This window comes from Myxococcus guangdongensis (genome assembly GCF_024198255.1).
Classification (GTDB): Bacteria; Myxococcota; Myxococcia; order Myxococcales; family Myxococcaceae; genus Myxococcus; species Myxococcus guangdongensis.
This window is the reverse complement of record NZ_JAJVKW010000006.1, coordinates 288,356-346,026: the sequence shown is the minus strand read 5'-3', so window position 1 is coordinate 346,026 and position 57,671 is coordinate 288,356. Positions and strand designations below refer to the sequence as shown.

Below are 57,671 nucleotides of genomic sequence, written 5' to 3'. Positions count from 1 at the left end.
ACTCTCCGTGGAGCGCTTGCCGAAGACCTTGATGAGGTCCTTCTTGATCCACAGGTCGTTCATGTTGTGGAACCAGCGCCACAGCAGCGTCTGGAGGGCCTCCTCGTCCCGGAGGTGGCTGGTCCACAGGCCACGAGGCATCGCCTGCTTGACCAGCTCCGAGCCCTGGGCCTCCCGCCGGGCAATCTTCGCCAGCAGCCCCTGGTGCGCGGGGAACCGCGAAGTGTCCAGCAGCCCCCGCGTCACCGCGTAGCCGACGAAGAGCCCCGTGGTGACATCCGGATACCGCGCGAGGTCACCCGAGCCCTTCGCCGTCAGGGTGACGGTGACCAGCTCATCGAACTCGAGCTCCAGCTCCAGGAGCCCCTCGGTGTCGAGGGAGTAGAGCCAGTAGGCGACGGTGAGCTCGTCCTCGTTCGCGAAGGCAGCCTTGCGGCCGGTGGGCGGCCCCAGCACCTTCGTGACCTCGGCCTCCGACTTCGGCTTCCACGGCACGCCCAGCACGTCCTCACCCACGGCCGCCCGCACCCACGCGGTGGAGACATAGGGGATGAACGTCTTGGCCGTCTTCGGAATCGGCGGGAAGGCGTCGTGGAGGATTTCGTGCGACAGGACCAGCTCGACGCCCTTCTTGGGCGCGGAGATGTTGACCGAGTCGTTGTTCTCGCTCGTGGAGGCCGGCAGCTTCTTGCCCAGCACCTCCGTCACGTAGGCGATGACCTCCGGCGCATCCGCGCGACGCCCGAGCACCGACGCCACCTGCCGCGTCTTGGGGCTCAACTTCGCCATGATGTCGGTGGGCGTGAACGCGGGCGCGGCGGCCGACGGTCGCGGGGCCGCGGGCTTCGCGTCACCGTCGAGCCAGGCGGAGAAGTCGAAGTCCTCCGTCTTGGGCGCCTTGATCTTGTTCTTCTTCAACCAGGCGGCCAGCGCCTCGCGCCCGTCCCCGGCCTCCTCGTCGTCGAGGTCGTGGACCTCCGTCTCGCCCTTCGACCATAGGGCGAGGAACTCCTCCAGGCTGTTGGCGACGGTCTGCGTCTCGCCCTCGGAGCCGAGCAGCGCCACGGCGGGCGGCGCCTTCCCACCGGGCTTCACCAACAGCAGCAGCGAGCCATCCGCGAGGCTCAGGAAGGAGAAGGCGGCGGCGCGAAGACGGTCCGCCTTCTCCGGACTCCACTCCTTCGGAACGGCCTCGGCCACCAGCCCATCGAACCAACCCAGGGTTCCATGGTCTTGCTTGCCGACCCACTCGCCCACCTTCTGGAGCAGCGGGGGCAGCTCATGACCTTCAGGCACGTCGGACAGGTTCACGGTGTACTTCGGCATGGGCGGTCGGTTCAGCCTCCTGCCTGGAAGCATAGAGCACGTCCCGTTCCGTCGGACCGAGCATTCGCGTGGCCAGCTCGCGCACGGAGGGCCCGCTCACCACCTCCACGGTGGACAGCTTCCTCCCCTGCTCGCGCTCGACGGCCGTCACGATTTCCAAGGCCATGATGGAATCCATGCCCAGCTCCCGCAGCGGCTGGGTGGTGCTCAGGGCGCCTTCCTGTGTGCGCATGACCCGCGCCACGATTCGCGCCAGGGACTGGGTGATGGCGTCGAGGCCCTGGGGCCTCGATGCACCGGCCTGCGTGGGGCCCGGGGAATCGGCCTGTGTCCCCAGGAGTCTGGAGAGGCGGCGCGCGCCGCTCCACGGCACGAGCGCGTCGCCCCAGCGGCCCCAGTCCACGTCGGCGATGGCGCGTTGCACGGGCTGCGCGTCGAGGACCTGACCGAGGCCCTGGAGCGCGGCGCGGGTGGACAGGCCGCGCAGGCCCAGATGCTCGAGGTGCTGCGCCACGCTGGCGTTTCGCGCGACGAGCCCGGCCTCTCCCAGCGCGCCCCACTGGAGGGTGGTCGCCACCCAGCCCTGCTTGCGCCGGTACACCGCCAGTTGGTCGAGGAAGGCGTTCGCGGCGACGTAGCTCCCCTGTCCCGCGTTGCCGATGAGCGACGAGATGGACGAGAAGAGCACCAGGTGGTCGAGCGACAGGTCACGTGTCAGCAGATGGAGGTTCCACGCCCCCTGCGCCTTGGCGGCCATGACGCGCTCCAGGGAGGCACGGTCCAGTCGCGCCAGGGGCTTGTCGTCCAGGGTGACGGCGCAATGGAAGACGCCTCGGAGCGGAGGAAGCTCGGCGCGCATCCGGGTGAACGCCCGCTCCAGGTCCGCATACCGGGCCACGTCGGCGGAGAGGGCGAGGACGCTGACGCCGCGAGCGCGAAGAGCCTCGAGCGCATCACGTGCCTCCTCGGAGCCGGCGCCACGGCGGCTCACCAGCACCAGGTGTCGAGCCCCTTGCTCCACGAGCCACCGCGCCACCTCCAGACCGAAGCCACCGAGTCCTCCCGTCACCAGGTAGCTGGCCTCCGGGGACAGCCGCGTGCGTCGCTCGGACGGACGGACTCTCACCGCGGCGTCCTTCATGCAGATGCACACCTTGCCGATGTGCTGACCTCGCGCCAGGGTCCGGAACGCGTCCTCCGTCTGGCTCGCGGGCCAGGAGCGGGAGGGCAAGGGGCGGAAGCCGCCGTCCTCGAAGCGGGCCATCACCTCCTGGTACAGCTCGCGCACCTCGTCGGGGCGGCTTCGCAGGAGCCGGTCGAAGTCCACGGCCGCGTACGTGAGGTTCTCGTTGAACGGGCGCAGCCGCAGCAGCTCATCCTGCTCGAAGCTGGCCTTGCCCAATTCGATGAACCGGCCGAAGGGCGCGAGGCACTCCACGCTGCGAGACACGACCTCCCCCGGCGAGAAGCTCAGCACCACGTCGACACCGCGCCCGTCCGTCCAGGCCCGGACGTCCTCCGCGAAGCGGGTGTCGCGGGAGTGGCTCACCTGGGTGAGTCCTTGCTCCCGGAGGTACTGGCGCTTCTCCTCGCTCCCCGCCGTCGCGATGATGTCCGCGCCGCACCAGCGGGCCACCTCGATGGCCGCGAGCCCCACGCCTCCCGTCGCGCCGTGGATGAGGATGCGCTCGCCCCGACGCAGCCGGGCCACTCGCATGAGCGCGTGGTAGACGGTCAGGAAGACGATGAGGTTTGCGCCCTGCTCGAAGGACAGGTGCGCGGGGAGCTTCACCACGTTCCCCGCGGGCAGCACCACGTGGGACGCGATGAAGCCCGGAGCCACGCCGTAGACCCGGTCACCCACCGCGAAGCCCGTCACACCCTCGCCCACCGCGCTGATGCGCCCAGCGCCCTCCATGCCGATGGCTTCGCCGATATAGGTGTCCTGCGTCACGCGCGAGGACAGCAGGCCCAGGGCCTTCATCACGTCCTTGAAGCCCAGCGCCGTGGACTCCACCTCGAGCTCGACCTCGCCGGGGCCGGGGACTCGCCGCGCCTTCGCCACGAAGCCCAGGGTGTCGAGCTGCCCCTCCTTGCCGAGGACCAGCTCGTACCCCATGCCCTCCGGGACAGGCTCCAGCGGCGGTGTTTCCGTGAGCGACGCAGAGGATGTGAGGGTGTCGCGCACGAGCCGCACCGCGTGGAACAGGCCCTCGCGCTCCGCGACCTCCTGCTCCACGCCGAGCCCGCTCAGGCGCAGCAGCAATGCCTCGAGGCTCGACGGTTCGGCGTCCAGGTCCACCACGGTGAGTCGGAGGTCTGGCCGCTCCGTCATCGCGGTCCGCGCGAGCCCCAGCAGCGGCGCGAGGGAGATTGAAGGCAGCTCGCGATGCGTCACAAGCTCACTCGTAAGGCCCCCCGGCGTACCGACGTCATCACGTGCGGGCGCGGGCGCCACTTCAGGCCGGAGCACCTCACGCGCGGAGTCCGCGAGGACGCGCCCATCGGAGGTGTTTTCGGGCCAGCCCGTGGGGGCTCGAACAGAGGCATGAGCGGTGGCTGGTAGAGGCTCCGCGGACCCGGCATGAACCCCACCCGCCGCATGAGCGGCGCGGGACAGACGCTCGGCAGACGCGGTCCGCGGGGTGAGGATATCGGCTCGGCCAGCGTGACTCCGTCCCGATGTACGGGCGGCGCCAGGCAGCGGCCCGTCAGACCCGGCGCGCGGGGTGAGGAGATGTCCGTTGGAAAGGTGCTCGGGTCGGCCAGTGCGACTCCAGCCCGCAGCAGGGGTGACCTCAGGCGTCGACTCGACGGACTCAGCGCGAGTGGTGACCACGTAGTAGCGGTCGATGCGCCCTGGACGCAGGGATTGAATGCACCGGAGCAGCGCATCGGCCGCGTCCACGCCTCGCGCGACAGGCTCCTCGCGCTCGGGAGCGGCCTCGAGCCAGCGCAGGTCCACGAGCCGGACCTTCGCGTTCTCGGGCAGGCCCGCCAGCGTCGCCTCCAGCGCGGTGGCGTCGGCGACAGGGTGCCACTTCGTCGTGCTCGACGGGGGCACCGAGTCGCCCATCACCACCCACGTCACCTCCTCGCGCTCCGCCGGCTCCGAGGGCTCGAACCGCTCCCAGCGTCGCGAGTACACGGAGCGCTCCAGCAGCGCCGCGTCATCCGAGCGGCTCCTCGGCAGCAAGCGGCAGGTGAAGCCCGTGACCTCGGCCACGACGACGCCGTCCTCGCTCAGCAACGTGATGTCCCCACGCAACGTCCCCTCCCCCACCGAGCGGAGCCGTCCATGTGACAGGAGCGTTCGTCCCGGAGGCGCCAGCACCTCGAGGCAGTCGATTCCCGTGGGCACGATGTCGTGGTCCGCGTCCTCCATCGCCGCGGCGATGAGGCTGTGGAACGCACCGTCGAGGAGCACGGGATGCAGGTGATATCCCCGCGCGTCCACCCCAGCCGGCAGGTCGAGCCGCGCGAACACCTCCCCCGGAGCCCGCTGCAGCGCGCTCACCACCCGGAACGAGGGGCCATACCGCAGACCTCCACGCGCGAGTGACGCATAGAGCGCCTCTGGCGTCGTCGACTCCGGCAGCCGCGCACGATGCGCCGCCACGTCCACGACGCGCGCCCCCCGTCCCGACGACACCAGCCTCCCGCGTGCGCAGACCACGGGCTGCTGTCCCTCCTCCTGGCGTTGAACGACGAAGCGGGACGTCTCCGCGGAGAACCCCAGCCGCAGGCGCGGGCTCGTCTCGGGACTGAGCACCACCGCGGTGCTCAACTCCAGCTCCTCGATGCGGCAACGCGCATCGCCCGTGAGCGCATGCCGAGCCGCCAGCGCCAGCTCCACATGACCCGCGCCTGGGAAGAGCAGGCTCCCCGCCGCGTGATGGTCCGCGAGATAGGGCACCGAGGCGAGGCTCAGCTCCGCCGTCCACGCAGGCGACAGTCCCGGCTCGGAGTCCACCAGCAGCGGGTGTCCGCCGAAGGCACGGCGTCGACTCGCGGAGCGCACGCTCTCCTCCCAGTAGACCTTGCGCTGCCACGGCATCCGAGGCGCACCGACGTACGCCCCGGGGCCGAAGTAGCCACGCCAGGCCACGTCCACCCCCAGGACATGGAGCCTCCCGAGCGCCGACGACATCGTCTCCTGTTCGGGCGCCTCACGCACGAGCGACGCGAGCACCTCGCCCTTCACGCCCGCCGTGCTCAACACGTCCCGGATGGACGAGGCCAACACCGGGTGCGGCCCCACTTCGATGAACATCCCATGCCCATCGTCCACGGCGGCACGCAGCGCGTCCGCGAAGCGCACCGAGCCTCGGACGTTGTTCCACCAATACGTCGCGTCGTGGCGCTCGGCCTCCGCCATGCGCCGCCCGGACACCGTCGAGTAGATGGGCAGGCGCGGCGCGTTGGGACGCAGCACGGCCAGCGCGTCCAACAACTCGCCCCGCAGCGGGTCCATCAGGGGGCTGTGATACGGCACCTCCACCTGGAGGAAGCGCTGGAAGCGATGAGCGGAGGCCAGCTCCGCCGCCACGCGCTCCAACGGAGCCCGCGCCCCCGCGAGCGTCACCGAGCGCGCGCTGTTGATGGCGGCGACGGCGATACCCGGCCCATGACGCTGGACCCATTCGAGCGCCTCATCCGGCCCCAGCCCGACGGCCAGCATGGCCCCCTGTCCCGCCACCCGCTGTTGCAGCCGGCTGCGATGGAAGGCGGTCAGCAGCGCATCCCGCGCATCCAATGCACCCGAGGCCCACGCGGCGCCGACCTCGCCGATGCTGTGTCCCACCACTCCGTCGGGCACGACGCCCCACGACGCCCACAGGCGCGTGAGCGCCACCTGCAACACGGCATTGGCCGGCTGCGCCACCTCCGTGCGGGTGATGCGTGAGGACGACGCGTCCCGCTTCAACTCCTCCGCGATGGACCACCCGGCCAGCTCGCGGAAGAGGCCGTCACACTCCTCGACGGCTTCACGGAAGACGCGCTCGGTGGACAGGAGCTGTCGCCCCATCGCCCACCACTGCGGGCCCATGCCCGTGTAGACGAAGAGCACCTTGCGCCGCGCCTCGGCGGGCTCCGCGACGAAGTCCAACCCGGGCACATCGCGCGCACCTCGCGCGATGGCTCGCAGCGACTGGACCAGGGCCTCCCGGTTCGCGCCCCGGAGGGCCAGGCGATGACGCGGATGCGAGCGGTGCACCGCCGCGTCACGGCACAGCTGCTCCGGAGTCCCGCGCCCCTCCTCCAGCCAGGAGGCGTAGCGCTCCGCGAGCGCCGACAGCGCCTCGTTCGACTTCGCCCCCAGGACCAGCAGGTGCGGGCGCCCCTCCGGACGCCTGGGCGGCAACACGGCCGCGCGAGGCGGCGGCTCGGCCAGGACGACGTGCGCGTTGGTGCCTCCGTACCCGAAGGAGTTCACGCCCGCGAAGCGCGGCTCGGAGCCTCGCGGCAACGCCTCGGGGCGCGTGGGGATGTGCAGCCCGAGGCTCTCGAGCGGAATCTTCGGGTTCACCCGTCCCAGGTGCGGATGCGGCGGGACCAGGCCATGCTCCAACACCAGGGCCGCCTTCATCACCCCGGCCACGCCCGCCGCGGCCTCCAGGTGCCCCAGGTTGGTCTTCACCGAACCCAGGCGGCAGCGCTCCGAGTCCGCCCGTCCCGCACCCGCCACGGTGCCGATGGCGCGCGCCTCGATGGGGTCTCCCACCGGCGTGCCCGTGCCATGGGCCTCCACGTACGCGACGCGCGAGGGGTCGACGCCCGCCTTCGCGTAGGCCTCTCGCATCACCGCCACCTGCGCATCCGCGTTGGGCACGGTGATGCCCGGCGTCCGTCCGTCCTGGTTCACCGCCGTGCCCAGGATGAGCGAGTGGATGGGGTTGCCGTCACGCAGCGCCGCCGACAGCGGCTTGATGACGAGCACCGCCGCGCCCTCCGCGCGCACGTAGCCGTCGGCCTGGTCACTGAACGCGTGGCAGCGACCTCGGGGCGACAGGAACTTCCCCTTCGACATCGTGACTTGCGTCTCGGGGAGGAGCAGGACGTTGACACCTCCGACGAGCGCCGCCTCGCTCTCGCCTGCCCACAGGCTCTGGCAGGCCAGGTGCAGCGCGACCAGCGACGACGAGCACGCGGTGTCCAACGACACGCTGGGGCCTCGCAAGTCGTAGAAGTACGACAGCCGGTTGGACAGCATCGTCAGCGTGCTCGCCGTCGCCGAGTGGCTGTCGAGCCGCTCCCGGTTGTCCGGGCTCGCGTGCAGGATGAGGTTGTCCATCATGAAGCCGCCGACGAAGACGCCCGTGCGGCTGCCCGCGAGGGTGCTCGGCGGCAGGCCCGCGTCCTCGAGCGCCTCCCAGGAGACCTCCAACATCAAGCGCTGCTGCGGGTCCAACGTGTTCGCCTCGCGCGGGGTGATGCCAAAGAAGGCGGGCTCGAACTCACGCAGGTCCTGCTGGAGCAGCCCCGCGCGTTGCACATAGGTGCGACCCGGTGCACGGCCCGAGGCGTCGTGGAACTTCTTCGCGTCCCAGCGCCCCTCGGGGATGTCGACGATGCACTCGCGCCCGTCCATCAACACCTTCCAGAACCCGTCCGCGTCCTCGATGCCTCCCGGCAGTCGGCAGCCGATGCCGACGATGGCCAACGGCTCTCGCGCGGGGGCCACGTCCGCGCGACCCGAGGCGACGCGGGTGAGACCTCGCCGCTCCTCCGGGGACACGCTGGGAACGGGGACCTCGTGGCCCGCCACGCTCCGCAGGACCTGCGCGGGTGGGACGGTGCCGTTCGCATCACGGAAGACGGCTCGCACGTGGCCGGTGACCACCGGACGTCCGGGCTCCGAGGGACGTCGGAACTCCTGCTGGAAGTAGAGCCACTGCTCGTCCCAGGAGACCAGTCGCGTGCCCAGCTCATAGGACTCGAACAGGCGCAGCGAGTCGCGGAACTGGAGCGACGTCTCTCCGACGGGGACGACCCACCGGTGTCGCAGCACCTGGGGCAACAGGCCCGCGCGCACGAGCAGGTCCACGCGCCCCAGGTCCATCATCGCCAGGTAGCGACTGTTGTTCATGTGGCCGAAGAGGTCCAGGTCCGAGGGCAGGACGCGCCATCGGGTGACGCTCTCCTCGAGCGGGCCCACGCGGCCTCGCAGGGCACCGTGCAACAGGGTCTGGAACAATCGGAGCGAGGGCTTCATGGGGATTCCTTTCGAAGGAGGTCTCCGAGGACGTTGCGACGCAGGACGATGGAAGCGGCGAGGACCCCGGACATCAGCGACGCGCCGACGCCCACCGAGACGGCGTCCTGGCCCACCAGGAGCAAACCCTGGATGGGGAGCCGCGAGCGGAGCCACGGTTGTCGGAAGCGCTCCGGGCTGTGCTCCAAGCCGTAGATGGAGCCGCGCGGCCGATGGGCGAAGTGCGCCGTGCTGAGCGGCGTGGACAGCTCCTGGTACTCCACCCGCCCCTTCAGCTGCGGGAACTGCTCCAGGGCCACGGAGAGCAGGCGCTCGGAGAGCCGGGCCTTGAGGTCGTCGTACTCGGCCCCTCGACGACGCCAGCGCGTGCCCGCCCACTTCTCGAACCAGTCATAGGGCGCGGGGCACAGGGCGGTGAGCGTGGAGCGCCCCGGGTGGCGTCGGGCCCACGAGGGGTCCCTCGCGGAGGAGGAGCTCAGGTAGACGACGGGCAGCGGCGCCGAGACGTCGCGCCTGGAGGCGCGCAGGTTCGCGTCGTGGTCATACCCGGCATGGACCCAGACGTTGGTCGCCGGCAGCGCCACGTCCTCGGGCGCACCTCTCAACCCCAGGTAGAGGCCGAGGTGACCGATGGACTGGGGGATCCGCTGGAGCGCCCGCGTCACCTCCGGCGGTCTCCAGGGCTCCGGGAGCAGCGAGCCCAACGTCTGCGCCGCGCCCGCGCCGCTGATGACATACCGGGCATGCAGCTCCTCGCCATCGGACAGGCGCACGCCCAGGGCGCGGCCATCCCGCACGAGGATCTCCCTCACCTCGGCGCGGACACGAAGCTGCCCGCCCGCTCGGGTGATGACCGGCGCGATGTGGTCGAGGATGGCGCCCGCGCCCCCCACGGGATAGGTGGCGCCCTCCAGGTAGTTCTCCGCCACCAGCGCGTGCATGGCGAAGCTGCTGTCCCCCGGAGGCAGCGCGTAGTTCCCCCACTGTCCCGTGAGCACGCCCAACAGGCGCGGGTCCGACGTGAGCGAGGACAACACGTCCCGCGTCGTGCGGTTCGAGTGACGACGAAAGGGCCACCCGAGCACCGGATGCGTGAGCGGCGTCATCCACCGGGGCAGCACGTGCTGGATGAAGTAGCGCAGGGAGGCGCGCTTCACGCCGTGCAGCAAGCGCACATACGCGGCGATGGCCTTGCGCTCGGCGGGAAAGGCGCCGCACAGCTCCGCCTCGAACGCCTCCGCGCCGGTGACGTAGTCATGGCGCCTGTCCGCGAAGACGAGCCGATCATAGACGCGGTCCATCCGCGCCCAGCCGAGCGCGCCCTCGGTGACGAAGTCGAAGACGCGCCGCAGCGGTTCGTCCGGGTCATGCAGCTTGCCCAGGCAGTGCACGCCGACGTCCCACTCGTAGCCCTTGCGCTGGAAGGTGTGCGTCATCCCCCCGGCGATGGAGTGCCGCTCGAGCACCAGCACCTTCAGGCCATGGCGGGACAGGATCGCCGCCGCGCCCAGCGAGCCCATCCCCGAGCCGATGAAGATGACGTCGAAGGACGCACCCGTGGCGGACGCGTCGACGCGTCGAGAAGTGATTGCCATGACGGTGGGCCTCTCAGTCCCGAACGGGCTCGCGAACAGGCGCGGTGGCCAATCGCCAGAGCAACACGGGCAGGCCGATGACGGGGCGCAGGAAGAAGTGGCGGCGCTGCTTCGGGGTCAACACGCGACGCAGGAAGAAGTGCAGCCGCAGCTGCTGATACCAGGGCAGCGCGGGCGCCAGGTGGTGGGACAGGTGACAGGGTTGGCCCCAGGGCCCGCCCCCGAGCAAGAGCCCCCAGAACCCCAGCCCCAGCTCCCGCGTCCCGTTCACCCGGTCCAGGGGCATGAACAGGTGCTCGGTGCTCTCGCGGAGTCGGTCCAGCACGAAGCTGAGCCAGCTGCCGACGAGGAACAGCGCCACGCCGGTGAAGAGCCAGCCATGCAGCCACGTCGCCAGCGCCGCGCAGAGCACCAGGTACACGTTGGTCAACAGCACGGAGAGCCGTCGGCTCCGCGTGTGCTCCTGCGGACGCCAGGGGAAGTAGTCCGAGTGGCTGAGCATCGGCGCCAGCGGCAGCAGGCTGCCCAGCAGTCGGCGCGGCCGGACGTGGTGCGTGAAGGAGCCGTCCTCCGACGTCCCCAGGCTCCGGTGGTGGCTCGCGTGCGCCTCCGCGTAGTGCTCCGGGTCCGCGAGGAAGAGCCGGCAGGCGTTGTTCGCGAGCCCCCTCAGCACGCGCCCCACCCGTCCCCTGCCCACGATGAGGAGGTCATGCGCGGCGCCCTCGTGGACGCTGAGCGTGACGATGCCGCAGACCAGGAAGCCGTGCACCGCGCCTGCGACCAGGCCCGCGAGGATGACGCCCCACACGGTCGACAGGGACCACGGCAACACGAAGGGCAACCCCGTCAACGACAGGACGTCCGCAGCGAACAGGGACAACAGGAGCAGCACGTTGACGGTGTCATGCAGCACGGGATGCGCGCGGAACCACACCAGGGAGTCGCGGGCCCTGCCACGGATGGCTTCGAGCTGCGCGTCGGTGAGCGCGGGAAAGTCTTCGAGCGCGAGCCTCGCATGCGCGGACGCGCGCCGCAGGTCATCTGGATGGAGATTCATGGAGTCGAGAGCGGCTGGGAACAGGCGCTGGAGGTGCCATCAAGATGTCTTTGATTGCGCCGCCGCTCAACTCGCTTGGGTGCTCACATTCGCGCGCCCGAGGGAGAAGTGGCCTCGGGAGCGTGCTTTTCGGACCTACTGCTCATATTTGCGTCGAGGCGCCGCGGCCTTCCTCGGCGGGTGTCCGAGCCGCGCGGGTGACGGGCTCAGATAGCCAAGCACCAGCACACACAGCTCCTCGGGGAACGCGTCGTTCGTGAGGTAGTCGGGCCGGTCCACGCCGGCGGCGTGACAGAGCGCCTCCAGCGTGTGGACGATGATGAAGACCGCCATGTCCAGCTCTCGCGGACGGATTTCCTCCAGCCGCGCCGCCAGGAACACGCGCACCAGCCGGAACAGCTGCTGCTCGAAGGTGTCCACGTGCCCCAGCGGGCGCAGCACCGGCAGGAGCGCATACCGCAGCGAGTCCAGCTGGGGGTGCAGCCGCTTGAGCGTGAGGATGTGGTGGATGATGGAGGGCACCGCGACGCTCAGCGGGGCCGGCGCGAGCTCTTTGAGTCCCGCGTCGAACTCCGTCAGCCAGCGCGAGCCGTGGTGCTCCAACACCGCGAGCACCAGCCCCTCCTTGTTCGGATAGTACTGGTAGAGCGAGCCGATGCTGACGCCGGCCTCCTCGGCGATGCGGTTGGTGCTCGTCGCCTCGTAGCCGTCACGGACGAGCAGCCGCGCCGCGGCGGTGAGGATGGCGTCACACGTCGCCTGGGCCCGCTGCTGACGAGGCTGCTTGCGACGCGAAGGGGAGGGACTGCGCGGCATCACGACTCCTCGAGCTGGAGCCGAACCATTCCAAGGAGTGCCACTCGCGGTCCACCCCTCGGAGTGCGGGTGGGCTATCTTCCCCACCCGTCCGGGTCACCCATCGACCCTGCTTGGGGGCAACGTGGCGCGCATCAGTCGGTCCAGATTGGTCGGCATCATCACGGTCGGGTTCCTCGTCATCACCTTCACGGCGGTGTCCATCGGCTACTTCGGCAGCGGGACGGTGCACCTGCTCACGGTGGGCAACGGCGCCGTGGAGCTGGTCGTGGACGACGTCACCCTCGAGCCGAAGAGCCACGTCCAGGACCACCTCGTCTTCGACGTCAGCCGGGGCCAGCACAAGGTGAAGCTGACGGATGTCCTCTCGGGCACCGTCACGCACTACACCCTGGAGATGCCCCACGGCTTCGCCAGGCTGCTGCTGCCCACGCGCGAGGACCAGTGCTTCCTGCGCTTCGACATGAAGAACGCCGCGTACGGGCGCCCGGATGATCTAATCAAGAACCATGGGCCGCGGGTGGAGGAGCGCTACGAGACGCGCAGCGAGCCCATCAAGCTTCCCACCCAGACGTACCTCACCTTCAAGGAGCTCCCCGAGCGCGTCAAGGCGTCCGACCAGGTGTTCCTCTTGCGTGACGTGCCCTGTGACTTCGCGAGCGAGGGCACCAACCCGGCCCTCACCACCCTCATCCTGCACGAGCGCGCCGATGAGCTGTTCACCGACCCGGACACGCTGCTCAATGACGAATTCAAACCCACGGCGGAGGAGTAGCCTCACCCGCCCCCAGGTCTGAGTTCACCAATGACTCACTTGCGGCACGCCAAGCCTGCCCTCTATACGCAGGATTAGCGGACTTTTCCGCGAAATCCAAACACGAGGCTTTGGCGTGAGCATGCGAAGAAACCCCGGACCCAGGTCCGCAGCGGGCATGAAGTGGTGTACCAGGCTGTCCCTCGCCGGAGTGCTGGCCCTCACCGGCTGCGCGGAGACGTCGCCCCAGGCCGCCGCGGAGGGCGAGCCCCTCGGCGAGGCGGTCCTGGCCGCGAACGGCGAGTGCCAGGTGCAGCCCCCGTTCGACCCGAACTTCGAGCCGGAGCTCGAGTGGGCGTGGAGCTCCAGCACCGTCCTGCCGACGCACGTGCAGGTGATGATGTCCCCCATCGTGGTGGACGTGAACGCGGACGGGGTCCCCGACGTCGTCTTCAGCAGCTTCGCGGGCAGCAACTACACCACCAACGGCGTGCTGCGCGCGCTCGACGGCGCCACGGGTGCCGAGCTGTGGACGGTGACGGACCCGACCTTGCGCGTGCGCGGCGCCGGCAGCATCGCGGGCGGCGACATCGACGGGGACGGGCTGGTGGAGATCTGCGCCATCCCGGAGAACGGCCTGGGCCTGCTGTGCTTCGAGAACACGGGCGCGCTCAAGTTCCGGACGAGCATCTCCCAGAACAGCTGGGGTGGCCCCTCGTTCGCGGACCTGGACGGCGACGGCACGGTGGAGATCCTCAACGGCCAGACGGTGTTCAGCAACACCGGCGTGGTGAAGTGGACGGGGACGGACACGCTGGGCGGCCCCCAGGGCCCCATCTCCTTCGCGGCGGACATCGACGGGGACGGCCTCCAGGAGGTCATCAACGGCCGGTCCATCTATCGCCATGACGGCACGCTCAAGTGCCGCAACACCTCGATTGGCAACGGGCTCGCCGGCGTCGCCAACTTCGACGCGGACTCGCATGGCGAGGTCGTCGTGGTCAGCGGCGGCAACGTGTCGCTCATGGACGACGACTGCACCCTGCTGTGGAGCACGGCGATTCCCGGCGGCGGCAGCGGCGGCGCGCCCAACATCGCGGACTTCGACGCGGACGGCAGCCCGGAAATCGGCGTGGCGGGCGCCAGCCGCTATGCCGTCTTCGAAACCAACGGCACCATCAAGTGGTCCAGCGTCACCCAGGACAACAGCTCCAACGTGACGGGCTCGTCCACCTTCGACTTCGAGGGTGACGGCCGCGCGGAGGTCGTCTACGGCGACGAGCGCCGCCTGCGCATCTACGACGGGGAGACGGGCGCGGTGCGCTTCGACGTGGTCCACGCGTCCGGCACCACGTACGAGAACCCGCTCATCGTCGACGTGGACGCGGACGACAACGCCGAAATCGTCGTCGCCTCGAACAACTACGCGTTCTCCGGCCCCACGGGCATCCGCGTGTTCCGCGACCGCAAGGACGGCTGGGTGAACACGCGCCGCATCTGGAACCAGCACGCGTACTCCGTCACCAACGTCAACGACGACGGCACCATCCCCGCACACCCCGTGGAGAACTGGCGCACGCCTGGCCTCAACACGTTCCGCGCCAACAGCCAGGGCACCGGCTCCACCAGCCCCTACGCCGCGGCGGACCTCATCGCCGGCGAGGTGACGTCCTCGTGCGACAGGACCACGGGCACCCTGAGCCTGCACGCGCGCGTCACCAACCAGGGTGACGCCGCCGCCTCCTCGGGCATGCGCGTGGCCTTCTACAATGGCAACCCCACCTCCGGCGGCGCCCTGCTGGGCGTGGCCACCCTCCCCACGGTGCTCGCCGCGGGCAGCAGCGCGGTGGTGAGCGTGGCGCTCGCCACCCCTCCCGGTGGCACCTCCGTCGTCTGGGTCCGGGCGGACGACGACGGCACCGGCGTGGGCCGCGAGACGGAGTGCATCGAGACCAACAACGCGGGCAGCGGACCGGTGAGCCTCGCCTGCTCCACCAACGTGCCCCCCGTGGCGCTGTGCCGCGACGTGTCCGTCGACGCCAGCCCCACCACCTGTCAGGCCCCGGCCAGCGTGGACAACGGCAGCCATGACCCGGACCACCAGCCCGGTCCCTTCTCCGTGTCCCAGTCGCCCGCGGGTCCGTTCGGCCCGGGCTCGCACGCCGTCACGCTGACGGTCTCCGACGGCCAGTCCACCGACACGTGCACCGCCACCGTCACCGTGGTGGACGTCACGCCGCCGGTCATCACCTGCCCCGCCGAGCGCATCGTCCAGGCGACCAGCCCCGCCGGCGCGTACGTCACGCCCGCCCCGGCCACCGTCGCCGACGCGTGCGGCGCCCAGGTCAGCGGCCCCGCCGCCGGCACCTATCCGCGCGGCACGACGCCCGTGACGTACACGGCCACGGACGCGGCGGGCCACAGCGCCTCCTGCACCACCGCCATCCACGTGGTGGACGCTTCGGCCACCCCGCCCAACCTCATCATGTGCGACGTGCCGCGCTACACCTCGGCCGCGCAGGTGAAGGCGTGCGGTTGGGCCACCACCAGCGCGGGCGGCGCGCCCATCAGCGTGGTGCTGCTCTCCATCAACGGGGGCGCCCCCATCCGCCTCACCCCCGACGCGGGCGGCGGCCACGTCGTCGAGTGGCTGAGCCTGGCCGAGGGCCACTACACCCTGACGCTCACCGTCATCGCCACCGACGGCGCCTTCGCCACCCAGAGCCGCCAGGTGACGGTGGACCGCACCGCCCCGCTGCTGCGCGTCGTCGCCCCTGACGTCACCCAGCCGCAGCCGCGCACGGTGAACGTCGTCACCGAGGTGACGGACCTCTCCCCGGTCCACGTGACGGCCAACTGGGTCAGCGCCGCCGACGTCGGCGCGGGGACGAACCTGGCGACCACGCCGGTGACGTTCTCCGGCCCCGGCTCGCACGTCGTCCTGCTGCGCGCCACGGACGCCGCGGGCAACACGTCCGAGCAGGTCATCACCGTGCTCGCCCAGTAGCACGCACCGGAAGCCACCTTCCGCGGGCCAGCACGCGCCGCGGAAGGTGTCCCGGCGTCATTGCTCCGTCGGCTGCACCAGCGCCTCCTGTCCGCCTGGGACAGGGTGGGCCTCGAGCGCCGTGTAGACCTCGAACCAGGACTGATAAGCGCGCCAGGTCGGGTCCTTCTGCTCCAGGAGCGTGCGCCGCGCCCCCGCCATCCGCTGGGACACGTCGAAGGGCAGCTTCGTGCGCCCATCCGACTGCAGCTGCGCCGCGAACCAGAGCACATCCAGCTGCCCGGCATCGACCGGGGCATGCGTGCGGGCCACCAGCGCGTCCGCGTGCTCCAGCGCCATCCCCAACCAGCGGGCGGCGTGGGCCGGGTCCTGACGGTCCACCGCGTTCTCGGCCAGCCGCAGCTCCGCGAGCGTCACCGAGCGGATGTCCTCGTCGCGGTCCAGCTCGTCGAACTGCTCCAGGAACAGCGCGCGGCGCGTCTGCAGCGCCTGGGCCGCGGCCTCCAGCTGTCCCAGGCGCGTGTGCGCGTTCGCGCGCAGCCCCGCGGCGATGAGGCGATAGGAGCGGTGGACGTGCGCGGGCGAGGAGTGCGCCCACTTCAGCGCGGACCGCACGGCCGGGGTCGCCAGGTCCTTCTCCACGCGCGCCAGGTCCTCGAGCGTCCGCGCCGGCTTGCCCGCGCCCAGCGCCGCGGCGCAGCGGGCCAGCCGCATCACCAGGCGGTTGCGCAGGCCCTCCTCGTCGGAAGGCTGGGCCTCGACCAGCGCAAGGCCCTGGTCGTACAGCTCCAGCGCGCGCTCGAAGTGGCCCGCGGCCAGGTGGTAGAGCGCGGCGCGGTCCAAGGCCAGCGGGAGGAAGCGGGCCTGCTTCTCCGTGGCGCGCACCATCGCCAGCGCCGCGTCCGCCGCCTTCGCCGCGTCCTCCTCGCGCCCCACGTGCAACAGCGCCCGCGCGCGCGCCAGCGACACGGCCAGCCCCGCCCCGTTGTCCATGTACGGCAGCTTGTCACGCTGCTCCAGGTAGCCCAGCGCGATGTGGTAGTTGCCCACCTGGGTGTGCAACATGCCCAGCGCGCCGAGAATCATCGCCTTGTAGCGCACGTTGTTGCGCACCAGGTCCAGCGCCACCAGGTAATACCGGTTGGCGCGCTCGGCGGCGGCCGGGTTCTTCCCGCGCAGGAAGTCCTCGTGCTGGATGGCGCCATACAGGACCTGCACCGCGCGCTGGTTCTTGAGCTCCGGCCACGCCGCGCGCAGCTGGGCCACCGCGTCCTTCACCGCCTGCGCGTGCGCCTGGTCATCCAGCTTGGGCAGCTTGCGCGCCAGCAGGTACGCCTTCACGAAGCGCCGCAGCGGCTCCACCATCTTCTCGGACGTGGTGGTCATCTCCTTCTCCACCGCGTCGTGGCTCATGCCGGCGCGCAGGCGCAGGTTCATGGACTCGACGGCGCTCTCCAGCGAGCCCGTGCGCTTCGTCACCAGGTCGAAGTCCGCGCGGGCGTCATCCAGGCGTTGCCGCGCCAGCCGGCGGTACGCGCGGCCCATCAGCGCGCGGCGGAACAGCCGCTCCGCCCGACGCCGGTCCTCGGTGCCCGCGGGCGCGTCGTCCACGTAGACGCTCGCCAGGGCCTCCATCACGCCGTCCGCGCCGAGGCTCGCCGCGCGCTCGACGACCTCCTGGACCAGGACCCGCCGGCGCAGCGGGTCCGTCTGCCGACGGTAGAACGCGAGCAGGGCCTCGCGGATGGCGCGCGGCGTGCGCTCCGCCCGCAGGGCGTTGATGTGCTGCCCCAGCTCCAGGGCGAACGCGTGCGCGGAGCCCTCCGGCGCGCGGGCGAGGGCCTCGGCGAGGAGGGTCTCCGCCTCCGCGTAGGGGCGGCCCCGATACAGGGCGCGGACCGCGGCGGTCGCGAAGTCGAGCTGGTCGTCCGCCTTGAAGATCTTGTGCACGGAGAGCCGGCGGCCGACGTCCACCAGCGCCATCCGGTCATCGAGCTTGCGGTACAGCGCGTCCGCCCGCTCGTAGTAGGCGTCCAGCACCGCGCGCGGCGTGGTGTCCGTCACCTGCGCCGACTCCAGCTCCTGGCGCGCCAGCGTGAAGTCCCCGGCCGCGTCCGCCAGCTCGCTGCGCACCACGTGCTGGAAGACGGCCGTGGCGGGGCTGGGCGCGTTGGCGGGCTCCAACGCGGCCATGCGCTGCTTCTCCGCCTCGCTCAGCTCCTCCACCATGCGGCCCCGCTCGCGCTCCTTCATCGCGCGTCGGTGGTCGATGAGGACGCGCAGCGGCCCCTCCAACCCCAGGGTGGCCGGGTCGCTCACCGCGCCCATGTGCTCGGCGTAGAACTCCGCCGCGCCGAAGTCCTCGAACGCCAGGTGCAGCATGGACAGCCGCATCATCAACAAGCGGCGCGGCCGGGGACGCTCCTCGAGCAGCAGCCGGTGGCGGTAGAGCAGCAGCTGGTCCGCGCGCCGCCCCACCATCTTCAGCTCCTCGTTGAGCCGGGGGACATCCCAGGCCGAGGGCACCTGTCCATCCAGGGGGAGCTGGTACACGTCCAGCGATTGTGAGCGCGAGCACGTCGCCAGCAGCGACTCCGCCGCGGGCGCCGGGTACTGGCAGTTCCACGACGCGCCGGTGAGCTGGTCCGGGCTGGAGGCGGCGGCCAGCGCGGGCGCGTCGTCACGCTCCGGCGAGAACGGCGCGCGGAACAGCACCCCGCTGTCGCTCGCGTCGATGGCGCCGTCCGCGTTGGAGTCGGTGAAGAACTGCACCACGTACAGGAAGCGGCCGTCGCGCGAGAACACCGGCTGGCCGCTCTGCCCCGGCAGGTCCAGCGCGAGCTTCACGGGCTTCGCGCCGGGGACATCCAGCCGGAGCGCCTCCAGGTGGGGCGCGGCGCGCGCGGCGAAGCCCGGGCCCACCTGCTTCACGGAGCGCTCGACGGGCACGTACACCAACCAGCGCCCATCCGGGGAGAGCGTGGGGCTGGTGAGGTTGCGCTCGAGCAGCGGGCTCGCGCTCCAGGCGCCGCCGGGCCGGACGCGCGACAGCTTGAGGTCGCCCTGGATGGTGGCCCGGCTCACCAGCGCGATGCTCGCGGAGTCGATCCACTCCGCCTGCAGCGCGTTGGCCTCCTCGGTGAGGCAGCGGCGCTCCTCGCCGCCGGGCAGGGCCCGGATGCAGAGCTGACCACCGGCCTGGTCCCGGAAGGAGATGTAGAGCAGGTGCTTGCCGTCGGGGCTGATGCGCGGCCACGTCACGTCCGCGCCTTCATCGAAGAGGCGGCGCTCGCGGCCCTTCTCCAAATCCTGTACGTAGATTTCGGTCGCGATGTTGCGATTGGACGCGAAGATGAGCGTGTTCCCGTCCGGCGACAGCTGCCCCAGGAACTGGTCTCCCACGCCCACGGTGAGCCGCGAGGGCGTGCGCAGCCCTCCGTCGTTCTCGTCATCCTGGGCCCAGGCGCCTCGCGCGAGCAGCGCGGCCAGCAGCAGGACCCGCCTGTCCCTGGACGTCAGCACTGCTTCTCCCCCCAGGTGCCGTCCGCCGCCTCCACCTGCCCGCCGCAGACCACGCCCTCCGCGTGCACCTTGTGCCAGCTCTGGCGCAGCGCCTCCTCCGACGCGTCGGGGCGCTGGGTGCGCATCCACTTCCACAGCTGCAACCGCGAGCGGTTCACCCGCTCCACCAGCGCCACGTCATCGGCCGTCAGGCGTCCAGCCCGGCACCGGCGCCGGCTCTCCACCAGCAGCCCGTCCTTCCCCTCGCCCACGCAGTGACGCCTGAGCAGCTCGTCCACGCGGTCCGCCTGCGTCTTGCCCAGGTTCTCCACCAGCGGCGTGGGCTGGATGCCCAGCTCCTCCAGCTGGTTGGGCGTGAGCGGCACCGGCGTCGGGTTCATGCCCGCGCGCGCCAGCCGCTGCTCCACGTCCTTGAACGAGCCCGAGGCCTGCTCCTCGAGCGCCGTGGCGCGGTCGACCATGACGATCTCCGGAGCGCTGATGCACCCGGGGGCGACGAGGGCGGCCCACAGCAACAACGCGCGGGTCTTCATGGCAAGGCCTCCGTCAGCGTCATCGACTTGATGAGCTGGTCGACGATGGGGCCCATGGGGATGCCCCGGATTTCGTTGATGCTGATGAGCTTCGCCAGCCCGCCCATGGTGATTCGCAGGCTGCCGAAGCCGTGGTTGAAGCTCACCCGCACGTGGTCCGGATACCCGAGCGTCAGGGCATAGCGGACGCGGTTGGTCGCCGGGTCGATGTGACGCGGGTCTTCCAGGTCGAGCAGGTCCAACAGGTGTCGGTTGCCGATGCGCAGAATCTCCGCGCGGCCGTTGATGCTGCGGTCCTTCGCGGAGATGACCACGGCGGCGTTGCCGTCGAAGGGCTCACCCCGGGACGACTGCACGCCGGTGGCGCGCACGCGGGCCTCCAGCTTGGAGTCCTTGCCCTGCCAGTCGAGCAACCACTGTCCGGTGATGCGCCCGCCGCGAACCCCCATCTCCAGCTGCGTCATCGAGACCACGTGCTGGTCGATGGACAGGTTGCCCGCCAGGGGCGCGATGGAGACGAACGGCGTGGTGATGCTGTTCGCGGACACATAGCCGCTGCGCGACAGCAGCGGGTGCTGGTCGGCGAAGCGGAGCATCGGGTACGGGTTGACGTCGATGTCGCTCGACAGCCGCACCTGCCCGTCGGTGAAGAGCACGTCCTCGGAGAGGGGTACGTTGCCATCGAGCGCCTCGACGGCGAAGTTCGCCTCGGGCATCCGCGCGTGGACGTTCTGCAGGAGCAGGTTCGCGCGCATCCTGAAGAGCGTGAGGTCGGGCGAGGCCACGCGGAAGTCGACCTTGACGTGGCCGCTGCTCTCGAGGACGCCGGGCCGCGCGAGCTTCGACAAGTCCTGGGACAGCTCCCCGCGAAGCCCCAGCCTCCGCCGCTCCTCGCCCAGGTCGAGCCGCCCCTTGATGCTCAGCTCGGTGTTCGTCCCGCCGTTCGTCACCTTCAGCTCCGGGACGTGGATGACGCCCGTGGGCTTGCGGCGGGCGGTGAAGGCCCACGCCAGGTCCTGCACCGGATAGGGCAGCGGCGGGTTCTGCTCGACGGAGCGCACCTTCAGCCGCTGCGTCACCTCGATGTCCTCCACCTCCAGCTTGTCGGTGAAGGTGGCGGTGGTGTCGCTGGAGAGGTCGGCGAGGGACAGGCGGCTGTCGGCCATCCCGACGGTGAGCTTCTCCACCGTCATGTCGCTGTGAATCGTGCGCTGGGGGCCGTCGACGCGCGAGTCGACCGCCCAGCGCAACCCGGGGAGGTTCACCGTCAGCGCATCCTGGCGCCAGCGGAAGCCCTGCACGTCCACCACCGCCTTGCCCGCGAAGCTGCCCGTCCGCAGCGGCTCCGGAGAGAATCGGGGCAGTCCCTCCGGGGTGAGCCCGGTGACGACGCCGAGCAGCGTGCCATTCACATCCAGCTTCACGCCCAGCCGCGACGCGTTCAGCTCCTTGGGCACCTGGGCCAGCGCCAGCAGCGGCGCCAGCGTGCCGAGCGGCGGGAGGTCCGCCTTCACGTCTCCCTGAAGCGCGCGCGTCTTGCGCTCGTACGCCAGCGCGACATCGACGGTGGCCTTCACGCCCTCCTGGCTGGTGACGCCCACCTTGACCGACGGCTTGCGCCGGTCCAGGTCCACCTTGAAAGTGTGGCGCTGCGGGCCTCCGTCGGTCTCCCCCACGCGCAGCCCGTCCACGCGCAGCTCCACCTCGCCCTGGTGGCGCCACGCATCGCCCTTCGACTGCGCGACGACGGTGACGTTGCCGGCCGAGATGTCATCCCAGCCCGGTCGCTGCACACGCACCTCGGTGCGATGGTCCACGCGGGGCGCGGCGGAGAAGAGCGCCGTCGCCTTGCCCTGCGAGGACACCCCCACGCCCAGCTGCGTCCAGGGGATGCGCGCGGCGACCTCGTTGGGGATGAAGGGCTGGGCCGCGACCAGGTCCGGGGTCTCGAAGGAGAGCGTGTACGCCACGTCCTCGGCGCCCTTGGTGGCGTCCAGCGTCGCATGCATCGCGCCGACGTCCAGCACCAGTCGCCCCCGGGCCCGGGTGAGGCGCGGCTCGTCCACGTGGGGGAACACCTGCGACGCATCGAGCTTCACGTGCACGGGGCCCTTGAGTACCTCCAGGCCCTCCGCCGTGACGACCTCGAGCGCGCCCACGGGCACGTCCGCGCGCAGCGAGAAGGGCGGCGCTCCCGCGAGCGGCGCCTGGAGCTGGAAGCCCAGCCGTTGAGCCTTCGCGCGGAAGCCCGGGAGCTTCACGTCCACGGCCTCCACCAGACCGGACAGCGCCGCGTCCCCCGCCACCTGGAGCGGCGAGGACGGCTCGGGCCGCAGCTGATGGCCCTTCAGCTCCCCCTGCGCCTTCGGCACCCGCACCGTGGCGGGCCCGTCGACCTCCAGCCTCTGGAGCGCGAACGTCAGCAGCGCGGACAATCCCTGTCGTGCGTCTGGCGTGGCCGCCAGCGAGAGCCGTCCATCGCCGAGCGCCACCACGAGCCCGTCCTGGGCCAGGCGCAGCGACGCGAGCTCGACGTCCAGCCCGAGCTTGCCCTCGGCGCCCAGCATCGGAACCGCGCCCAGGGTGACGTCTCGCGCGTCCAGGTGCACCTTTCCGCGCTCGAGCGTGAACGGACGCCAGTCCTCCGGCAGCACCCGCAGCAGCTTCGAGAGGTCCACGTCCGCCAGGGCGCGCGTCACGACGGGAGCGACGTTCGCGTCATCTGGCAGCACCAGCTCGGCGTGGAGCTCGGCGCTGTCCGTCACACCGGTGCGCTCCAGCTCGAGGAGCGTGCGGCGCGCCTGCGCGTCGAACCGCGCCGACACCGCGCCATGCAGCAACGAGCGCACCGAGAACCGTGGGTCGAAGGTCTGCCGCGCGACGTCCAGGTCCACCCGCGCGCGAGCGGCCGTGGCCCCCGCTTCCACCGCGAGCGCCAGCTCAAGCTCCGCGCGCGCCGCAGGGGCCAGGGTGCCCTCGCGGCGCACCTCCAACGGCAGCGGCGCGCCCGCCTGGCCCAGGTTCGCGAAGAGCTTCCAGGCGCCGTCCTGCTGCTTCACCTCGGCGCCCAGTCCGAGCCCACTCAGCGACCAGCGGTCGACCACCTCGCCGTGCCGCACGCGAAAGTAGGCCAGCGACACTCCCGACACGTCCACGCGCGCGACAGGGAGCGCGGACGCGAGCAACGAGGCGAGCTGCTGGGAGAGCCCGAGCGAGGGCTCCTCGGGGACGGGCTCGGGAGAGGGAGGTCCGGTCAGCGCCGAGAGGGACGTGGGCCCCGCGTCGTCGGCCACCAGCGCCACCGTCACCTCTCTCACCGCCACGTGCTCGACGAGCGTGCCGTCGCTCATGAGCGAGCCGGGCGACCACTTCGCCTCCAGCGTGCCCACGCGCAGGAGCTCGGGCGCGAAGCGTTGGAAGGGAGCGGGTGTGCGCACCACCAGGCCCTCCAACCGCAGGCCCGACAACAGCGACACCTGGGTGGTCTGGTAGTCCACCTGGATGCCCGTGGCCGACTCCACTTGCGAGACGACGTGCGACTTCAGCCAGGGGCGGTCGAGGTTGTGCACGACGACCAGCGCCACGACGAGCACCAGCGCGACGGGCACGACGAGACTCAGCAGGACGCCCGCGAGGACTCGAGCCCACCGCCGGCGCGGTCGTTCAGCTCTTGGGGTTTCCATGTGGCTCGGTTGACGCGCGCGGCCATCATCGTCGGGAGGGTGGGTGAAGTCGAGGACCGGATGCGACCAGGCGGGCGGGCGCCGGGAGGGCCGGGAACGGGCTTCGCGAGACACGGCGGCCGAGGCGCTCGCTCGTGCGTTCCACCCGTGGGACAGCGTTCACCGTAAAGCGGGAGAACGCCGACGACGCCAGCCCTCGGCCAGCGCCAGTCCCACGAGCGTCACGCCCCACGACAGCAACCCCGGCATCACGCCGGGGACCCGATAGCGCAGCGCCACCTGGTGACGTCCCGCGGGCACGGCGACGGCGCGCACGGCCACATTCGCGGGGAGCAGCCGCGCGGGCGCTCCGTCCACGCTCGCCGTCCATCCCGCCTGGAACGCATCGTTCACGATGAGCACCGCGTCCTCGGATGACTCGACCGCCACCACGAGGTGCTCGGGGGTGTCGCGCTCGATGAGGACCCGCCCTGTCAGCGGCGCGGCACTCGCACTGGGGAGCGGCTCCACGCCACACTCCACCGCGGCCTGGACACCGCGACGGAAGGCCTCCGTGTCCAGGAGCCCGAGCGCGGCCCTCTCATCCGACACGCACCGGGGCTTCGCGACGAAGAGCCGCGGCAGCACGTCGGCATGCTCGACGAGCACCAACTCGAACACCTCGTCCCGCGCGAACACCGCGCCCGGCTTGGGCTCCAGCCTCGCGTAGGACGCGGCCGTGTACACGCTGAACCGCACGCCATAGAGCGGCTCCAGCCGGGTGAAGCGCGCGGGCTCGGTGAGCTGCAGCTCCTTCACCCGAACGCTCACGGCGGGCAGATACGCCCCCCCCGCGCCGATGTGCCACAGCGCCGGGGTGTCCGGCATCAACGCGGCGCGCGACATCAACGCCACGCTGTCCTGGAACTCGAAGCCCTCGAATCGGGGCAACTGGAAGCGCTGGAGGCGGGAGGACACTCGAGGCGTGGAGTCCCCCGTCCGCGCGGCATGCTCACGCACGGCTTCGACGAGCGTGGGCGGACTGTCCAGCAGCTCCTCCGAGCCGAGAATGTAGAGCGGCTCGTTCAGCGTGAAGGCCGCGCCCAGCTGCAGCGCCATCAACACCCCGGCCCGAGGCCACGAGCCCGCGAGCCCCGGCAACACGAGCGCGCACCCCAGCGCGAGGCCCGCCGCGATGAAGCCCGCGTCGCTGAACGCATGCGACAGCGTCTCCAACGTCTCGGCGGGCACCTGCGGCCAACGCGCGACGACGAAGGCGGAGGACCACACCGTCCCCAGCCGCTCGGCGAGGGCCACGGCGAGCAGCCCCACCGACATGCCACCGGCCACCCAGGCCGTCCGACGCGCCCGTGGCTCGGAAGACACCAGGGCCTTCCACCCGAAGCCCGCGAGCAGCGCGAGCCCCAGGGTCAGATGCACGACGAGCTTCTCGGGGTAGCGGAACGGCCGCCACAGCGGCAGCACGTCATGGAGCCACCCGTAGACGGGCAACGCGGCCCCGAGCGCGAGCAGCAGCACCAGCCCCCACACCGCGGCGAACGGCGCCCAGCGTCTCCAGGGGATGAACATCAACCCCGCCACCGCGAGCACCAGCACCGGCACCCCGACGAGCGCCGAGTCCGTCCACAGCGAGGAGAAGCCCCCCGTGCTCAAGAGCGGCTTGACCCACTCCTCGGGGACGGCGCGCTCCACGGCGGGATTGGCGAGGTACGGCCCCAGGACGAACTCCGGCAGTCGCCACGGGTCCAGCGACCAGCGCTGCGCGTCCTCGAGCGAGCTGGCGCCCGGGGCCCCGTGCGCGAACACCGCCATGCCCGCGAACAGCTGCGGCGCGGCCAGTCCCGCGCCCATCGCCACGAGGCCCAGCGCGCGGAGCATCCGGGCACGCGGGCCGCCCTGGCCCGTCACCGCGAGCAGCAACACGAAGGCGTTCGCGAAGGCGTAGCTCCACGTGTCGCCGGCCAGCAGCACGCTGGCGAGCCCGAAGGCGGCCACGGCGGCGCGAGCGGGCGTGGCGACACGCAGGAAGCGCTCGGCGGCCCAGAGCGCCGCGGGCAGCGTGGCGCCCGCCATGAGGTACGCCAGGTTGTTGGTGAGCGACACCAGGTGCCCGCTGAAGGCGAACGCGAGCCCCGCGAAGAACGCGCCGCCCCTCGGCACCTCGTACAGGCGCAGGAGCGCGTAGGTGCCCAGGAGGGCCAGCGGCGGACACGCCAGCACCGTGAGCTTCATCGCCACGCCGGTGGAGAACAGGAGCCCCAGCAGCTGGGACGGATGGAAGGGCGCGGACAGCATGATGCCCGCGAACGACTGCCCCAGCCCGTCGAAGGGATACCAGCCGGGGAAGTCCCCGCTGATGACCCGCTGCGCCCAGTAGCGCCGAAGGGGCGCGTAGACCAGGAGCATGTCTCGCGCGATGAAGACCTGCGCGCTGAAGACGGCCCGGTAGAAGAAGAGACAGGTGAGGCCCAGCGCGCCGCCGATGACGGCCCACGTCGAGCGCGGAATCGGGACTCGGACTCCGGCGGGCTCGGGCGAGGCGGGGGGAGGCATCCAGCGCGGGATTGTTCACCCTCCCCCCGCTCGCGTCCAGCGGCGAAGGCCGCCTCACGGAGGCGGTGCTACGCCGCCGGGCTCAGTTCTCGCGCTCGGCGTCCACGCCGATGATGCAGGAGCACTTCTTGGTGATGGCGTTGCAGCGTCCGGAGAGGGTGCCACCGCACTGGGCGTCGGACGTGCAGGAGCGGCCGGGCGTGCAGGTGCCACAATCCGGGTCCAGCGCGCACACCTCGGAGCAGCAGTTGTCGCGGCCACAGCCACAGGGGATGGGCGTCAGGCGACAGCCATAGGGGTTGCCATTGCACCACACCTGCTCGAGCCCGTCCGGGTCGAGCCAACACTGGCGATTGGTTCCGGAGCACGAGGCCGTCACCCCACTGGCGCACGTCAGGCTCACCGTACAGTCCCCGGCGCCGAGCGCCGACTCCTGCTGCCCCACGCTCTCGGACGCGGGGGTCTCCATCACCGGGGTCTGAGCATCGTTCTGCGCGGGCTCACACCCGGTCAGCAGCATCGCGGCGACAACAAGCAATCCAGCCAGGCTCTTCATGGGAAACCTCTCTCGGTTGATGGATGGGATGACGCGCTCGGGGGAGCGCGGCGGCGAGATATGACAGACGCCACCGCAAGTGAAGACAGTTCTCACCGTCACGTCTTCGCGGCGAACATCAATCCCAATCACACAGGTGCGGGCCGCCCCAATGAGTCACGGACGACCGCGCGTCTTGTATTGCATGGCTGGATTATTCGACGAACGCCGCGAGGTTCTCGAGCGTGGACGACATCCCGACGAGGTGGTCCTCCTGACGGATGCCCTCGGGCACATCCACACAGTGGATGGAGACCTCGGTGCCGGCGCCGACGGGCGTCAACGTCCAGGTCATGGTCATCCGCCCCGCGAAGGCCGGGTCGTCCGACTCGAACTCGAACCGCTGGACGACGCGTGTCTCTGGGACGAGCTCCACGAACTGGCCCTCGACGACATCCTCGTGCGCGGAGCTCTTGCCTGGAACGGCGTGATGCACCTCGTCATACGTGAGCGTCAGCCGGTAGGCCCCGCCGGGGCGCGGCTCGAAGGCCCGCAGGCGCGCCTTCATCCCCTGGGGAGGCAACCACTTCGTGACGGCCTCCGGGTCCAGCAGCGCTTGATAGAGCCTGGCCGGTGGCGCCGCGATGACTCGCGAGACCGAGTCGACCCGCTTCCCCTGTTCGAGCGTGTTCGTCATCAGGGCCCGCAGCTTGGGGCCCTCGCCCGGCCCGGGCAACCCGACGCTCGCCCGAGCCGCCGGACGGGGACGTCAGCCGTGGACCTTCCGACTGTCCGTCGGGGCCTCCTCGCGCCGTGACATGCCGTAGTCGCGCAGGACGCTGGCGACCCGCAGCCGATAGTCCAGGAAGACACCATCGCGGCCCTGCGCCTGCGCCGCGCGATGCGCCTCGAGTCGACGCCAGGCTTCCACCGCCGCCTCGTCCCTCCAGAACGAGAGCGACAACAGGCGACTCGAATCCGAGAGGCTCTGGAAGCGCTCGATGGAGATGAAGCCATCGACCTGGGAGAGCAGCGGCCGCAGCCCCGCGGCCAGGTCCAGGTAGGTCTGCCTCCCCTCCTCGCGAAGCTGGACCTCGAAGATGACGGCGATCATTCGACCTCCTGGGATGTGAGCCGGACCGAGGGAAGCAAGGGCACCCTGCCGTTGAGCAACGGCAGGAAGCGGACGTCCGCGAAGGCCTCGCGATGCAGGGCGAGGTCCGTGGCGAGCAGGACCTCCAAGGCCCCCACCGCCAGGGACTTCGCGAGGACTTCACCCGGACAGCCATGCGCGCCCCAACCGAAGGAGAGCCGCGCGGGCTGCTCGCGATGGATGTCGAAGCGGTGGGGCTCGTGGTGCACCTGCGCGTCTCGATTCGCGGCGGCGAGCACCACCAGGACACACTCCCCCGCGGCGAGCGTGTGGCCTTCGAGGACCGCGTCCTCCGCGAGGTAGCGGCGTGTGTTCTGCACCGGCGGGTCGTAGCGCAGCACCTCGTCGAGCACCTGGGGCAGCAGCGCCGGGCGCGCGGCCACCTCGGCGAACAGCGTGGGCTCCCGCATCAGGGCGCGCAGGGTGTTGCCAATCAACCCCGCCGTCGCGTCATGGGTCTGCACCAGCAGCCCGATGGCGTTGGCGACCACCACGTCGACGAGGCGCTCCGCGTCCACGGCGGAGTCGCCCGGAAGTCCCACCTCCCGCATCAAGAAAGCCAGGGCCCCTCCTTCGCTGCCTCGCGCCGTCTGGGCCTCCAGGGCGGAGCGGACCTCCGCGCGCAGCCGCTCGGCGGCGAGCCCGCCCCGCAGGACCACGTCTTGCTCGGCTCCAGGTGCCAGCCCCTTCACGAGGTCCCCCGTCCACGCCGCCACCTCGGGCAACACCCCAGGGGGCAGCCCCAACAGCCCCCCGATGGAATGGACCGGCCACCAGAACACCCACTCCTGGAGCGAGCACTCGCTCAGCAGTCGTCTCGCGCGGGCACGCGCGTCCACGCCGCGCATCGCCCCCCACCGCTCGATGAGTGCCCCGATCCCCCGGCGCACCACGCCGTGGAACGGACCGTCGTTCATCCGGGCCCACTGGCGGAACAGCGCCCCGGAGGCCAGCTCCCCGAACCCCCGTGGCACCGGCTCCGCGCGAGGTCGGACCAGGCAGACCGGCGATGACAACACCGCGCGGACGCTTCGGGCACTGGAGGCCACCCAGAGCCCCAGGGACGCGTCCCGGTAGAAGGGACGTGTCGCGACGAGCTCGGCATAGAAGGGATACGGGTCGGGGTGGGGCGCGGCGGCGACAGGATGGAGCGGCGTCATGGACGCGCTTCTACGAGTTCCCGCGAGGGCCATGTTTCGACGCGCGCCGAAACGTCGCCGACCTGGGGCCCTGGCGTCCCTTCAGCGATGTAAGGATTCGCACGCAAGGGAACCCGTACGGACCTCCCTGCGCCGGGGCGGTCCCCGCCTGTTCCCGACGCTGCCCTGCGTGGGAAAACCTCTTCCCACCTCCTGGGCAAAGTCCTCTGCGCTCGCGGAAGGGAATTGCCCAGCAAGGGACCCGGCGGCGCCAGGTCGTCCCACCCGGGGGGAGGGAGCCTCGTTGACCGCTCATCATCCCAAGCCCAGGAAGTCCTGGCACATCCGATGAAAACGGCCTCCGTCCGCGTGGGCCTTCATGGCCCCCATTCAAAACAAGACGAGGCGAGCAATGAAGGTGTGGAGCAAGGCATGGACGGGGGCGGCGTGCGCCGCGGTGTTGGGAATGGCGAGCAGCGCCCAGGCGCACGACCTGAGCTGCACCAAGCGCGTCAATGGGCAGGCCGCGGTGACGGCGTCGACGTATCCCTTCACGGCGAACTATTCCTTCGAGGTCACCAATACGCACCCGACGCTGCCGTCGCTCCTGCTGACGGCGTTGGACCCGCTGCTGCTGCTCAAGGGCTTCTCCTTCCCGCAGCTGCCCATCCTGATTCCCGTGGGCGAGAGCATCACCCGGACGCTGTCGGTCGTCCTCGACAGCTTCGATGACTGCGAGACGCTCGCGCTCATCGACGGCAACCTCGACGCGAACTTCGACAACAGCTTCACCGCCACCTTCGACCTGGGCCTGTCCGTGAGCACCGCGCGCGTCACCTGCGGCACGCCCACCCCGGACCTCACGTGCGGCGCGGCGTCGCGCACGCTGGGCTACTACCAGTCGCACCTGGTGCCGCTGACGCTCTGTCTGGTGGGCGGCCCCATCGACCTGGGCCCCGTGGCCAACGTCCTCACCGACATCGGCGTGCAGGGCATCCTCTGGGGCAACCCCGACCAGTACCTGAACGGCACCCCGCGCAACGAGCTGGACCGGGCGCGCTTCCTGCTCGCGCAGCAGATCCTGGTCGCCACGTGCAACCAGCGGCTCTTCGGCAAGGTGGCGCCCGACAACCTGCTGGCGGACGCCCGCGAGTCCATCGCGGGCCTCGCCTGCGGCGGCATGGAGCTGTTCACCAACCGGCTGCGCACCTTCAACGGCTCCTGCGCGCGCGGCCCCTTCCCGCCCCTCTTCATCACGGGCCCCGCCACGCCGCTGGCCGCCCGCGCGCTGGGCATCGACCCCTCCCTGCCGACGCTCGGCGGCTGCGTGCAGTGAGCCGCCCGGTCCGGCCGCCCGACGACACCTCGCTCATGCCGCCAGCGGCACCAGCTTGTGCACCTGCTCCAGCAGGTGGTTGAGCGAGAAGGGCTTCTTGAGGAAGCCCGCCCAGTCGTACTCGGGCGGCCGCACCGACGGGTCGATGGCGCTCATGATGAGCACCGGCAGCCCCGCGAACGCCTCGCGCTGCCGGATGGCCCGCAGGGTCTCGAACCCATTCATCACCGGCATCATCACGTCGATGATGATGAGGTCCGGCCGCACCTCCTCCAGACACTCCAGCGCCTCGCGTCCGTTGGCGCACGTCACCACGCGGTAGCCCTCGTCCTCGAGGATGGACTTCACCGCATCCGCGATGTCCACCTCGTCGTCGACGACCAGCACGGTCCTCATGAGCGCCTCCGAGGCGTGGGCTTGCGCCGGGCCTTCGGCTGGGGCCGCTTGCGCGGCTTCGCGTTCTCACCCATGGGCGCCTTGCGCCGCACGTCCCGCGCGCCGCCCCGCATGATGGCGTGGCCCGTCAGCACCGCCTCCGCGCTCTCGAAGGTGTCCGCCACGGTGATGCCCCGGTCCGTGATGGAGAACTCCCGGATGCCGCTGTCGTACTGGCTCTCCCGCATCTTCATGATGGAGATCAACCGGTACAGCTGTGAGCGCAGCTCCACGTAGCGCAGCAGAATGACGTTCTCCACGTACGCGGTGGCCTCCGGCTGCGGCGCATCGACGCCCGGGGCGAACAGGGCCGTCTCATCCGAGTAGAGCGTGGTGACGTCCAACATCCGCAGCTGGTGGGACAGCGCGGAGAAGAAGCGGCTCATCCGGTCCGGGTAGACGGCCGCGGAGCGGAAGCCCGCGACGCTGTCCACGAAGAGCCGCAGGCGCTTCACCTTCCGCTCGTGGATGCGCTCCAGGAGCCGCTCCGCGAGCGCGTCCATGTTGTGCTCCAGGGGCGGCTGCCACTGGATTTCGATGAGGCCCGCGTCCACGTACTTGCGCAAATCCCCCATGCCCACGCCCTCGGCCTTCTCGATGAGCCGCTGGGACGTCTCATAGAAGCCGAAGTACACCCCGGGCTGCCCCTGGCGCGCGCCCTCGAGCAGGAAGCGCAACCCCAACAGCGTCTTGCCCGTGCCCGGCGCCCCCAACAGCAGCGTGGTGGAGCCCGACAAGAGCCCCCCATGCAGCGACTCGTCCAGCCGGGGCACGCCGAAGGCCATCCGGACGCGCTCCCCCTCCACCCGCTCCACCGGGTCGGAGAACTGCACCTCCGTGCGCGGATGCACGATGACGCCCCGGTCGGAGATCTCCAGCTCGTGCTTGCCCAGCAGCGCCGCGCTGCCCCGGAACTTCAAGGTCAACAGCTCCCGCACCGCCCGGGGCCCCGACAGCCAGAGCGACAGCGCGAAGATGCCGTCCACCGCCGTGGTCTCCGGCAGCAGCTCGGAGGGGTCATGCGGGGACAGCAACAGCGTGGTGCACCCGAGGATGCCGATGAACGTCTGCAGCTCCTGCAGGAAGCGCTTGTACGTCAAATCGCTGCGCGCCAGGTCCTTCGCCACGTCCATGCCATCCAGGATGAGCAGCGTCGCCTGGTGTTGACGGGCCGCGCGCCGCACCAGCTCCAGGAGGCCCTTGAGCCCCTCGGCCTCGAGCTGCCGGAAGCCGCTCAGGTAGTGCAGCTTCTCCGGGATGACGCTCGCATCGAAGAAGGACATCCCCTCCAGGTTCGCGAGCATGCGCGCATGGGACTCCGTGAGCAGCGTCACGTAGAGCACCTTGCCGCCGTGCTGGACGTGCCAGAAGGCAATCTGGTGCGCCAGCAGCGTCTTGCCCGCGCCCGGAGGCCCCAGCACCGCGTACGAGGCGCCCTGGATGAGACCGCCCTTGGTGATGAAGTCGAGCCGGGGGACCCCCGTCTCCAGCCGAGGATGAATCGTCTTCTTCTCGTCGGCACCACCTTCAGAGGACACGACACGCCTCCCTTTCAATCCCTCAGTAGGCCGCCGTCCGATGACGGGGCAGTGACACATGGAACGTGGCCCCCTGGCCCGGCTCGCTCTCGACGCTGAGCGTGCCGCCATGGGCGACGACGATTTCCCGCGCGATGAAGAGCCCCAGGCCCAGGCCGTCCGCGCGGCCCGTGCTCGACGCGCGCTCGAAGCGGTTGAAGATGCGCGCCTGGTCCTGCTTCGCGATGCCGATGCCCTGGTCCGTCACGCTCAGCCACAGCGCGTCCGGGTGCTCCTCCACCGTGAGCCAGATGGGCTTGCTCTCCCCATAACGGAAGGCGTTCGCGAGCAGGTTGCTAATGACCTGCTCCAGCCGGAGCCGGTCGCCCATGAGCAACGCGGGCCCCAGGGGCAGCGCCAGGGACAGCTCGGTGCCCGCCGCGCGGGCGGACATCGCCAACCGCCCGGCCACCTCGCGCGCGGCCTCGGCCAGGTCGAACATCTCGATGTCCAGCCGCAGCTTCCGGCTGCCCACCCGCGACACGTCCAGCAGCGTGTCCAGAAGTTGCTGCAGTCGCACCATCTGCCGGAGCGCGGGCGTGGTGCTCGCCTCCACGGTGCGCCGGGCCACCGTGTCACCGGGAACCCGGGTGAGGTGGTGCACCAGCCGCTCCAGGTTGAGCCGCAGCGCCGTCAGCGGCGTCCTCAGCTCGTGCGCCGCGATGGACAGGAACTCGTCGCGGGCGTGCACGGCCGCCTGGGCGCGGGACTGCAGGCGCAAGAGCGCCTCCACGTTCGCGAGCAGCTCGTCATCCCCCAGGGGGGTGGTCCAGTAGGCATCTGCTCCCTGCGCCAGCCCGCGCAGCCGGTCCTCGCGGCTGACGGAGACGGCGGACAGGTGTGCAATCAAGAGGTCGCGCGTCTCCTCCCGCCCCCGCAGACGTCGGCAGACCTCATACCCGTCGACGTCCGGCAGGTGGACATCCAGCAACACCATGTCGGGGCGCCCGCCCGCCAGCCGGAGCGCCTCCATCCCGCTGGTCGCCTCCACCACGTGGTAGCCGGCCACCGTGAGGATGCGGCTCGTGAGGTAGAGGACCGCGGGCGTGTCGTTGACGTTGAGGATGGTGGCGCGCGCGCGTTCCTCATCCTTCGGTCGTCCCAGGGATTCGGCGCGGGGCTCCATTCCGGGAAGATGGTGTCGGAACCACCCGAACGAAAAGCCCCGACGCACGCCGTCAGGTCAGGAAGACTGTGCGCTGGCTGACACTGCGGCCGCCCCCCGAAGCCTGACGCGCGGGGGGCGGCGAGCCGGCTACAGCCGGGCCTCCAGCGTGGCCATGACGGTCCGCTGGTCCACGGTGAAGACGTCCCGCTGCGGCAGCTCCGCCATCTGCTGCCAGCGCACCGCGTGGCGCGAGGTGGCCGAGCCCAACAGGTCGTACCCGTGCAACCCCACCCGGACCTCCTTCGTGACGTCCACGAGCACGCCCGCGTTCCACTTGACGATGGGCGCCGTCGCCACGTCGAGGTAGTTGTACCCGAGCGCCTGGTCCGCGGCGTAGAGGTCCTCCCGACCCCGCAGGCCCCAGAACACGCGCGCGCTGGTGTGGAACGTCAGCCCCGACAGGGGCGTGACGGTGAGCCACAGCTTGCTGGTGTGCGTGGCCAGGTTGAGGAAGTCCTTGCCGTTGCGGGTGACCTGGTCGTTGAGGGGGCTGACGGTGACTTCGCGCGTCTCACCCGGGAGCTCCTCGAGCCCGAAGGTGCCGTCGCCCCGGTCCACCGCCGCGTAGGCCGGCACGGTGATGGTGGTGTTGTTGGGGCGCTTGCCCACCAGCCGCTGGAACACGTGCGAGCCGCCCGCCTGGACCATGCGCCAGCCCCAGTGCGCGGACAGCTCCGCGGACACGAAGTTGTAGGGCGCCGCGTTGATGGGCCGGAACAGCGCCTGGTTCCAGGCGATGAGGTTGAAGACGCGGTTGAAGGAGACGCTCGGCAGGAGCGTGACGCCCAGGGGCAGGCGGTGGGCGCTGGCCAGCTCCGCCGACAGCGTCTGCTCGGGCTTGAGCGAGTGCAGGTCCGCCAGCGTCTGCGCGGGCACCTGGTTGCTCAGGGCGTTGGTCTCGTCCAGCAGGTGCGCGCCCGTCTGGAGCACGCCGGCGTTGGAGTAGTGCTTCGCGCTCCACTCGTAGGTGTCCGCGCTGCCGGTGTTGGCGGAGCTCTGGACGATGAGCTTCACGCTGTCCGTCTCCGTCGGGGTGAAGACCACCGCGCCCTTGGGGCTGAGCACCAGGTCCGTGCGCGAGTGCTTCATGGCCCGCAGGCCCGCCACCAGCGCCAGGTTGGGCGTCAGGTTGTACTGGTTCTCGGTGAAGGCGGCGAGCGTCAGGTAGTTCACCCCAGCGAGCGCCGGGTGGGTGTCCGGACCGGAGAAGTTGCGCCCCGCCAGGTCCGCGCCGATGTCGTCGACGCGCGCGTCGATGCCCACCACGCTCTCCAGCTTGTCGACGCGCCGCAGGTGGTACAGCAGGCTGCCGCCATAGCGCCGCTCACCCATGGTGCCCTGGATGCCGCCGGCCGGCGTGGCGTTGGAGCCCGCGACGCCGTAGCCCTCGCGCCGCTCGATGAGCGTCTGGTTGGTCGTCCCGCTCACCGTCAGCCGCCCCTGCAGGGTGTCCTCGCCGAACTGGCGCGAGTAGCTGGCGTCCGCGAAGACGTTGTCCATCCGGAACACCCGGCGGCCGTTGTCCCACGTCTCCGCGTGGCGCAGCGGGTGGTCCGGGGTGATGACCTCACCGTCCACCACCGTGCCGGGCACGTCGTCCGCCGGCGAGCCCGCGATGCCGGGGAACGGGTCCACCAGGAAGTAGGGCCCCGCCGAAATCTGCTGACGCGTGAAGCGCGCGTAGAAGCGGAAGTTGCCCTGGCGGTAGTCGGCGCTGACCCGCAGGTTGCCGGGCGTGGACCAGGGGCTGCCATCCGTGGCGTAGCCGGACATGGACGGCGCGCTGGCGTTGGGCCAGGAGTTGTTGCCGTACACGCGGCCGGAGCGCAGGCCGTAGCCCTCCGCGTCGCGCCCGCCCACCGACAGCGTGAGGTCCCCCCCCGAGAACAGCCGCACGTTGGAGAGCACCTCCAACTGCCGCGCGTGCCCCAGGCCGTAGCCCACCTTCACGGACATGGAGTTCGTCGTGGGCGTGCGCGTGACGACGTTCACCACGCCGGCAATCGCGCCCGAGCCGTACACCAGGCCCGCCGGGCCCCGGAGCACCTCCACGTGGCTGATGTCCCCGAGCAGCCCCAGCTCCACCTCCGTCGAGGCGCCGTCGCGGCTCTCCGTGTTCTGCTTCACGCCGTTGATACAGAAGATGATCTTCGTGTTCCGGTCCGGGGCGACACCGCGCATCCCCCACACCACGCCGTTCCACTTGTTCACCATGGTCTGGAACCCGGGAACGAAGACTTCCAGCAACTCACCGAGATGCCGGGCCCCCGAGGCCTCGATTTGATTGCGCTGGATGATGTCGACGCTCACGGGCGAGCGGCGCAGGTCCAGCTCCAGGAAGGAGCCCGTCGCCACCTTCGTCTCGAGCAGGTTCTCCAGGGACAGGCTCTCCAGGTCCGTGGCCACCGAGCCACCGGCTTCCTGGGCGCTCGCGGACAGCGGAGCCCCCACGAGAACCACCGCGGAAACTGCTCCGTGCCATCGTCGGCTTCTCACTGATGTCTTCATTTGGGTGTCTTCCCTGTTCCAGGCGGACTCAGGTGGGGAGACCCCGGACGTTGCAAGTGATAGACCGCGTGCGCCCTGGCGCGGCGAACCTGAGACACTGCCTGGCGACAGGCGTCTGTGAATGTCACTCATAGACTGCGTGGCGCGCGAACATGTCTCAGTGTTCCGGTGGGCGACCAAACCCATACGCTGAGTCAGGGCGGGCTCGGGAACCAGGGCCTGGTCACACGCCTGTCACGGGGGACGCCCGCTCGCCTCTCGGCGCCCTCTTCCCCCGGGTCGACCTCTACCGTTGGGGTGACAAAAACCGTCAAGGAGACGCCAGGCGACCTGCACGGAGCATGCGCGGCATTCCTGCCAAAACACCATGAAGCGGCGGCTTGTTCAAGACCTCCGGGGCTGTCTTGGCGGCCTGCGGGCGGGAATACCCATTGCATAAAGTTCCAGTGGCATCCACGCCGTCACGCATCGGGTTTGTCTTTGGGAGCATGAATTGAGGTCTTTCGTCCAGCGCCGCTCCCTGCGAGTGAAGTTCGTGGGTCTGGTAGCAACCCTGTTGGCGGCCATCTCGCTGTTCCTGCTCGCCTTCTTTCCCTCTCAACTCAATACATTGGCGCGGCGCTCCCTGGAGGACCGGGCGTCGGGCATCGCGACGGTGCTGTCGTCGGCCATGGCGCCGGCGCTCGACTTCGATGACGTGGCGCGCGTGGAGGAACTGCTGGCGGGGCTGGACAAGGCCCCGGGCGCGGCGTTCGCGGTGGTGCTGCACGCGGACGGCTCGCGCATGGGGGCCTGGAGGCCGGAGGCGGTGCCGCCCACCACCGAGCTGTCCCTGCCGGAGGGGCGCGAGGCGCTCACGTCGGCGGCGGCGGGCAACCTCATCCACACCGCGCTGCGCGTGGAGGGGCGCACCGGAGGGTCGGGCATCATGGTGCTGGGCTTCCGGATGGACGAGCTCCAGGAGCAGCAGACCCACAACCTGGTGGTGGTGGGCGGGGTGTCCGCGCTGCTGTTCCTCGTGGGCCTGGGGCTGACGTTCCTGGTGAGCACCCGGGTGGTGGGGCCGGTGGACCGGCTGCGGCAGGTGGCCGAGCACATCGCGAAGGGAGACCTGGTGGAGGCCGAGCAGACGCTGGGCGGAGAGGAGGCGGTGCGGCGACAGGCCGAGGTCTTCTCCACGGGTCAGCGGCACCTGGAGGTGGACGAGCTGGGCCGGCTGGAGGGGGCGTTCGCGCTGATGCTCACGCTCTTGCGGCAGAGCACGCGGACCTTGCAGGACGCGGCGCGGCGGCTGTCGGAGTCCACGGACCTGCTCAACATCGCTGGCGAGGACCAGGCGGCGGTGGTGCGCGAGCAGGTGGCGACCATCCAGGCCACGCAGGCCTCCACGCACGAGCTGAAGCTGACGGCGCAGATGGCGGCCGAGCGCGCGAAGGCGGTGCTGGACGTGGCGACGCGGGCGGACGCCGCGGGCATCGACGGAGAGCGCAGCATCGCGGCGAGCCTGGAGGGGCTGGAGGACATCCACCTGCAGGTGGACCAGCTGGCCGCGCGCATCCGCGAGCTGGGCGAGCACGCGATGCGGGTGGGTAAAATCACCTCCACCGTCAAGGACCTGGCGGACCAGTCCAACATGCTGGCGCTCAACGCCTCCATCGAGGCGGCGCGGGCGGGCGAGCATGGCCGGGGCTTCTCCGTCGTCGCGCGCGAGGTGCGAAGCCTCGCCGACCAGTCCATCCAGCGCACGGTGGAGGTGCGCGGGCTGGTGGACGGCATCCTCCAGTCGATGCGCTCGGCGGTGAGCCTCAGCGAGAGCGGCGCGACGCAGGTGACGCAGGGGCTGGCCAGCGTGCAGTCCTCGGGGGACCGGCTCAGGGAGCTGGCGGCCATCGTCCGGGACAACCGGGGGGCGGTGGAGCAGATCGCCAGCGCCGTCTCGCAACAGAACACGGGCATCGCCCACATCTTCTCGGCCATCGACATCCTGGTCCGGCAGACGGACCAGAGCGTCGCGAGGTTGGAGACCACCGGGCGCGCCATCGGCGTGGTCCGGGATGTCTCCTCCACCGTGCTGACGGTCGCCAACCAGTATCGCATCTGAACCTCACGACTCGACCGACCATGAATTCCTTCTTCTCGAAGTGCCGCCGCTCCCTCACCTCGGGGCGGGCCCGTTGGTGGCCCCTGCTCGGGGTGCTGTTGCTGGAGGGGTCCGCCGGGGCGCAGTCCCCGGACCGACAGGCCGTCATCGCGCTGCGCTCGCTGGCCTACGACAACAACCTGGCCAAGCGGGCGGGTGACGAGCTGCTGGTGACGGTGCTCTATCGGCCGGACGTCCCGGCCTCCGCGGAGCGCTCGCTCCGGCTCGTCGAGGCGCTGACGAAGCTGGGCACCATGAAGGTACAGGGCCTGCCGCTCAGGGCCCAACGGATGGCCTGGACGGGGCTGCCCGCGCTGCGCTCCTCGGTGGAGGCGCAGGGCGTGGACGTGCTCTTCCTGTGTGACGGGCTGGAGGCGGAGCTGGGCGCGCTCACCGCGTACAGCCGTCAGGAGAAGCTGCTCACCGTCTCGGGTGTCCCCGGCGCCGTGGAGAAGGGCGTGTCGCTGGGCGTCTTCCTCACCGGGGACCGCTACACCATCGGGGTGAACCTCCCGGCGAGCTCGGCGGAGGGCGCTTCATTCAGCAGCGACCTGCTGCGCCTGGCCACCACGCTGATTCGCTGAGGGGGCGGCCGGAGCGGAGGGCGTTCCAAGGCGCCCTCCGTTCCGGTGCGGGTCATGCGCCGCTCACGTCAGGCCTGAAGGCTCCGCGTGTCACGCGCGGCCCAGGACGATGACGATGAAGCGGCGCCGGGGTGCGCCCCGAGGGTGCTCGACCTGCGTGCGGGCGTCGATCTGCGTGCGCGCGAAGGGCAGCGGCTTGGGGACGGTGAGGGAGGAGGTCTCGAAGCTCGCGCCGACCCGCGCGACCTCCTGGCCGTCCTTGCCGACGAGCCCCACGGTGCCAGCGTAGGTGCCCACCCGGATGTCCTTGTCGTTCGCGCGAGCGTTCAGCGTGGAGTGGCCGGCGGGGATACCGAGCTGGGGCGCGTCCAGGTAGACGAAGCCCAGGGGCTGAGCCCGTTGCTCATCCAAGCCAGCAAAGCCAGACGGAAGCATCCACTCCCAGGACATGCGGGAGAGACATTCCCGCCCAGCAGATGAGCCCACGCCCGCTTTGACCACCGTCTGCGTGTCTCGCGCCAATGCAGCGCGGGCTCGACGGTGTCAGCGAGGTATTGTGGGTTCCGGCCGTGCGGGGCGTGCACGGCCTGGGCTGCCGACGACGACAAGGAGCGCCCGAGTCCACCAGCAACGCCTCCCACCACGGGAGGGGTCGGTCACGCTCCACTCCTGGCGAGGTATATGACGGGGGAAAAGGCTTCGGTAGAGCCTGGAGGATGCACGACTTCCTCCTCGTCTCCTCGATGCTCCTCGCGGTCTTTCTCTCGGGCTGTGGACCGTTCAGCTTGAACTGTCGCGATACGAATTGCAGTGACTATCCCACCCAGAAGGCCGCGCAGCTGGCCTTTGAGGCCGACCCGGCGTGCCACGCGGACCTCGACGCGGACCACGATGGCATGGCGTGCGAGGAGAACACCGGCGACGAGGCCCATTGAGCTTCGGCGTGTGATGGCTCAGGCAGGAACCGGGATGACTGCTTCGCGGACGCCTCCTACCGCGGCTGGGCCGTGGGCAGGGGGCGGCGACCGGTCGCCCCTGTGATGCCCTCCGCGTCGCGAGGTTCTCCCTCCCAGACTATGCTCTGAGGCCATGAGCCCTCCTGCCGTGAATGAGGCCAAGGCGTCGTCGGGTGCGACGGGTGGGAGCTATTCGCGGCGGGTGGGGTTGTTCTCGGGGGTGATGCTCGTCATCGGCGGCATCATCGGCTCGGGCATCTTCCTCAACCCGGCCATCGTCGCCCAACGCGTGCACACCCCTGGGCTCACATTGGGGGCGTGGCTGCTCGGCGGCGGCGTGGCGCTCATCGGGGCGTTCATCTACGGCGAGCTGGGGCAGCGCATCCCCAAGGCGGGTGGCAGCTACGTCTACCTGCGCGACGCCTTCGGCGAGCTGCCCGCGTTCCTCAACGCCTGGGGTCTGTTGTTGATGATTGCCACGGGCGCCATCGCCGCGGTGGCGGTGACGTTCGCCAACTACACGCTGGCGTGGACGGGGCTGCCGGCGGACTACCGGCTGCCGCTGGCCATCGGCGCCATCGTCCTGTTGTCGGGCATCAACTACTTCGGGGTGCGGCCGGGGGCGCTCACGCAGAACGTCTTCACGGTGCTCAAGCTGGTGGCGCTCGCGGTGCTCGTGGGCGCGGGGCTCCTGCTGTCGGGAGCGACGCCGGTGCAGACGGTGGCGACCGAGCCGCCGGACTCCATCGTGCTGGCGCTGGGCGCTGCGTTGGTGCCGGTGCTCTTCAGCTATGGGGGCTGGCAGCAGACCAACTTCGTGGCGGAGGAGTTGGTGGACCCGGAGCGCAACCTGCCTCGTGCGCTGTTGCTGGGGGTCATCGGCGTGGTGGGGGTGTACCTGCTCGCGAACCTCACCTACCTGCGCACGCTCGGCGCAGGGGGACTGGCGGCGAGCTCCGCGCCGGCGGCGGACGCACTGGGACAGCTCTTGGGCCCGGCGGGCCGCACGTTCATCACGGCGGGCGTGGCGCTCTCCACGTTCGGCTTCCTCAACCTGGTCATCCTGGTGTCGCCGCGCGTGTACCAGGCGATGGCGGCGGATGGGTTGTTCTTCCCGTGGATGGCCCGGTTGCATCCGCGCCACCACACGCCGGCGGCGGCCATCGTCTTCCAGGCGGCGTGGGCCATCCTCCTGACGGGCACGGGGACCTACGGCGAGCTGCTCGACTACGTGGTGTTCGCGGACTGGCTCGTCTTTGGCGCCACGGCGGCCACGCTCTTCGTCTACCGCGCCCGGGAGAAGCGGGGACAGACGCCCCGCGTGTCCTACCGGGTGCCAGGGTATCCCGTCACGCCACTGCTCTTCATCGCGGCGGCGCTCTACGTCGTGGTGGGCTCCACGACGTCCAATCCTCTCAACGCGCTCAAGGGAACCCTCCTGCTCGGCGCGGGCATCCCCGTCTTCCTCTACTGGCGCCGACGAAGAGAGGGACAGGCGAAGGCGCCAGTCCCCCAGGCCGGAGTCGTGGGCGAACCCTGAGCCATTCCCTCATCCCCGAGGGGCGGTCACCTGCTCGAACGACACACCCAGGTCCCCAACCTGCTCGAGCGCGGTCTTCGTGCCCTCCGAAACGATGAGCGCGGTCTTGAACTTCTTCAGGCGAAAGACACGCGCTCCCTCGGTCTTCACGGGGTCGATGAGCAGACCGTTGATCCAACGGAACTGTCCTGCGTTCTCGGGAAAGGACTCGTCTTCGGCATAGCGCTGGAGCTCTCTGCTCCCGACCTCGTCGATGCAGTCGGAGAGCCTGGTTGCGTTGACGATGTAGAACCGTTCGGAGTCGCCCTCCACCGTCGCCGGAAACAGCTGAACGTCGTCGGGAGCATGCGCCCTGAAGGCGTTCGCAACCGCTTCGCTGACGACAGGCGTCCGTTCGACTCCAGCAAACACGAAGGTGCGTTTGCGCCCTGGGTTCCTGACCCGGACCTTGATGGCTCCAGGGTCCGGAAGGCGAAGGCCCTCTCCAAACATCCACGGCTCCGCGAAAGCACCACCCGACGCAGGCACGGGGGTCGTGAGGTACCACTGGGGCACGCCAGCGATGTTCACCCAATAGAAGTTCCGATCCACCCTGCCCTCCTACTTCACGATGAAGCCGCGCAATTCGGAGCCCGGCGTGAGCAGCTCATTGGCGATCTCCGCGAGCTCGCGCAGCAACCGGCTGCGACACGTCTCCGGGGTCCTGCAATGGCGGACCGCCGCCTGCAGCCGGGTCACCACCTGATTGTGATAGAACTCAGGATGAGGTCCCTCGTGCCCATTGAGGCGCACCTTGTTCGCGGCATCCTCGAGTGACATACCGGCCTTCTCGAAAACTTCTTCACACGCTGGCGTCCACGGCCCCCCCGCTGGCATCGGAGACAGGGTTCTTGTTCGTGCAGATGTGATGGACGGGCCCGGTCTCATCACCGGGAAACTGCCCCTGCTCGTACATCGCCAGCGCAGCCACGGCCCCTGGCGCCAGCGCCACGCTCAGGACACCCGCCGTGGGGAGTGCGATGGACGTGACGCCGCCACTCATCGCCGCTCCGAGCTGGAATCCCGCCTCGGCCTCGGCTCGGACGGCCGCCTGAGCGAATCCAGGGAGCTTCGGGCCCTGGGCCGCCATCGCCCCCTTCCCGCCAAGCGCCATCGTGATGAGCAGCACCAGGACGCGCGTGCCGTTCGTCCCCATCACCTTGCCGAAGCGGTGGCCGATGTCTTGTAGGTCGGTGACGCGCATTGCCGTCCCCGCATCATCCCACAGTTGGACGAAGCCACGCCCCATCTCCCAGACCGGGACGACGCCCAGATACGCCACCATCGCCGCCGTCAGCACCACGGCGATGCCCTTGGTGATGGGTTCGGGAAGCGTGATGGAGAGGAACACCACACCGTATCGAGCGCGAACGAGAGCGCCATCAAGGTCCGGTCCTTCCGGGAGAACATCAGCCCCGTGCCACCGACCAGGGTCAGGCAATCGTCCGCATCGGGGCAGATGCGCGCGGACAACGACTCCAGGGACACCCCAGAGGCCACTTCCGCGATTCCTTTCGAAGAGGCGAGCAGCGTCGTGGACCGAACCCATCCTCGCGCGTCGACGGCTTCTGCTTCCCGGAACGCGACATCCATTCGCAGCTCCAGGATGAGCCGGGTGAGGGCCGCGCTGAACGCCTCGTCGCTCACCTCGACGGGCTCGACGTCCACCGACACGTGGACGACCGGCTGGCCATCACCTTTGTCGAGATGGACGACGCGGGTGGCCGCACACCCGGTCGCCCATAGACTCACAAGAACCAGTCCGATGAACCGCATCCAGGCCCCCGCCAGAGCCTCCCGGGAATTGGGAGGCGCGACATCTTGGCGCTGGGGTCTGACGCCTTATGCTCAGCCCTGCGGAGGCATCTGGCCCGGCTCCATGAAGGCCAGCTCCCAGTGGTGGCCGTCCGGGTCGTAGAAGCTGCCGCCGTACATGAAGCCCAGGTCCATGGCGTCCGCGGCCTTGGAGCCACCGGACGACAGGGCAATCTTCACCATCTCGTCGACCTCGGCGCGGCTGTTGGCGGACAGCGCGTAGGTGCCCGCCGTGCTCTGCGTCGCGTCGTGCAACGGCTTCTTGATGAACTCCTTGAAGCGCGCGTCTGTCAGCAACATCACGAACGCGTCCTCACCCACCACCATGCAGGTGGCGCTGTCGTCGGTGAAGTCCTTGTTGAACTCGAACCCCAGCTTCGTGAAGAAATCGACCGAGCGCTTCAGGTCCGCGACGGGCAGGTTCAGGAACAGCTTGCGGGGACGGCTGGGCTTCATGGGTGCCTCCAGGGGTGGGATGAGCCTTCTAGAACTCTGACTGCCGGACCGGCGAGAATTCATCGGTCTATTTTCCAGAAAGATTCCGCCCCCTCAGCCACGCCTCGAGCCGCGTGCGCTGCTTGCCGCGCAGGCTGGTCATGACCGACATCTGCTCCAGGCTCCACCGGGTCCGCAGCCGCTCCGCCCCTCGGGCCATCCACTCCGGGAACCGCGTGGGCTCACAGTCCCCCAGCCCCAGCGTGTCCTTCCGCAGCCCCTCGCTGGTGACGCGGAAGACCGTCTCGCTCATCCCCAGCGCATCCTGCTCCCCCCGGGTCGCCATGGAGAAGTCGAACCAGACCGGCTTCCGGCTGTCCACGTTGAGGTGGCAGTGATCTCGATACGTCATCGACCGCGCATCCCCCTCCTCCCCACCCGTCGCGTAGAAGCGGAACCAGAAGACGTCCGGCTCGCCGAACCCCAGCGCGCGCGCCAGCTCCAGCGCCGGTGAGCGCGCACGACGCGCCTGGAGCAGCCCCTCCATCCGCTCGAACAGGGCCTCCAGCGCCGGCGTGGAGCTCGCGTGGGTCCGCAAATCCTCCAACCGGTCCAGCTCCCACCCCTGGCTCTGCACCGCCCGCTCGACATGCGGGATGAGCGCGTCGAGCGAGGCCTCCGACGCGTCGATGGTCAACACCGCCAGCATGTCCAGGGACACCTTCTCACTGGCCACGACCACCGTCTGCAGGGCCTGGAGCAGCACGGGGTTCGCCGCCAGCCCCCGCAGCTTCGCCTTGCGCTGCTTCGAGCCCCACGCATACGTCACATCCAGATCCAACATCCCCTGCAGCGCCGCCCGCCAGGACTCGCACAGGGCCTCGTCCGAGCCCTCCCGGTCCACGCACTCTCGCAGGAAGAACACCGCCGGACGCATGTCTCCCGCGAGCCGCTCCAGCACCGCGCGGATGACCGGCGCGGGCAACTGTTGGCAATGACGCCCGAAGGTCCAGAAGGACGAGCGGTCCTCCGGGAGCAGGTGCAGCACCGCCCCCGCGGCGAGCACCGGGTCCACGTCCTGCGGGAGCTTCTTGAGCGCCTTCGTGAGGCGCTCCCAGTCCGGGCTCGGCGCACCCAACAGCGCGTGGAGGTCTTCCGGAGCACGTCGTCGACTCATGACTCCCCGTCTACCAGAGCCCCACCCGCACCGACACCCGGAAGCACCCACACCTCCGGCGCGGGTCCGACGCGCGAGCCACACGCGAGGTTCCATCCACCATCACTTTCTTGTTCCACCATTGCATCTGTATCTGGATAAACCCTTTCAAAAAGACAGCCGTTGATGGAGCCCGACACGACGAACGTGTCGGGCTGGCGGGAGCCTCTCGTCAGCCCCTTCATCCAGGAGCAACGAAGTGATGCAGCGGAACAACATCATGACGAGGATGCTCGTGGTGGGCGCGGTGAGCCTGTTCACCGCCTGCGCTGGCGAGACCGGCGACGTGCCCACACAGGTCATCCCCTCACGCACGGACAACACGCTGGCGCTGCTCATCGAGCGGGAAGGCGGCCAGGGAGGCTTCGTCGAGGGCGCGGCCGAGCGCTTCAAGGTCTCCGCCTCCGGTGAGGTCTTCAAGTCGGTGAGATGGAGCGCCACCTCCGGCGCCCTGGAGCCCGCCGCGGAGCGGGTGACCTGGAAGCTGCCGCCCAAGGGCGTCGCCACCCTGTCCGTCTCCGTGGAGACCGAGTCGGGCAAGAAGGCCGAGGGCGAGTTCCACTTCAACGTGGAGTCCACGACGGACACGCTCCTCAACGCCCTCATCGACACGAGCCCGGACGTGACGGGGGGCTTCTGCGAGCTGACGTTCGACACCGCCGGCCGGGGCCACATCGTCTACTTCAACGACACCCACCGCTCGCTCTGGTACGGCCTGTGGGACGGCACGTCGTGGACGACGGAGCAGATCGACGGCCCGGGCTTCAACAACGAGGGGAGGTTCACCTACAAGCCCGTCATCGCCGTCGAGCCCGTCACCGGCACGCCCCACGTCGCCTACCTCAAGGGCAGCGGCGAGCACGGCCGCGCGGAAATCATGCGCGTGGCCTATGCCACCCGCGTCGGCGGCACCTGGCTGCGCGAGCTGGTGGACCCCGCGGACCGCAACGACGCGGTCAACGTGTCCATCGCGCTCAACCCCACCCAGGGCCACCAGGCCGTCATCGCCTACAGCGACGCCTCGACGGGCGCGCGCATCACCACCCGCACCGGCGCCAACACGTGGAGCACGCCCCTGGTCCTCCAGGGCTCGCTGACCGGCGAGGCCCTGTTCGACGCGTCGGGCACGCTCTATTTCGCCAACAGGAGCGCGCTGACCGCCCTCAAGGGCACCACCGTGGAGACCTTCGCCCTGGGAGGCCTGTCCTCCGTCACCGGCTGGTTCTCCATGGCCCTGACGCCCAACCAGCACCTGATGCTGCTCGCCAACAACGCGTCCACCGGGGCCTGGGCCGCCTTCTACGACGTCACGCTCGGCACGCCCCTGTCCACCAGCAGCGTGCGCAACTCCCAGGTGGACTACACCACCGGCTCCAATGACCTGGCCTACAGCGCGGGCCTGCCCGTCATCGCCCAACGCCATGGGACGACGCTGGAGCTCGTCACTCCGGACGCCCGCGGCTTCTGGACATACACCCAGCTGGGCACCATCCAGGACGCCACGCGGCCCAGCATCGCCATCCGCCCCACGGATGGAACGCCACATGTCTGCTTTCAGCGCAATGGCAAGGTGACCTTCCTGTAGCACCGGGTCTCGCGGGCTCCAGTCCTCTCATCGGATTGGAGTCCGCGAATGCATCATCAAACTTGCAAGAGCATGGGCCGTCCGAGTGAGACTCCCCGCGATATCCAACGGAGACATCCATGGGACTCGCAGAGCGCAGGGCGGCGAAGTCGTTCGAGGAGACGCAGTTTCCCCAGCTCGAGAAGCAGCTGGCCGAGGTCGCCGGCTTCAAGGTGCCGGTGAAGGTCGACTGGGCGAGCCTCTCCGCCGACGGCTACTCGGACATCTACGAGGAGGCGTGGACCAAGGTGTACTTCACGCCGCTCTTCGAGGCGCTCGCCTCGCTGACCGAGGACGAGATGGGCCGCGAGTTCGTCCAGGGCTCGCTCAAGCGCCTGGTCATCCAGAACGTCGCGGGCAACGTCTCCGGCTCCAGCTTCGCCTCGTTCAACGACGGCGTGCTCACGCTGGACCACGAGCCCTGCACCAACCTGGATGACGTCTATGACCGCCGCGAGGGCATCCAGAAGGCCCTGCAGTCAGAGCCGGAGCTGTCCCGCCCGGACGACCCGCTGGCCGCCTTCCTGGACACCAGGCCCCGGGGGCTGGAGACGACGCTCCAGGCGCTCCTGCGCATCGCCAGCCGTCGGCAGGCGGGCATCCCCCTGCTCCCCCCGCGCGTGACGGTGTCGCTGCACAGCGGCACGTACTTCACGGGCACCGTCCGGGACATCCTCGAGGACTCGCGCGAGGGCCGCTCCCTGCTCCTCCAGGAGGAAAGAGATCGCGAAGCCAACGCGGTCATCATCAACCTGAACCACATCGAGTGCGTCAGCGTGCTGGACGCGGGCTACCTGGGCTTCATCCGCCTGGACGACGCGCCCATCCCCTCCCCGCTCGAGCTGCGCCGCCAGCTGCTCAAGCACGGCGAGAAGCTGGGCTCGCTCCTGGAGCGCAAGGTGCCCCTCACGCTCGCCCCGGGCGCGAGCGCCACCAGCGCCGAGGCCCTGCGCGCGCTCGCGTTCCTGGCCACCCGGGTCATCGACGCGCTGGGCAAGCTCGCCCGCGACGGTGAGGCCCGCGGCGCCCTCCACGAGAAGGTCCAGCGCGTCCACCTGCGCGCGGACACCACCGCCGGCGTGTCGCTCTCCAACGGCACCCTGGAGTTCGTCACCACCCTGAAGCCCGCGGGCTGGCGCACCAGCGACGAGCTCCAGCAGGAGCTGCCGCCCATCCTCTGAGCAAGCCTCGCGCGCGCCCTTCCGCCCGCCGGGAGGGCGCGCGGCCCTCCTCAGTCCGGACGCGAGGTCCGCTTCCCCCGCGGCTCGTCCCCGCCGACGGGCACCTCCACATCGTCCACGCTCAGCACCGTGCTGCGCGGCGCGCCGCACAACCGCAGCTGCTGCTGGAGGAAGCCGAGCGCCTCCGGGACGCGGTCCTCCGGCACCGACACGTCGATGATGGCCACGCCGCCTCCAGCGCTCACGCCCGTCACCGTCCCCAGCCCCACCGCCGCCAGCGCCTCCCGCAATCGCGCCGCGATGCCCTCGTGGCCTCCCAGGGGCACCTTCGCCAGGTCCTGGGAGTTGAGCATCACCTCGATGACCTGCAGTTCCATGGCGGCAACGGACGTGGAAGGTCCTACGGAAGCAGGGAAGCTTCCGCGCGCATGGTAGCCGCGATGCGCCGCTGAGACTGCCGATATTCACCGACAGTCCCATACAATTCCCCTCCTGGAATTTCCTTCCGACTCAAACCAACGTCATGGCGCACCCCGCCAGCGGCGGCCCGTGAGAGGGGCTCCCCCCTCTTGGGAGGGCCCCGAAGCCCGGCCGACCCACCATCCCCCCGAACCACCCCACTCCCTCCGGGGGCGGCCCCACCCCCTTATCCGCTCAGAGGAGGCTCCCAGCGCGTACGGAAATCCCGTATAGGCCCTGCACACCAACTGTGCGGCAACGAGCGACCCAGCGGGGCGAGACGTCAATCCCCGGGACTGCTCTGGAGAGAATGGATGGAGTTGTCGAGTCTCGAGTCGAGTTTCTGGGCAGTCGCACCAAGCGTCGTCGGCGCCGTGGGCTTGCTCTTCGCTGCGTTCTTCTACTTCCGCGTCAAGTCCCTGCCTGAGGGCGACGCGACGATGAACCGCATCGCGGGCTACATCCGTGAAGGCGCGATGGCGTTCCTCGTGCGCGAGTACAAGGTGCTCGCCATCTACTGCGCGGTGCTCGCCGTCGTCATCGGCCTGGCGCTGGGCAAGCTCGCCTCCGCGAGCTTCGTGGTGGGCGCGTTCCTCTCGCTGCTCGCCGGCTACATCGGCATGAAGGCCGCCACGTTCGCCAACGTGCGCACCGCGCAGGCCGCGCGCACCGGCTCCAAGCCGAACGCGCTCCTGGTCGCGCTGGACGGCGGCGCGGTGATGGGCCTGGCGGTGGCGGGCCTGGGCCTGGTGGGCATGGGCGGCGTGTACTACGCCTTCCAGGGTCACCCGGAGCTGTCCCCCATCCTCCACTCGTTCGCCGTGGGCGCCAGCTCCATCGCGCTGTTCGCGCGCGTGGGCGGCGGCATCTACACCAAGGCGGCGGACGTCGGCTCCGACATCGCCGGCAAGGTCATCGAGAACATCCCCGAGGACGACCCGCGCAACCCCGGCGTCATCGCCGACAACGTGGGTGACAACGTGGGCGACGTGGCCGGGATGGGCGCGGACATCTACGAGTCCATGGTCGCCGCCATCGTCGCCGCGATGGCCATCGCGCTGACGGCCAACGCCACGGAGCTGTCGCGGCTGGCCATCGAGGGCACGTCCGCGAGCACGGCGAAGGTCGCCGGCGTGGTGCTGCCGCTGGTGCTCTCCGCGGTGGGCCTCATCGTCAGCGTGCTGAGCATCTTCATCGCGCGCGCGCTCAAGGCCATGAACCCCGCGCAGGTGCTGCGCAGCGCGCTCATCATGCCGCCGGTCATCCTGGTGGGCCTGTCGTACATCATGATGAACGTGTTCGGCCTGTCCCAGAACATCACCGTGGCCCTGGCCGCGGGCGCGTTCGGCGGCGCCATCATCGGCCTCGTCACCGACTACTACACCTCCGCTCGGCCGGTGCAGCGCATCGCCGAGGCCTCCATCACCGGCGCCGGCACCAACCTCATCCGCGGCCTCGCGGTGGGCATGGAGAGCGTGGGCATCTCCATGGCGACCATCGCCCTGGTGGCCTACATCGCCGACCAGGCGCTGGGCCTGTACGGAATCGCCCTGTCCGCGGTGGGCATGCTCGGTGGCACCGCCGTCGTGATGACGGTGGACGCGTACGGCCCCATCTCCGACAACGCCGGCGGCATCTCCGAGATGTCCGGCCTGGGCCCCGAGGTCCGCGCCATCACCGACGAACTGGACGCGGTGGGCAACACCACGGCCGCCATCGGCAAGGGCTTCGCCATCGGCTCGGCGACGCTGACGGTCATCGCGCTGTTCTCCGCCTTCAACCTGGAGGTCAACCACACGCGCGTCGCCGCCGGCCTGCCGGAGATGAGCCTGCTGCTCACCAACCCCAACGTCATCGTGGGCATGCTGCTGGGTTCCATCCTCCCGTTCCTCGTCGGCGCCTCGACGATGCTCGCGGTGGGCCGCGCCGCCGGCGCCATCGTCGAGGAGATTGGCCGTCAGTTCCGTGAGATTCCGGGCCTGATGGAGCTCAAGGCGGACCCGGACCCGAAGAAGATCGTCGACATCGCGACCAAGAGCGCGCTGCGCGAGATGATCTTCCCGGGCCTCATCGCCGTCGTCGCCCCGCCCGTGGTGGGCTACCTGCTCGGGCCCCAGGCGCTCGCGGGCCTGCTGGCCGGCGCGCTCGTGGTCGGCGCCACCATGGCGCTCTACATGGCCAACGCCGGTGGCGCGTGGGACAACGCCAAGAAGTACATCGAGAAGGGCAAGCTGCCGGGCCACGCGAAGGGCTCGCACGTCCACAAGGCCGCCGTCGTCGGCGACATGGTGGGCGACCCGTTCAAGGACACCTCCGGCCCGGGCGTCGCCATCCTCATCAAGGTGATGAGCGTCGTCTCGCTGCTGGTCGCCTCGCTCATCGCGCTGCGTTAGTCCCCGCAGCACGCGGCACAGGCGCCTCGACTCACCGGGGCGCCACGCCGTCACGAAGCGCCCCATCCCCTCGGGAAGCCCGTAGGGGGTGGGGTCCTCCCTGGAGTCCAATGGAAGCGCTCGCGCCCGTCGGTGACGCGCGACGCCGACCGGGACTCGGGACCCAGGCTGTGGGCCAGCCGACATTCCGACAGGCATTGGCGAGGGGCGCGGTTTGGGGGCGCCGAGCACACGCATGCTAGGCTTTGCCGTGTTCCGCCTGCGCTGACACAGAGGTGTCCCATGGTCCTGGAGCTCTCCCAGCAGCAGATGAATCTCCTCAATGCCAATCTGGCGGAGAGCATCGAGGAGCTGCACGACGAGGTCCTCCATACCGACGAGCGGGAGATGCGCCAGGAGCTGAAGGCGAAGCTCCAGCAGTTGCAGGCCCTCAAGCGTCAGGTGGCGGCCCAGCTCCAGGGCCACCAACCCGCGCTCTGAGACGGACCCCGCACCGAGGTCCGTGACGGACCGGGCCCCTGGCGCGCCGTGAGGGCAGCCCTGGGCGCACCTTGTCATTGCGGGGGGACGGGTGGACTCGCCTGCAACGACAGGCTAGGACCCGCCATACAATGAACTCAGGAACAAGCCGCCTTGCGAGGTGGATGGGGCTGTTCACCGCGCTCGTGCTCTTCGGGTGCACGAAGACGCCAGAGGCGCCGCCCACCACGGCGAGCCGCTCGCAAGCGGTGACCGCGCCGGTGACTGCCTCGGAAGCGGTGGCCATCACCAGCCAGGGCATCACCCAGAACGGCGCCGCGCACCGCAACGAGGCGCTGCTCGGGGTCTTCCAGACAGAGGACTACGAGGTCCAGACGCTGCTGCGATTCCCGCAGCTGGGGGTTCCGAGCGGCGCGGTGGTGCAGGGCGCGACGCTGCGCGTGGCCGTGGAGACGTACAACGGCGACTTCGAGCTGCGGGGTACGTACGTCCAGACGCCCTGGAACGCCGCTGCGGCGGGCCTGGGCTGGCAGTTCCGTGACGACGGGCTGGAGTGGGAGCGGCTGGGCGCCGTGGGACAGGGGACGGACCAGGTGGCGGGGAAGTCCTTCGAGCTGGATGCGTTCCCCGTGGTGGTGAACGTCATCGACGTGCCGCTCGACGTGGCGGTGGTGCAGTCCTGGGTGGATGACCCGTCGACCAACCAGGGCGTGATGCTGGCGAACACCCGCGTGGGCCGGGTGGCCAAGGTGTTCACCCAGCTGGCGACGCAGCCGGAGCGCAGGCCGGTGCTCACGCTCGAGTACACCCCGCCCGTGCCCCGCGCGGACAACACCCCGCCCACCGTCGCCATCACCGCGCCGGCCACGGGCGCGACGGTGGCCGGAATCGTCAACGTCGTCACGAGCGCGAGCGACAACGTCGGCGTGGCCCATGTGCAGCTGCGCATCGACGGGCGGGACCTGTCGTCGGGGACGCTGGACACGCGCCTGTTCCGCAATGGGACCCATGTCCTGACGGCGCATGCGCGCGACGCGGCCGGCAACCTCACCACCTCCGCCTCCGTGCGCATCACCCTCGACAACGTGATTGTCGACACCACGCCGCCCCAGGTGCAGGTCACCCTGCCCGCCCCCAACGAGACGGTGAGCGGCCCGTTCACGGTGCGGATGAGCGCGACGGACGACGTGGGCGTCACCCGGGTGCACGTGCAGCTCGACGGTGTCCAGGTGGGCGAGGCAGACCTGGCCGCGCCCTGGGCCTTGACGCTCGATACAGAGACGCTCCAGCCCTACGGCCCGCGCCAGCTCACCGCCGTGGCGCGTGACGCCGCGGGCCACGTCACCGTCTCCGCGCCCATCTCCATCACCGTGAGCGCGCCACCGCCGGACACCACACCACCCCAGGTGCAGATTGTCTCGCCCGCCACGGGCACCACCGTGGGCGGCACCGTGCAGATTCGCGTCGACGCCTACGACAACATCCGCGTAGCGGGCGTGCAGCTGCGCGTGAATGGACAGAACCAGGGCGCCGAGGACACCAGCTACCCGTACTGGTTCAACCTCTCCACCACCCTGGTGGGTGATGGCACCTTCCCCGTGACGGCGGTGGCGAGGGACCGCGCCGGCAACCTCACCACCTCCGCGCCCATCCAGCTCACCATCGCCAACGGGCCTCCGGTGGTGCTCGCCATCCCGGTGGCGCATCCGCGCGTCTGGTTCAACGCGTCCCGACTGGCGCGGGCCCAGGCGTACTTCGCCCTGAATCCCTACACACCCGTGGCGAACGTGCAGGGCCCCGAGCAGGCCATCGACGCCGCCATGCACTCGCTCATCACCGGCGCCGCCGCGTCCTGCCGCTCGGCCATCACCTGGGCGGTGAACACCCAGGTTCCCATCAGCGAGAACACCGTCTCCAGCGACCCCGCCCGCTGGTACGGCGAGGCCGTCATCCTCACCTATGACTGGTGCTTCGCCCACCTGCTCCCGGCGGAGCAGACGCTGTTGCTGACACGGTGGAACTCCGTCATCGCCGCGCTCAATGACAACCCTTGGGGCGGCATCGGCATGGAGGGCAACAACTACTACACGGGCTACTTCCGCAACTCGCTCTTGTGGGCCATCGCCAGCTGGCACGAGAACCAGCCCTACGCCAACCAGCTCCTCCAGTACGCGATGAGCTCGCGGTGGAAGTTCTCGCTCAAGCCCTACCTCGACGGGGCGGCCGCGGGCGGCGCGCCCCACGAGGGCTCCACCTATGGCCGGCGGACGTTCGGCTACATGACGGTGCCGTTCACCACGCTCGGCCTGTATGGCCAGGACCTGTGGGACCAGACCGACTACTTCCGGGAGACCGTCTTCTGGTCCATCTACTCCACCACCCCGGGCCCGAGCCGGATGGGACAGTTCCAGCTGTATGACACCTTCCCGTTCAACGACGACGAGCGGTGGCTGAGCCGATGGGACCCCAGCAACACCGCGCAGACGTCGCTGGGCAGCTACCTGGCGCCGCTCATCGAGGAGTGGGCCGACCAGCCCATCGCGGGCTACGCCAAGCGCTTCCTGGAGCTCACCGGCCATCCGATTGACGACCGGCTGGTGCGCTACGTCTACAGCGACACGCTGGCGTCGGTGCAGGCGAGGGACCTGTCCACGCTGCCACTCGACTACCGCGCCGAGGGCCTGGGACAGCTGTACGCGAAGACCGCGTGGGCGCCCGACGCGACGATGGTGAACCTCCAGTTCGGCATCACCTCCAACGCGGGCCACGCACACCGCGACTCCGGCAACTTCCAGCTGTGGCGTGCCGGTGAGTTCCTGGCGCGCGAGACGGTGGGCTACGCCAACCAGATTGTCGGCTACGCGGGCACGGGGGCAGTGGACACCGAATCACCGGTGGCGCACAACACCCTGCTCTTCGACGGGCTGGGCACGGTGGGCTACTACCACCACGCGCCGCAGATGCTGCGCCTCGAGTCGTCCACGCACGCCCACTACGCCGCGGTGGACCTCACGGGCGCGTACGACGTGAACGACGATTGGGCGCACCGCGAGGCGGAGGTCGGCAATCCCTCCGCGGGCCGGGTGGTGCGCGAGGCGCTGTTCGTGAGGCCGCTCGACACGCTCGTCGTGTTCGACCGCATGGAGAGCTCGCAGGGTGACGCCTCGGTGGACAAGACGTTCCTGATTCACTTCCCCTCGAGCCCGGTGCTCACGGGCAACACCTGGTCGGCGACCCGCGGGACGCAGGAGCTGCGCGTCAGCACGCTCGTCCCGGCGAGCCCCACCCGCCGCGTCATCGACGAGCGCGGCCCGCTTCGTCCCAATGGCGCATACACCTACCCCGTCGGCCAGTTCCGCGGCGAGGTGGAGACGCAGGGCCAGGTGGTGAGCCACTTCCTGCACGTGGTCCAGGCCAAGGACACGGCGGCCGCGAACCTGTCGCTCGCGTTGAACGAGACGTCGACCGCGTACACGGTGACGATGACCCATCCGACACGGGGCAGCGCGGTGGTGAGCTTCGACAAGGGCATCCAGAGCACGGGCGGCGCGTTCGGCTACGCCGCCAGTGGCGCTGTCACCCTGACGCCGCTGCGCTCGGGGGTGCAGGGCATGAGCGTCACCCCGAGCGGACCGGTCTGGGGCCCCTGAGTCGTCATCCCACCCGCTTGAGCCGGTAGGCCCCCATCAGCTGTGGGTCTGCCGGCACCTGGATGACCTTGAAGATGCCGCCCTTGCCTTCCAGCAGGGCCCCGACGACGGCGAGCCTCAGCAGCACCGTCTTCTGGACACGCAAGGGGTTGAGCTGCTCATCCTCGGGCTTCGACTTCTGCTCGGCGGTCAGCTCCAGGATGGCGCGGCCAATCGACGGGAACTCGCTGGCCATGTTCGGGCCCCTCACGTCGACCTCCTCCTCCTCCTGTTGCTGCTGCTTCCCACTGGAGCCATGCTTCTCGTCCACGCCGGGTGACTTCACCTCGACCGGCGGGCTCTGGGTCTTCACGGCGACCTCGAAGAGCTTCAGGGTGTCCAGCCACCACTTCACGCCCTCGACCTTCGCCTCATTCGGAGCGGGGCTCGACTTCAACAGCGCCTCGAACAGGAGCGCGTACGCGTTGTAGGCCCCGAGGTCGATCCACCCGACCGGCTCGGTGGACTCCAGGCTGGTGCGCACCATGTTGGTGCTCTTGAACACGTGGGACCAGAAGAACATCGCATACAGGCAGTCCGCCAGCGGCAGGTCCCGGGTCTTCTTGTAGAGCTGCACCGTCGCGAAGCCCCAGTTCTTGTAGCGAAGCTGCGGAGGGAGCTGCTCGGTGACGGCCTCCAGGCCCATCAACCTCAACATCCAGTCCGCCATGGGCGCGAACCTCACGTCGGAGATCCAGAACCCTCCTGGCTTGAGACAGTGGAGGGCGTGCGCCAGCGCCGTCGGACAATCCGCGAGCCAGGACATCTTGTCGACGAGCACGTCGGCGCGCCAGTTCGGGTCTCTGCGGGCGAAGAACGAGTCGTAGCCCATGTCGTAGAGCCGCACATAGAGCCGGCGGACCGCCCCCACCTTGGGCGTCAACACCACCGTCTCGGAGAGCTTGCTCTCCAGCATCGTCGCCATCACCCGGTGGGGCCATTCCTTGTCGAAGAGCGCGAGCCGCTGCTTCGTGAAGTTCCGGTCCAGGCTCACCATGCTGATGTCATCGCCATCCGTCATCAGGAACACCCGGGAGATGTCCTTGCTACAGCCCAGACACAGCACCCGGCGTGAGCCATCGCGCTGCCCCATGAGCTGACGCACGGCGGGCCCCAGGACCCGGACATCCTGGGGCACGCTCTCGGCGACCTCTTCCCGCTCACTGTCGTTGTAGGCCTTCTGCTCGAGCTCCATGGCATTGAGCGCCACGGCGCAAGAAGGACACCGCAGGGCGACTTGCCCCGCCGAGACACTGAAGGCGCCCTTGCACAGGGCACACGCGGCCTGTGCGCCCTGGGCGACCTCGGCCTGCGTGGGCGTGGGCGGGCGCACGGGCACCGGGCAGCAGGGACAGAGGATGCTGTCTCGCGCGCTGCGCCACGTCCCGGAGCACACCGGGCACTGATACTTCTTCATCGACTCCCCCTCTCAGTTGAACCACGAGCCCTGAGCAAGAGACAGACCAGGGTCATCCACTGGGGAGCCCCCAGGTGGATGTACGTGTTGCGTCTGGGGAGGACTCGGCTGCGTTCGCGCAAGACGCAACCGGATGACAGCAGGGTGAGACGAGACTGAAACATGGGCCCGGGTTCCGTGCTCTACTGGCCCCCTCCACGAGCCCTCGAGACAGCGCACCGATGCCGTCCCCTTCGACCCCTGTCACGAGCGCCTTCGTCCTGCTGGTCCTGTCCATGGCCGGGCTCTTCATCGCGTCCACCTGGCGCGCGGGACGACGGCTCGGGGAGACACCACGCCAGACGGCGGGGTGGACGCTCCTCTCCGCCGGAATCATCGCCCTGGTCATGGGGCTGACGGGCATCTTCGCCGCACGCGGAGCCTTCGCGGACATGCGCTCCGCACCTCCCGACATCTTCAAGGCCCTCCTGCCCACGGTGGCCCTGACCTTCGTCCTCGCGTTCTCACGCTTCGGGGAGCGGCTGGCGCGCGGGCTGTCGCTCGGCGCCCTCATCGGGTTCCAGGTCTTCCGCATCCCCGTGGAGTGGGTGCTCTGGGCGCTTCATCGGGAGGGCACGCTCCCCATCGAGATGACCTTCGAGGGGCTCAACTTCGACATCCTCACGGGGCTCAGCGCGCCCATCGTGGCGTGGCTCGCGGCGCGGGGAAGAGCGTCCCCGGCGATGATGACCCTCTGGAACACCGCCGGGCTCGCGCTGCTCGTCACCATCGTGACGGTGGCCAACCTGTCCTCACCGCTGTTCGAGGGCGTCTTCCGCGCGGAGCCGCGCAGCACCCTCATCACCACCGCGCCCTTCATCTGGCTGCCCATCGTCCTCGTGCAGGCCGCGCTCCTCGGACACCTGCTCGTCTATCGCCGGCTGCGCCTCGCGCGCTGAAGCCCGCCCCCCGCGCGGAGAGGTGCTCCGCGCGGGCCCCTTCGCTTCAGAGGGTGGGATAGTCGGTGTAGCCCTTGGCGCCGCCGCCATAGAGCGTCTTCTTGTCCAGCTGGGCCAGGGGCGCGTTCTCGCGCAGGCGGCGCACCAGGTCCGGATTGGAGATGTACGGCCGACCGAAGGAGACCAGGTCCGCGCCCTCCTCCACCGCCTTGCGCGCCAACTCCCCGTCGTAGCCGTTGTTCACCATCCACGCGCCCTTGCCGCCCGCGTCGCGGTACGCCTTCTTCAGCGCGACGTAATCGAACGGGCGGTCCTCCAGCTCACGCGGGCCTCCGGTGGCGCCCTCGATGATGTGGATGTACGCGAGGCCCAGCTTCGCCAGCTCGCGCACCACGTGCTCGAACAGCGGCTGCGGGTTCGCGTCGAACGCGTCATTGGCGTTGGTGACGGGCGACAGGCGGATGCCGGTGCGCCCCGCGCCCACGGCGTCAATCACCGCGCGGGTGACCTCCAAGAGCAGCCGGGCGCGGTTCTCGATGCTCCCGCCGTACTCGTCCGTGCGCTCGTTGGAGCCCGTCTTGAGGAACTGGTCCAGCAGGTAGCCGTTGGCGCCGTGAATCTCCACGCCATCGAAGCCCGCCACCTCCACCGCGGCGCGCGCGGCGCGGACATAGTCCTGCACGATGCCGGGCAGCTCCGTCAGCTCCAGCGCGCGAGGCACCGACGTGGGCTCGAACGTGGGGACCCCGTCCCGGAAGAGCACCGTCCGCGTCTTCGCGACGACGGCCGAGGGAGCCACGGGCGCCCCGTTGCCCGGCTGCAGCTCCGTGTGCGACACGCGCCCCACGTGCC

The 57,671-nt window shown here is 70.0% G+C and carries 37 protein-coding genes and 1 pseudogene (2 of these 38 running past the window's edge); 13 read left to right on the top strand and 25 right to left on the bottom strand.

Annotated features, from left to right (window positions below; genetic code table 11):
• The 5 genes from LXT21_RS20815 to LXT21_RS20795 all read right to left on the bottom strand — a co-directional run.
• A protein-coding gene (locus LXT21_RS20815; RefSeq protein WP_254039889.1) for a hypothetical protein crosses the window boundary here: on the bottom strand, positions 1-1,326 show its 5' portion. It extends 99 nt beyond the left edge of the window; the window shows 1,326 of its 1,425 coding nt (coding positions 1-1,326); the start codon lies at positions 1,324-1,326; the stop codon falls past the left edge of the window.
• A complete protein-coding gene (locus LXT21_RS20810) occupies positions 1,289-8,542 on the bottom strand; it encodes a type I polyketide synthase (RefSeq protein WP_254039888.1) in 7,254 nt (2,417 codons plus the stop codon). The genes LXT21_RS20815 and LXT21_RS20810 overlap by 38 nt, the downstream gene beginning before the upstream one ends.
• On the bottom strand, positions 8,539-10,137 hold the full coding sequence (locus LXT21_RS20805) for a phytoene desaturase family protein (RefSeq protein ID WP_254039887.1): 1,599 nt from the start codon (positions 10,135-10,137) through the stop codon (positions 8,539-8,541). Before LXT21_RS20805 ends, LXT21_RS20810 begins: the two co-directional genes overlap by 4 nt.
• Before the next feature lie 13 nt (positions 10,138-10,150).
• A complete protein-coding gene (locus tag LXT21_RS20800; RefSeq protein WP_254039886.1) occupies positions 10,151-11,194 on the bottom strand; it encodes a fatty acid desaturase in 1,044 nt (347 codons plus the stop codon).
• A gap of 135 nt (positions 11,195-11,329) precedes the next feature.
• Entirely contained in the window at positions 11,330-12,010 is a 681-nt protein-coding gene (locus LXT21_RS20795; RefSeq protein ID WP_254039885.1) for a TetR/AcrR family transcriptional regulator, read from the bottom strand.
• 148 nt (positions 12,011-12,158) lie between these two features.
• Between LXT21_RS20795 and LXT21_RS20790 the strand changes: the two genes are divergently transcribed.
• Both LXT21_RS20790 and LXT21_RS20785 read left to right on the top strand, forming a co-directional pair.
• Entirely contained in the window at positions 12,159-12,785 is a 627-nt protein-coding gene (locus LXT21_RS20790) for a hypothetical protein (RefSeq protein ID WP_254039884.1), read from the top strand.
• Positions 12,786-12,942: 157 nt separating this feature from the next.
• Positions 12,943-15,771: an FG-GAP-like repeat-containing protein gene (locus LXT21_RS20785; protein WP_254039883.1), complete on the top strand. Its 2,829-nt coding sequence runs from the start codon at positions 12,943-12,945 to the stop codon at positions 15,769-15,771.
• 57 nt (positions 15,772-15,828) lie between these two features.
• On the opposite strand, the gene LXT21_RS20780 is transcribed toward LXT21_RS20785, so the two are convergent.
• The 8 genes from LXT21_RS20780 to LXT21_RS20745 all read right to left on the bottom strand — a co-directional run bounded on the left by LXT21_RS20780 (position 15,829) and on the right by LXT21_RS20745 (position 28,910).
• The gene (locus LXT21_RS20780) at positions 15,829-19,293 is read right to left on the bottom strand and encodes a hypothetical protein (protein ID WP_254039882.1); all 3,465 of its coding nucleotides are present in this window, start codon (positions 19,291-19,293) and stop codon (positions 15,829-15,831) included.
• Positions 19,287-19,826, bottom strand: a complete 540-nt coding sequence (locus LXT21_RS20775) for a DUF1318 domain-containing protein (RefSeq protein WP_254039881.1) — start codon at positions 19,824-19,826, stop codon at positions 19,287-19,289. The genes LXT21_RS20780 and LXT21_RS20775 overlap by 7 nt, the downstream gene beginning before the upstream one ends.
• Positions 19,823-23,434, bottom strand: coding sequence for a hypothetical protein (locus LXT21_RS20770; protein WP_323394748.1), 3,612 nt, complete (start codon positions 23,432-23,434; stop codon positions 19,823-19,825). The genes LXT21_RS20775 and LXT21_RS20770 overlap by 4 nt, the downstream gene beginning before the upstream one ends.
• 234 nt (positions 23,435-23,668) lie before the next feature.
• Positions 23,669-26,062 carry a hypothetical protein gene (locus tag LXT21_RS20765; RefSeq protein WP_254039879.1) on the bottom strand — a complete coding sequence of 798 codons (2,394 nt, stop codon included), beginning with the start codon at positions 26,060-26,062 and terminating at the stop codon, positions 23,669-23,671.
• Positions 26,063-26,144: 82 nt separating this feature from the next.
• A complete protein-coding gene (locus tag LXT21_RS20760) occupies positions 26,145-26,618 on the bottom strand; it encodes a hypothetical protein (protein ID WP_254039878.1) in 474 nt (157 codons plus the stop codon).
• Between the two features lie 193 nt (positions 26,619-26,811).
• Complete coding sequence (locus LXT21_RS20755; RefSeq protein WP_254039877.1) at positions 26,812-27,333, bottom strand: SRPBCC family protein; 522 nt, start codon at positions 27,331-27,333, stop codon at positions 26,812-26,814.
• Between the two features lie 33 nt (positions 27,334-27,366).
• A complete protein-coding gene (locus LXT21_RS20750; RefSeq protein ID WP_254039876.1) occupies positions 27,367-27,711 on the bottom strand; it encodes an antibiotic biosynthesis monooxygenase family protein in 345 nt (114 codons plus the stop codon).
• Positions 27,708-28,910 carry a cytochrome P450 gene (locus tag LXT21_RS20745; protein WP_254039875.1) on the bottom strand — a complete coding sequence of 401 codons (1,203 nt, stop codon included), beginning with the start codon at positions 28,908-28,910 and terminating at the stop codon, positions 27,708-27,710. Before LXT21_RS20745 ends, LXT21_RS20750 begins: the two co-directional genes overlap by 4 nt.
• Positions 28,911-29,301: 391 nt before the next feature.
• On the opposite strand from LXT21_RS20745, the gene LXT21_RS20740 reads away from it, so the two are divergent.
• On the top strand, positions 29,302-30,225 hold the full coding sequence (locus LXT21_RS20740) for a hypothetical protein (protein ID WP_254039874.1): 924 nt from the start codon (positions 29,302-29,304) through the stop codon (positions 30,223-30,225).
• 33 nt (positions 30,226-30,258) lie between these two features.
• Here the strand turns inward: LXT21_RS20740 and LXT21_RS20735 are convergent, their stop codons facing one another.
• The 4 genes from LXT21_RS20735 to LXT21_RS20720 form a co-directional block, all read right to left on the bottom strand.
• Complete coding sequence (locus LXT21_RS20735; protein WP_254039873.1) at positions 30,259-30,621, bottom strand: response regulator; 363 nt, start codon at positions 30,619-30,621, stop codon at positions 30,259-30,261.
• Complete coding sequence (locus tag LXT21_RS20730; RefSeq protein ID WP_254039872.1) at positions 30,618-32,198, bottom strand: ATPase domain-containing protein; 1,581 nt, start codon at positions 32,196-32,198, stop codon at positions 30,618-30,620. Before LXT21_RS20730 ends, LXT21_RS20735 begins: the two co-directional genes overlap by 4 nt.
• A gap of 22 nt (positions 32,199-32,220) precedes the next feature.
• A complete protein-coding gene (locus tag LXT21_RS20725; RefSeq protein WP_254039871.1) occupies positions 32,221-33,363 on the bottom strand; it encodes a hybrid sensor histidine kinase/response regulator in 1,143 nt (380 codons plus the stop codon).
• 129 nt (positions 33,364-33,492) lie between these two features.
• Positions 33,493-35,856: a TonB-dependent receptor plug domain-containing protein gene (locus LXT21_RS20720; protein ID WP_254039870.1), complete on the bottom strand. Its 2,364-nt coding sequence runs from the start codon at positions 35,854-35,856 to the stop codon at positions 33,493-33,495.
• 550 nt (positions 35,857-36,406) lie between these two features.
• Between LXT21_RS20720 and LXT21_RS45215 the strand changes: the two genes are divergently transcribed.
• Entirely contained in the window at positions 36,407-38,014 is a 1,608-nt protein-coding gene (locus LXT21_RS45215) for a methyl-accepting chemotaxis protein (RefSeq protein WP_267145418.1), read from the top strand.
• 20 nt (positions 38,015-38,034) lie between these two features.
• On the top strand, positions 38,035-38,637 hold the full coding sequence (locus tag LXT21_RS20700) for a YfiR family protein (protein WP_254039869.1): 603 nt from the start codon (positions 38,035-38,037) through the stop codon (positions 38,635-38,637).
• A 90-nt stretch (positions 38,638-38,727) separates the two neighbouring features.
• Here the strand turns inward: LXT21_RS20700 and LXT21_RS20695 are convergent, their stop codons facing one another.
• Entirely contained in the window at positions 38,728-39,048 is a 321-nt protein-coding gene (locus LXT21_RS20695) for a hypothetical protein (protein WP_254039868.1), read from the bottom strand.
• A gap of 305 nt (positions 39,049-39,353) precedes the next feature.
• Between LXT21_RS20695 and LXT21_RS20690 the strand changes: the two genes are divergently transcribed.
• Together LXT21_RS20690 and LXT21_RS20685 are read left to right on the top strand one after the other, a co-directional pair.
• On the top strand, positions 39,354-39,572 hold the full coding sequence (locus LXT21_RS20690; RefSeq protein ID WP_254039867.1) for an excalibur calcium-binding domain-containing protein: 219 nt from the start codon (positions 39,354-39,356) through the stop codon (positions 39,570-39,572).
• Between the two features lie 169 nt (positions 39,573-39,741).
• A complete protein-coding gene (locus LXT21_RS20685) occupies positions 39,742-41,133 on the top strand; it encodes an APC family permease (protein ID WP_254039866.1) in 1,392 nt (463 codons plus the stop codon).
• A gap of 9 nt (positions 41,134-41,142) precedes the next feature.
• Here LXT21_RS20685 and LXT21_RS20680 read toward each other — a convergent pair whose 3' ends face one another.
• The 4 genes and pseudogenes from LXT21_RS20680 to LXT21_RS20665 form a co-directional block, all read right to left on the bottom strand.
• Positions 41,143-41,724 (bottom strand): imm11 family protein, encoded by a 582-nt coding sequence (locus tag LXT21_RS20680; RefSeq protein ID WP_254039865.1) that lies wholly within the window; start codon positions 41,722-41,724, stop codon positions 41,143-41,145.
• Between the two features lie 9 nt (positions 41,725-41,733).
• A pseudogene (locus LXT21_RS20675) lies at positions 41,734-42,948 on the bottom strand (AHH domain-containing protein).
• A 72-nt stretch (positions 42,949-43,020) separates the two neighbouring features.
• Positions 43,021-43,443: a VOC family protein gene (locus LXT21_RS20670; protein ID WP_254039864.1), complete on the bottom strand. Its 423-nt coding sequence runs from the start codon at positions 43,441-43,443 to the stop codon at positions 43,021-43,023.
• 67 nt (positions 43,444-43,510) lie between these two features.
• Complete coding sequence (locus LXT21_RS20665) at positions 43,511-44,599, bottom strand: hypothetical protein (RefSeq protein WP_254039863.1); 1,089 nt, start codon at positions 44,597-44,599, stop codon at positions 43,511-43,513.
• Positions 44,600-44,858: 259 nt separating this feature from the next.
• Here LXT21_RS20665 and LXT21_RS20660 point away from each other — a divergent pair, with 259 nt between their 5' ends.
• On the top strand, positions 44,859-46,223 hold the full coding sequence (locus LXT21_RS20660; protein ID WP_254039862.1) for a hypothetical protein: 1,365 nt from the start codon (positions 44,859-44,861) through the stop codon (positions 46,221-46,223).
• A gap of 119 nt (positions 46,224-46,342) precedes the next feature.
• Entirely contained in the window at positions 46,343-47,443 is a 1,101-nt protein-coding gene (locus LXT21_RS20655; protein ID WP_254039861.1) for a hypothetical protein, read from the top strand.
• 50 nt (positions 47,444-47,493) lie between these two features.
• Here LXT21_RS20655 and LXT21_RS20650 read toward each other — a convergent pair whose 3' ends face one another.
• Positions 47,494-47,820, bottom strand: a complete 327-nt coding sequence (locus LXT21_RS20650) for a hypothetical protein (RefSeq protein WP_254039860.1) — start codon at positions 47,818-47,820, stop codon at positions 47,494-47,496.
• 396 nt (positions 47,821-48,216) lie between these two features.
• On the opposite strand from LXT21_RS20650, the gene LXT21_RS20645 reads away from it, so the two are divergent.
• From LXT21_RS20645 to LXT21_RS20635, 3 genes are all read left to right on the top strand, one after another.
• Positions 48,217-50,295 (top strand): sodium-translocating pyrophosphatase, encoded by a 2,079-nt coding sequence (locus LXT21_RS20645; RefSeq protein ID WP_254039859.1) that lies wholly within the window; start codon positions 48,217-48,219, stop codon positions 50,293-50,295.
• Positions 50,296-50,577: 282 nt separating this feature from the next.
• The gene (locus LXT21_RS20640; RefSeq protein WP_254039858.1) at positions 50,578-50,775 is read left to right on the top strand and encodes a hypothetical protein; all 198 of its coding nucleotides are present in this window, start codon (positions 50,578-50,580) and stop codon (positions 50,773-50,775) included.
• A gap of 164 nt (positions 50,776-50,939) precedes the next feature.
• A complete protein-coding gene (locus tag LXT21_RS20635; protein ID WP_254039857.1) occupies positions 50,940-54,425 on the top strand; it encodes an Ig-like domain-containing protein in 3,486 nt (1,161 codons plus the stop codon).
• A gap of 4 nt (positions 54,426-54,429) precedes the next feature.
• On the opposite strand, the gene LXT21_RS20630 is transcribed toward LXT21_RS20635, so the two are convergent.
• Complete coding sequence (locus tag LXT21_RS20630) at positions 54,430-55,881, bottom strand: hypothetical protein (RefSeq protein WP_254039856.1); 1,452 nt, start codon at positions 55,879-55,881, stop codon at positions 54,430-54,432.
• A gap of 221 nt (positions 55,882-56,102) precedes the next feature.
• Here LXT21_RS20630 and LXT21_RS20625 point away from each other — a divergent pair, with 221 nt between their 5' ends.
• A complete protein-coding gene (locus tag LXT21_RS20625) occupies positions 56,103-56,819 on the top strand; it encodes a hypothetical protein (RefSeq protein ID WP_254039855.1) in 717 nt (238 codons plus the stop codon).
• A gap of 46 nt (positions 56,820-56,865) precedes the next feature.
• Here LXT21_RS20625 and LXT21_RS20620 read toward each other — a convergent pair whose 3' ends face one another.
• Positions 56,866-57,671, bottom strand: the 3' portion of a protein-coding gene (locus tag LXT21_RS20620) for an alkene reductase (protein WP_254039854.1). It continues 295 nt past the right edge of the window; only the last 806 of its 1,101 coding nucleotides appear in the window; its start codon lies beyond the right edge, outside the window; its stop codon occupies positions 56,866-56,868.

Coding starts and splice junctions, on each gene's coding strand:
- LXT21_RS20810 (WP_254039888.1), bottom strand. CDS start 8,542: ATGAAGCCCTCGCTCCGATTGTTCCAGACCCTGTTGCACGGTGCCCTG.
- LXT21_RS20805 (WP_254039887.1), bottom strand. CDS start 10,137: ATGGCAATCACTTCTCGACGCGTCGACGCGTCCGCCACGGGTGCGTCC.
- LXT21_RS20800 (WP_254039886.1), bottom strand. CDS start 11,194: ATGAATCTCCATCCAGATGACCTGCGGCGCGCGTCCGCGCATGCGAGG.
- LXT21_RS20795 (WP_254039885.1), bottom strand. CDS start 12,010: ATGCCGCGCAGTCCCTCCCCTTCGCGTCGCAAGCAGCCTCGTCAGCAG.
- LXT21_RS20785 (WP_254039883.1), top strand. CDS start 12,943: ATGAAGTGGTGTACCAGGCTGTCCCTCGCCGGAGTGCTGGCCCTCACC.
- LXT21_RS20775 (WP_254039881.1), bottom strand. CDS start 19,826: ATGAAGACCCGCGCGTTGTTGCTGTGGGCCGCCCTCGTCGCCCCCGGG.
- LXT21_RS20765 (WP_254039879.1), bottom strand. CDS start 26,062: ATGCCTCCCCCCGCCTCGCCCGAGCCCGCCGGAGTCCGAGTCCCGATT.
- LXT21_RS20760 (WP_254039878.1), bottom strand. CDS start 26,618: ATGAAGAGCCTGGCTGGATTGCTTGTTGTCGCCGCGATGCTGCTGACC.
- LXT21_RS20750 (WP_254039876.1), bottom strand. CDS start 27,711: ATGATCGCCGTCATCTTCGAGGTCCAGCTTCGCGAGGAGGGGAGGCAG.
- LXT21_RS20745 (WP_254039875.1), bottom strand. CDS start 28,910: ATGACGCCGCTCCATCCTGTCGCCGCCGCGCCCCACCCCGACCCGTAT.
- LXT21_RS20740 (WP_254039874.1), top strand. CDS start 29,302: ATGAAGGTGTGGAGCAAGGCATGGACGGGGGCGGCGTGCGCCGCGGTG.
- LXT21_RS20735 (WP_254039873.1), bottom strand. CDS start 30,621: ATGAGGACCGTGCTGGTCGTCGACGACGAGGTGGACATCGCGGATGCG.
- LXT21_RS20725 (WP_254039871.1), bottom strand. CDS start 33,363: ATGGAGCCCCGCGCCGAATCCCTGGGACGACCGAAGGATGAGGAACGC.
- LXT21_RS20700 (WP_254039869.1), top strand. CDS start 38,035: ATGAATTCCTTCTTCTCGAAGTGCCGCCGCTCCCTCACCTCGGGGCGG.
- LXT21_RS20690 (WP_254039867.1), top strand. CDS start 39,354: ATGCACGACTTCCTCCTCGTCTCCTCGATGCTCCTCGCGGTCTTTCTC.
- LXT21_RS20670 (WP_254039864.1), bottom strand. CDS start 43,443: ATGAAGCCCAGCCGTCCCCGCAAGCTGTTCCTGAACCTGCCCGTCGCG.
- LXT21_RS20665 (WP_254039863.1), bottom strand. CDS start 44,599: ATGAGTCGACGACGTGCTCCGGAAGACCTCCACGCGCTGTTGGGTGCG.
- LXT21_RS20660 (WP_254039862.1), top strand. CDS start 44,859: ATGACGAGGATGCTCGTGGTGGGCGCGGTGAGCCTGTTCACCGCCTGC.
- LXT21_RS20655 (WP_254039861.1), top strand. CDS start 46,343: ATGGGACTCGCAGAGCGCAGGGCGGCGAAGTCGTTCGAGGAGACGCAG.
- LXT21_RS20650 (WP_254039860.1), bottom strand. CDS start 47,820: ATGGAACTGCAGGTCATCGAGGTGATGCTCAACTCCCAGGACCTGGCG.
- LXT21_RS20645 (WP_254039859.1), top strand. CDS start 48,217: ATGGAGTTGTCGAGTCTCGAGTCGAGTTTCTGGGCAGTCGCACCAAGC.
- LXT21_RS20640 (WP_254039858.1), top strand. CDS start 50,578: ATGGTCCTGGAGCTCTCCCAGCAGCAGATGAATCTCCTCAATGCCAAT.
- LXT21_RS20635 (WP_254039857.1), top strand. CDS start 50,940: ATGGGGCTGTTCACCGCGCTCGTGCTCTTCGGGTGCACGAAGACGCCA.
- LXT21_RS20630 (WP_254039856.1), bottom strand. CDS start 55,881: ATGAAGAAGTATCAGTGCCCGGTGTGCTCCGGGACGTGGCGCAGCGCG.
- LXT21_RS20625 (WP_254039855.1), top strand. CDS start 56,103: ATGCCGTCCCCTTCGACCCCTGTCACGAGCGCCTTCGTCCTGCTGGTC.